Source organism: Streptomyces sp. NPDC031670, from assembly GCF_055580545.1.
Window position 1 is genome coordinate 169413 of sequence record NZ_JBVILC010000003.1, and the last position, 57671, is coordinate 227083.

Sequence of the window (57671 nt, forward strand, 5' to 3'; positions counted from 1 at the left end):
ACTGGGCAGGCAGGGCCTTGAGGCGCCGTTCCCGATCCAGGGCGCGACGCTGCCGAACACCCTGGCAGGCCGGGACGTCCTGGGCCGGGGCCGCACCGGATCCGGCAAGACCCTCGCCTTCGGGCTCGCCCTGCTCGCCCGTACCGCCGGACAGCGTGCCGAGCCCCGCCAGCCGCTCGGGCTGGTCCTCGTACCGACGCGTGAGCTGGCGCAGCAGGTGACCGACGCGCTCACCCCGTACGCCCGCACTCTCAAACTGCGCATGGCCACCGTGGTGGGCGGGATGTCGATCGGCAGGCAGGTCACCGCGCTGCGCGGCGGGGCCGAGATCGTCGTCGCGACCCCCGGCCGGCTCAAGGACCTCATCGACCGGGGCGACTGCCGGCTGAACCAGGTGGGCGTCACGGTGCTGGACGAGGCCGACCAGATGGCCGACATGGGGTTCATGCCGCAGGTCACCGCGCTGCTCGACCAGGTACGTCCGGAGGGGCAGCGGATGCTCTTCTCCGCCACCCTGGACCGCAACGTCGACCTGCTGGTGCGCCGCTACCTGACCGACCCCGTCGTCCACTCGGTCGACCCGTCGGCCGGTGCGGTCACGACGATGGAACACCACGTCCTGCACGTCCACGGCGCCGACAAGCAGGCCGCCACCACCGAGATCGCCGCCCGCGACGGCCGCGTGATCATGTTCCTGGACACCAAGCACGCCGTCGACCGGCTGACCCAGGACCTGCTGAACAGCGGGGTCCGGGCCGCCGCGCTGCACGGCGGCAAGTCCCAGCCGCAGCGCACCCGGACGCTGACGCAGTTCAAGACCGGGCACGTCACCGTGCTGGTCGCCACCAATGTCGCGGCGCGCGGCATCCACGTCGACAACCTCGACCTCGTCGTCAACGTCGACCCGCCGACCGACCACAAGGACTACCTCCACCGCGGTGGCCGTACCGCCCGCGCCGGGGAGTCCGGAAGCGTCGTCACGCTCGTCACGCCCAGCCAGCGCCGCGGGATGGTCCGTCTGATGTCGGACGCCGGGATCCGGCCGCTGACCACCCAGGTCCATTCGGGCGACGAGGCGCTGAACCGGATCACCGGCGCCCAGGCTCCGTCCGGCATCCCGGTCGTCATCAAGGCGCCGGTCGTCGAGCGTCCCAAGCGGAGCTCCTCCTCCTCGTCCCGGGGCCGGCGCCGCCCCTCCGGGACGGCCCGGCGCGCCCCCGCCCGTACGTCGGCCGCCACGGTCTGACCGGCAGCACCCAGCAGCACCACACCGCGACGGCGGTGGGGCCCGACCGGAACACCGGCCGGGCCCCACCGCCGTTCGGCATTGGTGGAGGCGAAGGGGAACGGTGAACGGTCGAGGCGGATTGCCTCACCTCCGAGTGGACGGAAATCTATGCCGACGAGAGTAGACATTGGGTGGTGGGGTGGCTATGGTTTCTCTCGTAGTCAAGATCGAGCAGGGCCCGGCAGGATGATCTGCCGGGCAGCAGTATCCGTAGCACCCGCAGTACCAGCAGTTCGCAGCACGGTGCGGTGGTGGAGTTCCGAAGCCAGAGCGGTCGTAGGACGGCGACGGGACTGACGACCGGACCGGGGGGCCCGCAGTGATCAGGGGCCGCCATGAGCAGGAGCGCGGCGGTAGTTCCGCGAGCGCGCAGCAGTACGCAGTACGCAGTTCCGTCCGTGCAATTGAGTCACGAGGGAAGAACGGAGGAGTTCGCGCCATCAGGATCGCCCGGGACGAGGACGTGGGCCCGGGTACCGCAGGACATCGATAGTGAGGTGGTCTCCGGTCAGGCAATCGCGATCCCCATGGGTCCGGCATCGTGCAGGTCAGCTCTGCGGACACAGAGCGCCGACGCGGTACCAGGACCAGCAGATGGTGTAGAAGCCCCTTCGGGGCCCCGGTGCCGACTCAGGCACCGGGGCCCCTCCGCGTATTCCGCGGCGACGACGACCGCGCCGCCGAGCCGCTCGGCAACCACCCGAGGATTCCTCCCTGCCGTGGGCCGAGCCCGTCTCGTTCCCCGGTCCACGGTGTGCCGTGTGATCGTTCCTCTGGTGACGTGGCGTGTGGGCGTGTAGCGTTTGCGTCAGCTGTCGTGGTTCGGAGTTCCCCATTGCCCACGCTTAGGCGTGGGCGTCTTGCTGTGCTGTGCCGCAGGAACCAGGGCGATCACCTCCGCCTTCCACATGGAGTGGAAGGCGTTCATCGACTGGAAGGCATGACTATGGCTACGGGAACAGTGAAGTGGTTCAACGCGGAGAAGGGCTTCGGCTTCATCGCCCAGGACGGCGGCGGCCCGGACGTCTTCGCCCACTACTCCGCCATCAACTCCTCGGGCTTCCGTGAGCTCCAGGAGGGCCAGGCTGTGACGTTCGACGTCACCCAGGGCCAGAAGGGCCCGCAGGCCGAGAACATCAACCTCGCCTGACCTCAGCGCGCCCGAAGAAGATCGAAGAAGATCGAAGAAGATCAGGGGCCGAGCGGCACTGGCCGCTCGGCCCCTGATCCGCTGTCCGGAAAGCCCGCCGCCCGCCCCGGTCGCTGCGCCCCGCCGTCCGCGTGCGGGACGCGCCAGGCGGCGAGCTCACCCGCGACGACTGGCCCGGCCGACGCCGTGACAGCGAAAACCTGGTGTGCGGGGCCGACGGAACCGGGTAACGTCTTGTCCATGTTCTTCCAGACGCCGTTCTTCCAGACGCCGATTTACGAGTGAGAGCGTGACGGGCCCCCGCTGACGTCCTCCGACGTCGCCGCGCCCGTCCCCCGCCGATGAATCCGTAGATCACTTCACATCATTCCGGGAGAACCCGTGAGCAAGAACATCAACAACCCCGTGGGCATGGGCGGCGGCCAGCGCAAGAAGCTGTCCCGCGCCGAACGCCAGAACAACGGCCCGCACCGCAACCTCGACCGCCAGAGCGCCGCCGACCAGAAGGCGGAGCTGGTGCGCAAGATGCGCGAGAAGGCGGGCGCGGCCGAGGACGCCGGGCAGACGGGCGACGACGCCGCACAGAGCTGACGCACCGCCGCCGCGGGGCGGCACCGCAAGGGGCAGGGCCCGGACCGCGACGAGCGGTCCGGGCCCTGCCCCTTGCACTGCCGGACCCGGCCGACCGGCTCTCGGCCGATGCCGCCCGCATCAGCCCCTCGTATCCGCCGAGCGCGGTGCACGGCGCGAGCCCTCGTTACAGGGGCGCCCGTGACACGTGAGAGGGTCTGGGGCGTGAGTGAGACACCGTCGAACACCCTGCAATACCGCTTTGACGGGCCAGAAGACGCCCCGGTCCTGGTCCTGGGGCCCTCCCTCGGCACCACCTGGCACATGTGGGCGAAGCCGTCTTATGGCGTCCACATGGTCCAGATCAGGAGCGTTTGACCGAGTTGGGAGCTTCCCATCCAGGCGCGTCAACGGGGTTGGTGACACGGACGTGACAGATGTTGACCGCCGTCCGTTTGTTCCGGCGGAGATCTGCCCGTTGTGCCAGGGGACTCCCCGCTGCGGTCGCTGTACTGCATCCACTAGTTTGATCGACAACGCGAGTAAATAGGGAGTGCGGGGGGCGTTGAAGTGAGCGGGCTTACGCCGGATCTGGAGTTCATCGCAACCGCCATGGTCAGCGGCGCGATGGGGCTGTGCGAGACGATGCGGAGCGCCCGGGACACCGCGATCGCTATGGGGCAGGAGCTGTCCCGGCAGCACGGGATGGCCGGCGATGATGACGCGGGTCACCACTTCGCGAAGGTCTACGTCTCGGCGGCACGCACTACCCTCGACCACATCGGGTTTAGCGCACATGTGCTCGGCGAGACCGGCAGAGGGCTGATGTGCAATGCCCGGGAGTTCATGGCGACGGAGAGCGCCGTGGTCGCCGCTTTCCTCGGTAAACAGGTCGACATGACCGCGAGCATGGGCGACCCGGGAGAGGACTGCCCCCAGCAGTACCTGGGGCTCGGTCAGGAACTCCCGGAGGTCGTCGGCGACACGGCGTGGTGGGACCAGTACGCGCCGGGCGGGCGCAGCGACCGATTCCGCGGTTCCCCCGAGAAGCTCCGGGACGTCGCGGGCTGCTGGCGCCGGGGCGGCGAACTCATGGTGCGCTTCCTGGAGGATGCCCAGGCACATGCCTCCACCGCGAGCAAGGCGCACTCGGGAGAGGCAGCCGAGTCCTTCCACACTTACTTCAGGGCCTCCGTGGGCCTTGGCGTGCCGCCACAGCAGGCGCAATCCGATGAACCTCTCGTCATGAACCTCATCGCGGCTTGCAACCAGCTCGCCAAGGCATGCGACCGGTACGCGGACCACGTTGAGGACGCCAAGCTGAAAATCCAGTTTCATAAGGATGATCCCCTGACGTTCGACATGCCATGGCATCAGCCGATGTTCGGGGGGAACGGCTACGACGGCGGCCTGAAGGACGCCGTGACCGGTGATCCCTACATTCAACAGCTCGGAGACGTGGCGCACGCCCTGGACTCCTCCCAGAGCCGCATCCAGCTCCCGCGGGGCTCCGGCGGCCCCGGGCTTCCCGGACTGCCGTTCCTGCCTCCGCTACCGGAGCCGGCGCCGGCACCATTCGCCCTCGCGTCCTACCGCGGCGGCCTGCCGGGCATCATGCCCGCACTCTTCCGCAACCCCGACCCCAACGTTCCCTGGCGCGCCCCGATCCCGCCGTCCCCGGTGCCGCCTCCCGTACTCCTGACACCCAGTGAACTCGCCTCGTTCACCAACTGGGTGAACACGCTCACGCCGGCAGGTCTCGCCGGATCCCCCGACCCCACGAGACCGGAGAACGCGTACCAGCTGCGTGTTGCCGGCTATCCCGAGCGTATCGTGCCGCTTTCAGGGCCTGGGAAGTCCAGCATCTCCGCTGACGGAATGCGTGCAGCAGACGGCATGATGGTCGATGCGAAGTACGTCAAAGGCGTAGACGATGACTGCAAGAAGAGTACTTTCCGCAAGATGTCCACCTTTGATATTCAAGACGAGTACAAGTCAAACGGTGAATTGAAGTGGAATAAGAAGAACGTCCTCATCGGCGGGGACAAGAAGGAACTCATCAAATACAGGCAGGCCATCCGCGAGCACAGCGAGCTGCGTGGGCTCGAAATCATCACCAACGACAAGGAGGCCGTCCCTTACTGGCAGACGCTCATGGCGATGGAGCAGGTGAAGGGGGCAGCCCGGTATGTCCGGTAGCACAGAGGAAGAGGTACACGCGTGCTGAACGACGACGACGAGCAGAACACTTTTCTCCTGTACGCCCCCGAACGGGACCCTCATGCGTGGGGTCTCGACCTGGAACAGCTGGGTGAGGCCCTACGCGGATCCTTCCAGGAGGTCAGCTACGAGCTCCGGCAGGACGATGTCCATGGCGGTGCACCGTATATGTGGTTCTGGGCTGTTGACAGCCGGGGGACAGGATTCGACGGGACCGCGCTCACCCAGGGGCGGGACTGCATCATGCTGTCGGGGATCACCGCAGGGGAGGCGGCTGCCTTCATCGTATGGCTTCGCGACTCTCATCTTCCGGCGCCGGATCTGGTCCGCTACTCAAGCGAGGCGGCCGTCATGGAGGGAATCGAGTCGGATTGGAAGCTGCCCGCAGCGGGTGACGAAGACGGCGTTGCCGACGAATTGCGGCACCACCTCCGAGTCGTCAACAATGCCTGACAAGGCGTAGGCGTGATATGAAACCTCCTTGTCCGCTTGTGGGGCGCGCTTGCCCGTCGCCGTCAACTCGCTGGTGAGCGCGGTATTCTGATGGCCGGTGACGGTATTCGCATGGGTGCCGAGCAGACCGAAGGAGAGGCTGCCGAGCAGGCCCGTGATGGCGGCGAGGCCGATCACCCCGCCCAGTGCGCCGAGGACCGCTCCATGCGTTTCGGCGGCACGGCGACCTAATTGACGGAGTAGACCTGCGGGTACATCCGTGCGGCGGCAAAGAAGTCGCTGCCTTGTCGTGTGTTGAGCAGAGCGGCGGTGGGCTCTCCGTCACCGGCGAAGGACGTGAGTCCAGCGGCCCCGACTCTGGCCAGGGCACTCTGGAACCACTCGTAGTACCTGCTGGCGCAGCAGATCGTGGTGTTCGAGGTGAACCGGCCCGACCGCTCGGCTCGTCGACTGCTCGGGAAGTCGGACCCGCTCGACGCACAGGCCGCTGCACGGGCCGTACTCAGCGGTCGCGCCCGGGCTCACGCCAAGACCGGCGACGGTCCGGTGCAGAGCGCCCGGATGTTCAAGACTGCCAAGGATTCCGCGGTCAAGGCGCGCACCCAGGCGATCAACCAGCTCAAGGCCGTCCTGGTCGTAGCCGATCCGGCCCTGCGGGAGCGGCTGTCCGGCCTGGGCAACCGCGCACTGTTCCGCACCTGCGCACGCCTCAGCCCTCGCGAGGACGAGGCCGGCGGGAGCGATGGGGACCCTGTAGCCGAGGCCACTCTCATGACGCTGAGCATGCTGGCTCAGCGCAATCGAGCAGCTCACCGGGCAGATCGACGAGCTGAATCAGCGACTGACCGGGCTCGTTGAACGCCATGCCCCGCAGCTGCTCGCGCCGGTGGGTATCGGCCCGGACTCCGCTGCCACACTCCTGATCACCATGGGCGACAATCCCGAACGGCTGAGCACCGAAGCGTCTTTCGCCGCCCTGTGCGGAGTCAGCCCCATCGAGTACTCCTCGGGCGGCCGGAGCTCGCACCGGCTCAACCACGGCGGCGACCGGCATGCGAATGCCGCTCTGCACCGCATCGTGTTCACCCGCCTGCGCCACGACCCGCGCACCCAGGCGTACTACGAACGCCGCACCCGGGAGGGCAAGACCCGGCGTGAGATCATCCGATGCCTCAAGCGGTATGCCGCCCGCGAGGTCTTCAACCTGGTCAGGACGGTCTCGACCGACCCCCCGTTATAGGGGCGTCCGTGACTGATGAGAGGGTCGGGCGGGTGAGCGAGACACCGAAGAACACCCTGCAATACCGCTCTGACGGGCCAGAAGACGCCCCGGTCCTGGTCCTGGGGCCCTCCCTCGGCACTACCTGGCACAGGTAGGCCAGACTGTCTTCTGGCGTCCACGTGGTCCAGGTCGGGGCCGTTTGCGCAGGTCGGGGCCCTGTACTCCAGGTGCGTCGACGGTGTTGGTGAGACGCTTGTGAGACTTGGTGATAGATGAGGCCCCCGTCGGCAGGTGTCGGCGGGGGCCTCTGCGTTCGGGCGGACGGCCCCGAGGGGCCGCCAGGAAGAGCGGCATTGAGGGCGCGTGTCGGGTCGGGCGTCTGCGCGGGCGTGCGGTTGCGCGCCGGTGCGGGCTCTCGGGTTGCGCGGGGCGGGGTGTGCTTCGCGGGGAAGTATTCGTGCGGAGGTAGCGGTGTGCTGGCGTTGGGCGGCTGGGAAGAATGGCAATGGTGCTGCCGTCAACCGGTATCTGGCTCCTGTAATTTCTGGCCGAAGTGTCCTAACGATCTTGCGTCGATCACCGGTGCAGGGCAGTGCGCGCAGGACCTGTCTCGGGGGGAGTGTGTCTAGAGGACTGCCTTGCATGAGGAATGTGCACTGTCTCACTGATGACCGCCCCTCCGGGCCAGTGGCGACGTTGGCGTGCAACTGAAGGGGGTGGATGAACGATCGTGGCGAACTATGTTCCCCCTAAGTTCCTCGAGGCTGCTGAGGAGGTGATTCTCGGTGTCGACACGCACCGGGATATTCATGTAGCCGCTGTGATCTCGGTGACCGGGAAGACCCTCGCCATAGAGAGCTTCCCGGCGACCGAGCTCGGATATGACCACCTCGTGAAGTGGGCAGCGGTGTCGGGTGTTGTGCGGCGCGCTGGGGTGGAGGGACCGGGCAATTACGGGGCGGCCCTGTCCCGGTATCTGCTGTCCCGGGGGATTGACGTGCTCGAGGCCCCCGGGCCGGGCCGTGCGGCTCGCCATCGGCGGAGTAAGTCCGATCAGGGCGACGCACAGGCCGCTGCTCGTGCTGTGCTCAGTGGCCGTGCCCGATCTCGCGTGAAGACGGGGAACGGCCCGGCGGAGATAGCTCGTATGTACAACGTGGCCAGGGACTCGGCGGTCAAGGCCCGTACGCAGGCTGTCAATCAGCTCAAGGCGATCCTGGTCACGGCCGAGCCGGCCCTGCGGGAAGAGCTGGCGCAGTTGCACCGTCGAGCGCTGATTCGGGCGTGTGCCAACCTTGGCGAAGGCGAAATGGGCGACGACCCTGTGGTGCGCGCTACGAGGTTCACGTTGCGCTCGCTGGCTGAGCGTATCGAGCACCTCACCGTGCAGTCCCGGGAACTGGAGCAGCGTTTGACCGAGGTGATCGAGTCCCATTGCCCCGCTTTGTTGGCTGCGACGGGGGTCGGGCCACGGAGCGCCGCCGTTTTGTTGATCACCATGGGGGACAATGTGGACCGCCTGCGTGGTGAAGCGTCGTTCGCTGCGTTGTGTGGGGCAAGCCCGATCGAATATTCCTCCGGCGGCAGATGCCATCGTCGGCTCAACCGCGGCGGAGATCGGCAGGCCAACGCGGCCCTCTATCGCATCGTGCTGACGCGGCTGCGCTGGGATCGGCGTACCCAGGCGTATTACGAGCGGCGTGTGGCGGAAGGGAAGACCCGACGCGAGATCATCCGCTGCCTGAAACGCTACGTTGCCCGGGAGATCTACCGCCTCGTCCAAGGGCAGCGTCGGGATCTCGGCGAGACGCGGTAACGCTCGGGAAGGCGAGAGGTGCCTACCCAATCCTCGGCGCCCTTCTTGGGCGGGTGGGAGGCTGGCCCGCTCGCTTCCGGGACGCTCGAGGCCCAGTGAAGCCCGCTGGATCGATATCCCCACTCTGCGTGCCCTCGCTGCCCGGGGCGCGCGCCGCGCGCACCCGACGAACTGGCTGAGGCAAGTCCATGGGATTCTCGCCATGAAGCAGTCCTTGAAGCAGGCACCGCACGGCCGCGCTGCGGACCGTCACGGTCGATCCCTGTGGCTCCTGCGGAAGCGTCATCCCGTGTACGAACCGTTCCTCATCAGCCAGGACACCCGACTGAGAGGCGAACTCCCCCTGATACTCGAAGGTGACCATGTGTCGATGTTCCGCGACATGCCGTAGTCGAATTTCAGACATCGTGGTCGAAGGGCGGGCTCAACAGGGGTGCCCTCCCTCATCCTGGAACGTTCGTCCTCAGAGGGAAGGGAATCGATGAACGTCTTGCACCGTCATGCCGCCGATCCGGATGTCATCACCAAGACAACCGGCCTCGTGAACTTTCTGCGGGAGATGGTGCGCAGCAGTCACCAGCGCCAGCGCGATGACCGCAACCGGGAGCGGGTGTGGCTCGCTGACCTGCCCACCCAGATACGCAAGCCGGGAACTCGCAAGGACGGGGTACTGCTTCAGCTGAGGCACGTGCCACAGGAGCCGTCGCCGGACCTCCCCGAACTATTAGAGGGATGGGTCGACCCGCTAGCGTGCCTGGACCCGGATGCGGATGATCCGCCACTGGCGGAGGAGGGGCCGCTGCGCAGCAGGCTGCCTGCGACGATCGGAGCTGTCTCTGAGAATGAACTCACCGTCGTCCCGCGGGATGAAGCTGGCGAAGTGCTGCGTGCGTACGGGCCGTGGCTGGACCGGTGGCGGGCCTGGGCCGAGCGGGAGCGGCACGAGCAGCCATTACGCGTCCTCTATGACAAGGTCTATGCGTGGCATCAGCGGCTGGCGCTAGAGGACGATCGGGTCGAGCTCGTACTGGCAGTGGGCCTGCTGACATTGGACAGGCCGGGGCAGGACGCAGTGCACCGACACCTTCTGACTCAGCGGGTCGAGACAACGATGCACCGCAGCACCGCGGAGATCACGGTGCGGCTGTCGGCGGAGGGGGCGATGCGCCTGGAGGACCAGGACTTCCTGGACTCCGGGGACGGTTGGATCCGAGAGCAGGCTGCGGCCCTGGGGGATGACATCGCCGCCAGCGCGGTACATCCGCTGGACCCTGACACGCTCGAACTACTGTCGAAGTGGCAGGACCGCGCCTTCCAGCACCGAATGGCCTTCAACGCCCGCTGGCAGCCTCCCCCGGCCCTCGAGCCGGTGGCACGGGTGACGTTCGCACCGGCATTGGTGATGCGGCCGAGGAACCTGAATGCTCTGCTGCGCCTGTACGGGAAGATCGCGGAAACGATCGCTGCGGAGGAACACGCCCCGCTCGGCCTCGCGCAGATGGTCCTTGAGGACCTCAGTACCCAGGAGCGGGCAGCATGGGACGGCGCAGGTCTGGCACAGGCCCCGTTGTTTCGAGATGATCCTCTGTTCCCGGGAAAGACAAACGAACAGCAGCGCCGGGTACTGCGCCGACTGCAGAAGGACACAGGCGTTGTCGTCCAGGGGCCGCCCGGTACGGGCAAGACACACACCATCGCCAACCTCCTCACGGCTCTACTCGCGGAGGGGCAGCGTGTCCTGGTCACCAGCGCCCGTGACCAGCCGTTGACGGTGCTGCGTGACAAACTTCCCAAGTCTGTACGTGACTTGTGCGTGCTGCTGCTGAGCTCAACGCGCAACGACAACGGTACGAGTGAGCTGGAACGGACCGTCACGGCGCTGACGAAACAGGTGGCCAGTACCGACACGGAGACTCTGCAGGCTGAGATCAACCGGCTGACCCGGCGCCGATTAGACATTCAGGGCAGGATCGGCACTGTCACCGAGCAACTGCTGGCGGTGCGCGAAAGGGAGTACCGATATCAAGGGGTAGCTCCGGGCTACGAGGGCACCCTGGCCAAGATCGTGCAGACAGTCGAGGACCACCGTCCCGAGCTGGAGTGGATCGGCGCTCTGGCTGAGCACGCGGCCGACCAGCCGCCGCTGTCCGCGCAGCAGGCCCAGGAACTACTGGTACTACTGCGGGAGGGCCTGGGGGACCCTCGCGCGGGAGGGTCGCTGCCGGCTGTTGAAGACCTGCCGACGGCCGAACGCGTCGCGGAGACCTTCGCTGCGAGCTGTGTTACCTCCGCTGGCCTAGGTGAGGAGACTGTCCAGCTGCGCGATGCGCTCGCAGGCATGGGGCCCACCGAGACAGATGACATCAGCCGCCGCCTCGACGCCGCGGCCACAGCACTTCACCACATGGGTCTTCCTGCCGATGCCACCCGCTGGGACGAGCGGTTGTGGGAAACTCAGGCGCTGACCCAGCGTCTGGCGCGCACCCATAGGGCGCTGTGGGAGCGCGTCGAGGACACCACCACCCACATCGATCAGGCGCGCCAAGCACTCAACTCTATTGGCCTGCGGCGTATCAGCGTGCCGGAAGACCTGGACGCACATCAGGCCGGACGGATGGCCGCATCCGGGCAGGCCCTCCTCGAACGCATGCGGGCCAAAGGTCAGCAGCGGGTGCGCGAGCGGATGACCTCCTGGGCCCCACGTGCTCAGAAGGATGCGCACGACATTTTGACGCTGTGCACCGTCGATGGGCAGCCCCCACGCACTGCAGAGGACCTAGAGCATGTCCTGGCCCACTTGCGCGCCCACATCGCCCTCGACATTGTCGCGGTGCGCTGGAAGCAGGTGAAAGCACCCTTGCCCGAGGGAGACCTTGAGGTTCGCCTCGCCGAACTCGCCCACCGGCAGACCCAGCTGCGCCACATCGCCACATTCACCGACGCCCGGGAAGACATCGACGACCTGCTGGTTGGCCATGGTCTCCGGCTTCCTCTGACCACTCGCCATGCGTGGCAGGTGCTCGTGGACGCGACGGAGGCGCTGGCCGGGAGGCGTGCCGCCGACGATGCACTCGCGCAACTTGCTCGCTGGGATGCGCACCTGATGGCCAGCGACCAGGGACAACATCCGGCCGCGGAAGCACGTGCGGTAGCAAGCGCACTGCGCGAGCAGGACGTTGCTGCCTACATCAAAGCCGTCGACGCCCTGCAGGCTGCCCACCACCGGGACGCGCGCCGGCGCCGCTGCCACCACCTTCTCGGCCAGTTGCGCCCCGCACATCCGGTCCTCGCCGCCCGGTTGCTGGAGCAAGCCGCTGATCCGGACTGGGACGAACGCCTAGCGTCGCTCGAGCGAGCCTGGGCATGGGCGCAGGCCGCCCATTTCGTCACCGCGCGGCGCGAGCCCGGCCTGGAGCAGCGCCTGGATGCCGAACTCGCCGAACTAGAAGCGCTGCTAGAAGAGGTTACCGGCGAACTCGCCGCAGCCTGGGGCCGTCTGCACTGCCTCACTCACATGACACCAGAACAGCGCTCGGCGCTGCAGATGTATCAGACACACATGTCTAACCTGGGCCGTGGGACAGGCCGCAGTGCCGACCGGCTCCGCGCCGCTGCTAACGAGCGCATGCGTGTCGCCCAGGGGGCCGTGCCGGCCTGGGTCATGCCCATCGCGGCCGTCGCCGAAATGGTCCAGGCCCGCCGCAACAGCTTCGACGTCGTCATCGTCGACGAAGCAAGCCAGGCCAGCATGGATGCCCTGTTCCTGCTGTGGCTGGCACCCCGAGTCATCGTGGTCGGCGACGACAAACAGTGCTCGCCCCCCTCGACCGGCTTCGGACGCCACCAGGCGATCCGCGACAAACTCGGTGCCTACCTGCACGACATGCCGTCGGGAGTACGCGAGCTGTACATGCCCCACACCAATCTCTACGGCCTGCTCACCTCGTTCTTCCCTGAGGTCATCCGTCTCGATGAGCACTTTCGGTGTGTTCCGGAGATCATCAACTGGTCGTCCGGCACCTTTTACGACCATGCGCTGCTGCCGCTGCGGCAATACGGAGGAGAACGTCTGGATCCGCTGCGCACCACGTTCGTCGAGGACGCGATCACCATCGGCCGCGAGGGCCGCATCCACAACCCTAAAGAAGCCGAAGCCATCGTCGACACCCTAGAGCGCATGGTCGATGATGACGCCTACCGCGACAAGACGATCGGCATCATCGTCCTGCAGGGCTTCGGACAGACCAAGTACATCCAGTCTCTGATCGAACAGCGCATCGCACCGGCCGTCCGTGAGCGTCACCAGATTCGGGTCGGTAACGCCGCGTCATTCCAAGGTGATGAACGGCACGTCATTCTGCTGTCCATGGTGGTCACCGATCCGCCGAGGATCGCAGGCGGCCATCGCAGCGAACAGCAGGCATATAACGTGGCTGCAAGCCGCGCTCAGGACCAGATGTGGCTGTTCTACTCAGTGCCGGTGGACCGTCTCAAGCCAAGGGACATCCGCCTCAACCTGATCACCTACATGCACAACCCGCCTCTCGCGCTCGCAGCCGTGCATGACATCGGCCCGGTGACCGACGGTGTCAAACACCCAGTGTTCCAATCGATGTTCGAGCAGGAGGTGTACCTGAGGCTCAAGCGGCGTGGCTACCACGTCCTGCCACAGTTCCCGGCAGGCACGAAGAAGATCGACCTCGTCGTCGTCGGCGCCCGCGGCCGACTGGCGGTCGAGTGCGACGGCGCCTACTACCACGACACCACACGGGAACAGATCGAGCGCGACCACCAGCGTGACCGCGAACTGCGACGTGTCGGATGGCAGTTCTTCCGCATCCCCGAGAGCGAATTCCGTTTCGACCCGGAAGAAGCCCTCACCGGGCTGTGGGCGGAGCTGGTCCGCCTCGATATCCACCCCGCCGACTACACCCCGCCCACCGGTGATCGGACCGACCTCCCCGCATGGAGCCCCTTGCTTCTGCCCGACCCCGACGACAGCGACGAACCCATTGAGCCCGCTGAGGAGGGGGACGACGACATGGCTGGCGGCAGCGGCGCCGAACAAGCCCCACCCGAAACTGGGGATGCGCAGGCACCACACGCTCGAGAGACCAGCAGTGCCGCCATCGATGGACCGGAGCAAACAACATGACCCTTGCACCTGGAGCCGGAACCGTGACCCTAGACACCAACACCCTCAAGGAACTGTCCCGCGTCATCTGCGGCGACGACCATCTCTACTACCGCGGCACACGCGACCTCACACGCTTCTTCGAAAACGCCGGCTGGCTTGACGTCCTCGAGTTCGATGGGGAATCCCGAAGCGAATGGACCCTGGCCCGCCTCATGGAACGCCGCACAGACGCTGCGGAGATGGAAAAAATCCTCCTGCGCCTGGCGGACGCCCGCGAGTACTACGAAGAACCCCACCAGCTGCCCAAAGTCCTCCAGGCAGTCAACACTTTCCTCATCCACGAGGGGCTGCGCCTAGAAACTCCCGGCGGTTGCCCCCGCGTGGTGACGTGCGACCCCTCACTGGGACACCCTGGAGAACAAGCCCCCGTCGAACTGAAGGCCACAATGGCCGACATCATCGCTGACGCTCGCATGGCCCAACTGCTGCAGCACCGACTGGATGAGGCACGCACCTGCTTCGCTAACGGCGCCCACGTTGCCGCCATCATCATGCTCGGGTCCCTGCTCGAAGGCGTCCTGCTCACCGTAATCCAGGAACGAGACGCCTCCTTGCTGGGGCGCACAGACCCTTCACGTGCCTATCTGGCCGACCTCATCAACATCTGCTCCCGTCAGCGATGGATCGACGCAGACGTCACCAGCTTCAGTCACACCCTGCGCGACTACCGCAACTTCGTTCACCCACACCGGGAGTTCCGCGAGGAGCACAAACCAGACCGCGACACCCTCAACGTCGCCTGGTATGTCGTTAACGGCGCCTTCAATGATCTGGCAGCCACTCAATGGTCGGGTAGCCGGATCACGTTGCCGTGACCCGGCTCACTCCGAACCAGACGTGCAGGTTTTCCCCGCATCCGGCATAAGCAAGCCGCAAGGGCTTCGCAGGTTGGCAGAGTCATGTGGCCCGTTTCCTGTCGCCCGCGCGGTGTGGGCGGTGGCATTCGGAGTGCACGAGGCGAAGGTTGTTCCGCTCGTCCGTGCCGCCGTCGGTGCTTGATGTCAAGGAGTCAGCGGCCAGGCAGCGGAAGCGATAGGCGCGCAGCGAATTCGGCAAGAGATGCAGGGGGATGGGCAGTCCGCATTGTGTGAGCAGGGTCAGTGCTCCATGTGTAAGGGGTGGCTCGCGCCGCGGGGGATGGGGGGTCGGGAGGCGCCGAAAGTGGCCAGGTCCTTGGCTGTCGGCCCCGCAGGGTGAGTGTGGGCGGTCACGGTGATTTGGTGACCCTCCCGGTTCTCCGGGGGCCGTAGTCGGGCAGTTGGGATGATGACTGTCACACCTCCTCAGTGGTCTGAAGAGGCATCCCGAATGCATCGATAGAGCTAGGTCTTCCGCTCTAGGGATCGATTTGGTGGACTTCCCAAGATCGTGTCCATTCACTTGTTGCGAGGCGGCGTGTTCGGTCAGGTTGCAACGGTGATCGCGCCAAACAGGACAAGCGCGCTCAGGCTTAGCGGCTGGGGCTGATAGGCATGATGTCTGCCGCTCCTTGCGAGGGCGGAATTCCTACGTCCAGGGGGGGACGATGAAACGATTCCTCAAAAACGCACGTGGCTGCACCATGGCGTTGGCCGCCTCCGCGCTGATGTGGCCACTGGCGGCTCCGGCGGCGGCTCACGGTGCACCGCTCGATCAGCGCGTGGACACTTACGTCCTGCCCTACGGCGCCCACGCTCCCTCCCTCGCGGAGCTGAAAAGCGGCCAGGGCCTGGCAAGACTGCGAGCGTTAGCCGACGACGGTGACACGCAGGCGCGGCTCGCAAAAGAGACGGTGGGGCCCGCAGCTTCCTTCGCTCCGCGTGCGCGGCGAGAGTCCGCGCGCCCCGCGCCCACCAAGAGCGAGGGAGCGGCGGGGGCTGTGTCCCTGCCGGATCCGCCGCGCACGATGACCGCCGCCGAGTGTGTGGCGGGTCTGGGCACGACGAACAAGTTCTTCGTCAAGTCCCGTTACGCCGCCTGCTCGGGCGCGACGTTCAACCAGACCTGGCTGCAGAACGGCAAGCCTGTTGGCGAGAGTCACTTCAACGTCGTCGTGATCGCGACGGTCCCGTCGATCAGCCGGGAGATCCAGCTCACCTACCAGTTCACCGACATGCTCTCCACCGGCCAGACGGCGATCACGGCTACGGCCATCCAGACCTCGGCGGCGATAGCCCAGAGCTGGCCTGCCGGCGTCCAGTACAGCTGGGGCGGCACACCGCTGCCGGTCTCCAAGTATTGGGTGGCCTTGCGCAGCAACGGAACCTTCAGCCAGAGCGTGGAAGCCTCCGCGGGGCAGGGCAACGGCGGAGCGGTGGACTTGATCAGCGCCGTCTACCAGCCTTCCTTCAAGGTCAGGCCGCCGATGGCCTGGAAGCTGGGCGGAGCCACGGGCGGGGAACCCTTCTGGCTCGCCCTGCGGTGGGACAAGGCGCCCTACCTCCCCAACTCGGCCACAGGCGCAGCCAGCCTCGCCTACCAGACGCCCCTCGTGTACAGCACCGCTGATGGGGCGCCGGAACGTGGGGTTGCCCGCCACATAGAGAAGGCGTTCACCAACCCCGGCTCGACCGTGCCACCCCGTGCCACCAAGAAGGTCCCGGGGCAAAACGCTGGCGACCCTCTGACCCGGCTGTACACGGACTCGAAGCGCAGAGAAGAGAACCGCCGCCGCTCCGTGTACAACTGCACGAAGTACTTCGGGGACGACTACGCCAAGAACGGCGACCAGTGCGACGAGTACCCCTTCGCCAGCACGTACCAAGGGGCCGTCGGCGCGGACTACGACCCGCATCAGTTGCGTGACAACTTCAGCGTGATGCCCGTCCCTGGGGATCAGAACAGGGACGCCGGCATCCTCCTGGGCCAGTTCTACGACAAGAACCGCGTCGTCGATGGGCCTGATGACGGTTTCTGGGTGCAGATCATCCATTAAGGCCGCCACACGCTGATCGCGGAGGCCGGTGCGCTGCGCGCACCGGCCTTCGTGGTTAGGAGGCGGGCCAGAACTGGACGGTGTAGCGCTCTACGTCGTAGACAACGTCGCGGGTTGCAGCCTCGGCCACCGCGGCACGACCGGTACACAGCAGACGAACCGACCACCTGGCCGGCCCTTCCGAGAGGCGGATCCGTTCAGGCATCGGGCTGGTGACTCCGCGCACCTTCAGCTCACCCGCAGCACAGAAGAGGGACGCACAACCCTCCTCCTCCCACTCACCGTCGGGCTTGGGCGGAGCACTGTCCCAGACCTCCACAGTCAGATGGGCCCGGTGTGTGTGCCCGGCACTCGTGATATCCAACCGGCCATCCCGCGGGGTCAGGAACGGACCGGGCTCATACCCGTCAGGGAACAGGGCGGGGAGCCGCGCGTCGTCAGCATCCTCCAGGCATAGTCCGAAATAGTCGACGGACGCTGATATCTCCTGGTGCTTGATCATTGTGGCCATGCGTATCCTCACAGTCAGCTGATCCTGCCCAGCATCCTAGGACGGCCTGACTGCCATCCAGGCGGAAGTCGTAGGCGCCAAGGGGATGTAGTGGGTGTGATTCCGCGAGGGACGTCAGATGGCCAAAGCGGCCGTGAGACACCACCAGGGAGCGCTAAGCGGCAGTGCCGAAGTCGGACTGCTTCGAGGCGGCCTTGGCGACGGCCCGCTCGGTGTTGCCCTTCGAGTCGCGGGCGGCAGCGGCTGACAGCTCGTCGGCGCCGGGCTCGAGATACCAGGGGCGCAGGTCGAGCATGGCGGCGCGCAGGCCGGTGGCGAAGCAGAGCGCGGTGCCCTTGGGCAGGGCGCGGATGGCGTCGGCGGCCAGGATCCGCTCCTGGCGCATGGAGACGGAGGTGCTCTTGCCGGAGTCGGAGTGCGAGGTGGAGGTGGTCTCGACGTCGTGGTCGCCGATCAGACGGGAGAGCTTGTCGGCGAAGTCGGGGTCGTCGATACCGGATCCGATGACCTTGAGGGTGGAGGCGGACCACATGGCGTCCATGCCCGTGCCCCCCAGACCTTTCGGCCCAGGCGGTAGGACTGCAGGTGAGACGCAGAAGCCCCCGCCGGAATGCTCCGGCGGGGGCCTCTGCGCGTGGTGGGTCATGCCGACTCGAAGCGTGGGTCACGGGTTCCGCTGTACTCAGGTTCACCGCTGTCGAGGACACGGAGCAGGGAGGCAGTGACGACGCGGGTGCCGCGGCCAATGCGTAGTACTCGACAGGGAAACTCGCCGCGCCGGACAAGGTCGTAGCCCTTAGCCCGAGAGAACCCGAAAGCTGCGGAGGCTTCTTCGACGCTGCCGGTACCGCCCCAGGTAGCGCGGATATGGGCAGGGGTGTTGATGGCGCTGTGCGGCTGGCTGTCGTGGTTGTTCATGTCGTGCGTGTTGGTCCTTTTCGGGGTCGGCGGTGCTGCCGGAAGCATCCGGGTGGTCTGGTGTTTCCCTCTGGCATCGTGTTGGCGAGGGGAGTGGTCGGTTTGAAGCTGTTGAGCACGGCAGGTGGTGTTGCCGAGGTGAATGCCCTGCTTGGCTGCAGTCGCGGCGGATGTACAGGGACCTTTTGGAGGCGCCAATGGAGACGATGCAGGGTGTCAGGCTTCTGGCGAGCGAGTTCGTCATTGACTGCATCGACCTCGTGTGATCAACCAGGGGCCTCTACTACGTGGTGCGGCTGACGAGGCACAAGGGCGCCTTTCGGAACCTGGTCCGCGATCGGCTCGGAGCCACGGCGGCATCCCGGATTTTTTGTGGAGCGGACCGAGGCTGATCTGTGTGGCCGGTGACTTCACCCGCTACGACGCACACGACGTCCGTGAGTACCAGCGTTCGATTGTCTTGGTCCGCTACCGCTACTTCGGTAGCGACCACTCCGGCCTGGGTCACACAGCGTTTGGCCGCGGTGTGGCGGGTACGCCGCCGTGTGGCTGGGGGTGCCCCCGGTCCGGAAGCAGGGCGTCGCGATGGCCGAACTGGCCGACGCGGTCGACGAGGTCTCGGTCGACATTCACCCGGGATGTGACGGGGCTCGGCACCACGGCACCGGCGACCTGGCGATGTAACTGCGCACGGAGCGGGACCTGGAAGCTCAGGACCTTTCCCGCCTCAGTTACACCATGGCGAAGAGCTCTCTCGCTGGAGCGCTCGCGGAGTGCGGAGTTGTGGGCGGTCGTCGTGATACTGCCTTCCGACGTGACGGGCAGGGAATGGCGGTGGACCACTAATGGTCGGGACGATCCCCGGTTTTGCTAACCGGGGATCGTCGGCTATGTATCGCTCTGTGGCTGCGACCACGCGTGATCCGCCGAATACTGATGATCACCGCACGTGTCGAGAGGGTGTGTGACCACCAAGAGGCGCCAGCGGTCGTTGCAAGCCGAAGCCGAAGCCGAAGCCGAAGCCGAAGCCGAAGCCGAAGCCGAAGCCGAAGCCGAAGCCGAAGCCGTAGTCGCCGGAATGCAGGGGAAGGCTGGCGGGTGTTGCCCAACAGCCTCGCGTCCTGGACGCCGCCCCCCTTCACAACGACATGGAGCAGGCCGCCTCCGCTCTCGCCCAGCGCCTGTGGCCCGCCGCTGACGTGGCCGTGCAGCGGCACGGCCGCGGTGGGCCAAAGTCAGCTCCGAGAGTGCTTGGCCAGTGAGGGACCGTCACGCAGCACGCGACAGCAGGATTGAATCGCTCCCGGCAGCACTGCCACCAGCCCTGCCGGGGGCGGCTCGAGGGAGAACGACGCAGTCAGTTCCGTCCCCTGACGGTCGGCGGCAATCCGGTTTGCCGCCAGGCCCACTGCCGGGGGCACCCACTGCCGGGGGCCTATCGGGACCTCGGCAGGGGGTGCGGTCGGCGTCGGGCCGGAGCGTTCAGCCCCACGGGTAAACAGGCCGCGGGATTTTGCACGGCTGGGCCGCGGCCAGGGCTTCGCGGATCGGCTGGCAGGCTCTGATGTACGCCGTCCGATACGCGTCATCGACGTAGTCGAGCACGGTCCCGGCGGAGAGACGCAGGCCGGGCCCGTTGCTGGCGAGCCAGGGAAGACGGGTGAGCACGGGGGTGCCCAGCCGGTCGAGCTCAGCGTCGACTTGCTCGACGAAGGCGGACGACAGGGTGCCATCGCAGACCTCGAAGTGCTTGAGGACCAGACCCGTGACCGGGACACGGTTGAAAGGAATGCCGGAAAGATGGCCGTGTCGCCACGCGATGGCGGATCCCGCCGCGCTGACGGGAATCTGCCGGGGCTCGGCGACTCCGTCACGGGCCTGCGTGGTGACGACGTACTCGTCGTAGGCGCGGGCGGAGACCACCACGACGTAGCTGTCCGCGGACTCTTCGATGTGGGTCCCCAGCCCGTAGGTGTCGTCGCAGCCCACGAACAGGATCCAGTCGAATTGTCGGCGGGCTTCGTCCAGCAGGGCGGCCGTCGCCTTGCGGCCCCCGTAGCTGGTCTGACCGGACAGTGACCCGTTGCCGGGAAGCAGCCGGAGTGGCCGGTGCTGGGCGAAGGGCGCCGCTTCGGGATCGGGCATGGATGACGGCGTGGCCGTGGCAACGCCCTGAACCTGACGCCGCTGAGCAGGAGCAGAGGCCCAAGAATTCTGCACTACGAGCACCGCGTATCCCTCAAGAGCCCAGGCAGCGGCGATCTGTGTGGCTGTGTGGTGCAGTTCCCCTGAGTCCATGCCGAAGCGGGGCGCGAGCAACTGCACACAGTGTCCCCGTGCCGGTCCGCCTGCCGGAGGGGCGGGTGACGCCGAAGGCCGAGAGCCGGCCTCGATGTCCGATGAGCGCGCGGCTGCGTGGGTGAGGAAGGGACGCTCGCCCAGCGCGGTGAGGTGGCGTGCCGAGCGCGATACCAAAGGCGCGGCAACCGCCGCCGAGATGGACCCGACTCGCAGGACGCTCCGCCCATCCGCCGCCGTGAAGGTCATGATGCACCCGCGGGCGTCACACGCGTGACAGGCCAGGTCACTGACCAGCCCTGGGCCGGCGATGGGGTCCGCGAGCAACTCGATCAACCGCGCGTCGTGTGGCGAGCAGTCGGGATGGACTTCCCGCGTGAGGTGCCAGCACAGGCTGTGTTCACCTTCCTCGACCGTGATCCTCACCGCGAGGTGGCCGGCCAGGCGGTCAAAGAGGCGGACGCGGCGCAGGAGGGCGCTGGGAATTCCGGCGGTACCGGCGTGAAGCTGAGTGAGGGTCGGCGGCTTGGGCTTACGTCGCCGACCAGCGGGTGGGAAGGGTAGAGGCGGCAGAGTAGAGGGATCGATCGTCCACAGCGGGACGCGCCCGTCACCGGTCACGTCCGCTGCGTGTTCGGAGAGCACGTCACCCAGGTCGTGGCCGTCCAGGGAACTGAGCGCGACGAAGCCGGCGTCGGGGTTACGGGCGAAGGAGATCTCGATGTTGCCGACGGCGGCACGGGCCAGCAGTTCCGGGACGCCCTGTACCGCGCGGCGATCACGCTGACGGTGGGGGAGCAGAGCCAGCGCGGGGCGGACGAGGCCGGCGTGCTCTAGACGGATCTCCAGGCGGCTGGTCGCGGGGACGACCTCGGAGATGCCGAGCGGGTATCGCGTCGCGGTGCCGGGGGCGCCCAGTCGGCTCAACAGCAGGGATTCGAGCAGCTGCTGTGTCCCGGTCGCGATCGGGATGAGCGAGGCCCAGTCGGACAGCTGCTTCACTCGCTGGCGTGCCGCGCGAAGAGATTCACCGGTGAGTTCCTGGCGGGCGAACGAGACGTACTGATCAATGGACATCATGACCTCCGTGTTCGTGTGCCCCGACCCGGCACGGACAGAAGGTGATAAAGCTAGCCAGTGAAGATGAGTCTGCGTCAGCGTGGAGGGAGTTGTCCGGCGGTACGTAGGGTCGGTTCAGCAGTACCCGGAGCTGGCCGCTGCCTGGGGCCAGGTGAGCAAATTTGAACGCATGCAGCAGCTCGATGTCAAACACCGTCGACCTCTTTGGCACCCCGCCACTCTGAAGACGGACACGGAACCGCGCCGAGGTTACCTGTCGCCCACTTCACGGTGGACTCACGAAGGCAGCGTTCCGATGAGCGGGAACGGCCATCTCCGGTGCCAGCGATGCGCAGCCCTCTGCCTATGCCTCGACGCTCTGGCCCGGGTTGGACCGGGCGCCGGGCGGCGCGAACCGGATCGACCGCACTACAACGCTGAACGCGTCCCAGAGATCGCCGGCGCCTGCCTACGTGGGCTGGCTCCGGTGGACCGTAAAAGTGGCTGAACGCGCCGAGTACGCCCGGCCATACCTCCCAGGACGGGCTGCAGAGCGTGGCAGTGGACCACCAATGATGCGGAATATCGACGGTTTGGGCAACCGGCGACCTGCCGTTATAATCCGCGCCTTTCGGCCGGTGATTGTCAAGTCGTCTCCGAAGGATCGGCCAGGTATCGGTTGTCAGCGCGCGACGTGGCCGCGCTGTCGTGCCCCGTCGGGCGAGTAGAACTTCTCAAGTGCGGGCCCTGGCAATTCCAGATTTTCTCCGTGTGGGCCCAGCGGCGTTCCCTCGAACGAGTGGAGCTGGGTCGAGGATGGCTACCTATTTTTCACACGCCCTGATCATCTCTGGCCGGGTGGGATCGCACAACGCGTTATCTGTGCCCGCTGTTGACTGCATTCTTGCTTGAGGTGGGCACTAGCGGCACGTAACAGGGGCGGAATCAGGAGTTCCTGGTTCCGTTTTCACCATTTGCAGCTCGTACGGTTCTCTGAGCGGTGTGACTAGCGTGCGATCGGCACGGAACAGGGCCCCGAGTTGGCTGGCGCTCGCATCGGGGCCCTGTTCCTCGTGCCCAACCAATCGACTGCACCAGGAGGTACGAGAGTTGATTCAGCACGTTCGGCGGGGGCTGTCCCGCCTTCTGCAGACGGTGCCCGCAGTGAGCATTCCGCTGCCGGTCCTCATCCAAACAGGTGTTGCCAGCGTCTTCCTGCTCAACTTCCGATTCGGCTCGGCGCTGACCGTTGCGATTATGGCGGTCGCGGCCATCTGGCCCGGCGCTCTGGCACCGGAAGTCCAGATGATGATGACGGCGACCGCGTGGTCGGACCGAAGCGCCGTCTCATTCGTGCGGATTCGCTACACCCACTGACACACCGGCTGGGCCCGTACAACAGAGGACAGGGCCAGGACGGTTGCTGTCTGCTCAGGACGCCGTGAGGGAGCTCGGCTGAGCCGCACTCTGTCGTTCCAGCATCTACTGCGGCCCCGCGCCGCGCTCGACACTGTCGTCGTGCGCGGCCGGAGCCGTTGCTCTTTGAACCTGTGGGGTGGACACCATGCCCAAGCGCCATGACCTTCGCAGGTCGCGCGCCTATTCCAAGCCGCCCGTCAATCACGTTGAACTCGGCCGTCCGCCGGCACGGCCCACCAGCGATCCGCTGGCATACGTGGTCTTCTGCAACGATCACTGGCCCGTCTACTGGCGCTTCAGCAGCATCGTCGCCGGGTCGGCGCACCACGGCGGAGAACTGGCCCGCGCTGCTTTGTCAAAAGTCGCCGCCCGATGGCCGGCCGTGCTGGGAAGCGCCTCGCCGTCAGCGGCTGCCTGGGACCTGCTCTCCCAGGAATGCGCGTCGCGAAGGACGGACTCAGCCGACCGGCTGCACCACATGCTCGACCGAATCGAAGCAGACGCACTCGTCCTGCGCCATAAACTGGGCCTGACCCCCCGGCAGGCCAGTCACGCGATGGGGCTGGAGGAAGCCCAGTTCGGGCTGCTGCACAGTCGGGCTTTGCGCAATCTCAGCGACTGAATATGGAACTGTCAATGCCACCCGGTGTGCGCCGGCGCACGACAGGCCAGGCGCATGGCTTGTTTGGCTCGAGGGTGCATCCCTCGATGGTGGACGGCGCTGGCATACCCGCGACCAACTCTTCTAGCATGGACGTCTGTTGCCGACGGCGCGTGCTGCTGCGGGAGAGTGCGGCCGTCGCGAGCCTGGGGAGCACCTCATCGTTGATACCAGCAAGCCCAGCGTCGCCAGAATGTACGACTGCCTTCTAGGTGGCACAGACAACTACGCCGTAGACCGGGCCGCGTGTGAGGAGCTGCTTCGCCTCGCACCCAGCGCCCGCGAGTTGGCGCTCGTGAACCGGGCGTTCCTTGTGCGAGCGGGCAGGTACCTCGCCCGCGAACACGGGGTGCGCCGCTTCCTGGATCACGGTTCAGGGTTGCCGACGCGGCCCAACTTGCACCAGGTCGCGCAAGAGGTCGACCCGGCCAGCGAGGTCGTCTACATCGACAATGATCCCATCGTTCTGGGCCACGGACGCATGATGCTAGCCGAAGACCCGGACACCACAGCCGTCCTCAACGCCGACATGCGCCACACCGAAGCCATCTTCAAAAGCGAGGAAGTTCGCCACCTGCTCCGAGACGGTCAGCCGGTCGCGGCCATGTTTGTGAGCGTGCTCCACTGCATTCCCGACGCGGACGACCCATGGGCGCTGGTTCGCAGGGTCGCCGGCCTGCTGCCGCCCGGAAGCTTCATGGTCATTTCCCAGCTGGCCAGCGACCAGCCTGAACTGCGCGACAAAGTGACGCAGTTCATGAAGGACATCACAGGCGACAACTGGGGCCGCGTGCGGTCGATCGAAGAAGTGGAGAGATTCTTCGTCGGCCTGGAGGTGCTGGAGACCCCAGGGCCGGTTGAGGTCTCACGCTGGCTACCAGACAGTGATCTCGCTCCGCGCCAGAACACCACCGAATGGATCGAGTACGGCGCCGTAGCCCGCATTGGGTGACTACTCGTCAAAATCGCGGGCGAGCCCGTCGATGCGCTCCTGCAGGCAAGCGAGAGTCTCTCGTTTGGACAGAGCCCTGGCCCACCAGTCGTCGATCGACGCCTGGTAGATCTCCACCTCGTTCGGTTCGGCCAAGAAGGTCCCGCCGCGGTTCATGTCCTCCAAGTAGATCGTCCGGCCGGTGGCGCTATCATGCGGTTTGAACAGCGTCATCGCCGGATGGACGGGTTCGTCGTCCAGGGTGGCGGACTCCGGCAGGATGCGGATGTGCACGTTGGGCTTGTTCTCGGCGAAGTTGTACAGATGCCGTAGCTGTTCGCGCATCACGATCTTGCCGCCCCTGAGCTTCTTCACCACCTGTTCCGCGATCAGGGCTTCGAACATGGGGGCGTCGGGCTGATCGAGCAGGTGCTGGCGGTGGAGACGCATCTCCAGCCGCCGCTCAACGTTCGCCAGCTCCTTCTCCCTCTCTTTCGGGTTGGGGTAGGAGCCGTAGAAGCTCTTCATGACCGCACGCGAGTAGTTGGCGGTCTGCAGCATGCCGGGCACGAGGGTCTGATGGCAGGCCCTGATCATCTTGGAGTGTGTCTCCAGAGCGAACAGGCCGTTCATGATCTCGCCGGCGACGTCGGAGTAGTGCGTCCACCATTGCTGCCCGTGGGACTGCTTCATGAGCGCCTCTACTTCCTGAACGACGTCGGAAGGAGCGTCGTAGAAGTGGAGCAGTGCGTAGACGCGCTCCTCTTTGAGTTTGCCAGTGGCCTTCTCGCACCGCTGGAGCGTCGCGAGCGACCCAATCCCGGGAATCTTGTGGGCGACTGTCTGTTCCAGGGTCAGCTTGTTCTGGACACGCAGGTGCCGCAGCAGGACTCCGATGAGCTGTGCTGCGGCACGTGGTGTAGCAGGCGGCGCCTGCCCCTCCCGGCCTACCAGGGCAAGAACCCGAGTGGACATCTGAACTCCTTGCAATGAACGACGGTTTCCCGTCGCGCGCCAAGGAGAACAGTCTGCCCGCCTGAAGGGCAACCGTCCGCTGCTTCTTTTAGACAGGCATGTTACTGAACTCCCCGCGGCCCGCTCCGTGTACGAACGCGTCCATCTCGTCCTTCGTGAAGATCAACGCGGGACCGGTGGGGAACCGTGAGTTGCGTACCGCGAACTCGTTTTCACCCAGTCGTGCAACCTCGACGCAGTCGTTCTTTGCATCACTGGCTCGAGCCTTCTGCCACCGAGCAGCGCCGATCTGGTCGGCTGCCATCCCGTTCTCCCACTTCCCCATGTCCTGCCTGCCTCTCCGCCTGTGGTCAGCAACGACGCCCCACTGCTGGCCCCGCTCGCACTGAAAGGCCACTCATTTTCACATCGAGCCGAGATTTTTCACCAGCCGTGAGAACGATCAGGATTCTAGACCTTGGACCGGCTTCGATGATGTCCCTCGAAAGGGTGTTCTCACTCGAAGGAAAATAATTAGTAATATAGAAGGGCCGGCGGTGGTTGAGGGGGAGAGGGCTGCTACGAGATTGGCCGGAGATGCACCGTAGCGAATACGCCCCGTGAGGTGGCGCGCAGTGGGCGCGGATCGAGCCGTTGCTCCCGGACCGGACGCCGAAGCGGGGTGGCCGCTGGCGGGATCATCGTGAGGTGATCGACGCAATCGCCTTCAAGTTCCAGACGGGAACGCAGCGGGTCCATCTCCCGGAGAAGTACGGCAACTGGAGAGGCGTCTACAACCGGTTGCGGATGTGGGCCGTTGATGGCACCTGGGAGCGGGTGTTCACGGCGCTGATGGCCCAGGCCGACGCCGGTGAGGAGCTGGCCTGGGCCGTGTTGGTGGATGATGTCGAGCAGGGATTTGCCTCAGGTGGCCCAGTGCATGAGCACCCACCAGCTGAGCGGGTAAACAGGATCGCGATGTCAGCATGGTGGACGGGGCGCGCGATGCCGTTCAGCGCGCGGACTGCCGGCACTCCTCTCGCGGACTGCTGGCACTCCTACGGGCGTCGCTCTTTTGGTGTGCTTGCCCTGGAAGACCAATCTGTGGCTGCCCGGCGTCGCGGCGATGACATCGACGCCCCCGTCTGAGGTCCGCCGTGCCGCTGCTTGACCATGAGTCCATCGCGGGCTGCCAGGGCGGAGACCAGCTCGAACTGGCGGTGGGACATCTCGTGGATCTCCCGCAGGCCCGTGCTCGCCGGCGAAGCTGGTCCAGCAGATTCACGCAGAATCGGCCTGGGCGAGGAAGCTCAGTGATGAAACCGACGCGGCCTGCCCGCGCTGTTGCGCCTATACCTGGGACCGGTCGCCGCGTACCCCGCCCCGCAGCCCGGCGGATGCCGCCGACCGATCGAGCAGGGAGACACGATAGAGGACTTGCCTCTGGGGCGGGCACCCCCTCACACCAGCAGCCTGACCAACCCCCTGACGCCTTCTCTCAGCCTTCCCGAGATTCAACTGGGCCAGCTGCCCGGTCGCCTGAATCCCTGCGTGCCGAGAGCAGGAACAGGACCGCAGCGGCGGCGGTGAAGCCGAAGCCCACGTTCGTGCAGACCATGACTGTCTCGAATGAGGCGTCGGCGATCCGGGGGATGCCGTTGACAAGCATGAGGGCGTAGATGCACAGAATGCCGTAGGCGCGAAGCCGCACCCCGGCCTGTCGCTTGCGCATCCACGGCGGTGTCCACCCCGCCAGAATGGCCACCGGCACCGGCAGCATGAGCGCCGTGGACACTGCCAGCGCTATCCAGTGGTACAGCGGACTGCCGTTCATCCCGCCCCCTTCGTAGTCGATCACCAGACTACCGGGGGTTGGCGAGGGCCGTTCATGCCGAACCGAGCACTGGTCGTGAGCGCGCTCGTGACCGAGGCCCGTTAATACGCGCCCGGCCCATACCTAGGGGACCTGGAAGTCAGCGAGGGCACCGTCCAAATCAGTGTGGGGGACAGCAGCACTACGCTCCCACCGGTCCATAAGCCGATCCGGAACGGATTGGTCGGCATGGACTGGAGATCGTCATGGCGGTGAGCCAGACCTTCTGCGTTCACCGGGGACCACTGGCGAGCGGATCTCTGCGTCCGGCCTACTCGCCCACGAGCCCGGCGGAGACGCCGCCGACCGCCGGGCCGCGTGATCTCACATTTCAGGGTCCAGGGCTGCGAAGTTCTTGCCCCCACCGGATCAGGCGGCGTGTCATGAAGATAATGGCTGCCCAGGTGAGAGGGCCTCGGAATGCTGGATCAGCCGTTCGTAGTCGCGTGTATGCCGACCGGCGTTCATCAACCAGGCCCAGGGCCGTTCGACGGCTCAGCGCCGCGGCAGCAAAGCGAACCGGAAGAGTACTTCGGGCGGGCGACAGTCATGACGGTCTAGACCAAGCCAGGGCATGCCGACGGCACCGAAAGTAATCCCTAGCGGGTTGATCCGGTCCTCCGGAGGTGGAGCGCCGGACCACAGGGCCGGCCCTGTGCCGCTCGAGGGGCGACGCGCAGAATGCGTCGGCGTCGGCCAGCAGGGAGCGGCGCCGGCGGGGCCGCGCTTGACCCCCGGTGTACGGAACGCGAAGGGCCGATCGCCGCTTCTCGCGACGATCGGCCCGGCCACCCGTTCCGGGTGTGGCGTGTGGTTCAGCTGCCTGGCCCGGCCTTCTTTCTCCGGGTCCTGGCCGCCACCGCTCGCTTCTTCACCGCGGCGATGTATTCGTGCGGATCACCCTGGAAGAGGGGCGGTGCCTCGTATGTCCAGAGCGTGAAGTAGTTCCGGACGTGTCTTTGCAGTTCCTCGGGGAGCGGCAGCCCGTGGACCTTGACCGCCGTCTCGCTGTTGTGGCGGCCCCACGTGGAGTTGACCTCTCGCGCGATCACCTGCAGCGGTCGCGCCAGCGCGTCGAAGGCGGCCGCGAGGTCGTCGAGGAAGTCGGGCTCCACAGCACGCTGGAGGTCCAGGTCTGTCTCGCACACGTCGAGCCATTGGTCCTCGTCGACCAGGACGAGCGGGAAGACCGGCTCGGCCGGCGTCCCGAAGGGCTGCTCCAAGGTCACCACCTCCCCTGCCACGGCCGGTGGTTACCGATGTTCCCGTTGCCCCTGCGGTGGTAGTGGACGAACTTCCATCGCGACATGCCGGGAATCCGGTGGCTGTGGACACGGAAATTGTTGCTGTATTTGCCGGCGCGGTTCCACCAGAAGTTGCTTCCCCGGGCGGACGCGTTCTTGGTAAAGCTTACGCCGAAGCGCCGTGCGCCCTTCCAGGCGAAGTGGACGCCGGCTTTGCCCGCGCCGCGGGCGAAGCCGCCCCAGCCGAGGCCGCTGATGGCGCCGATCGTGGTGGACTTGGCGAAGCCGTTCCAGCTCCAGTGCCTGGTACCGGCGTGTCCCGCCGTGTAGCTGGCTGCGGCTGCAGCGGCGCCGACGGCGACTCCGCAGACCACCGAGGCACCGCAGGCGATCGCACCGGCGACGCCGCCCACGACGGCGGCTACCTTGAACGCTTTTCGCCAGCTCCAGCGCCCGTCGAGGTCATAGCAGGTCAGCGGATCGCCATTGCAGTAGTCATAGGCGTTGGCGTTACCGCCCGGCACCGGGTCGCTGCTCAGGAAGCGACCCGTTCGCGGGTCGTACAGCCGGACACCCATCAAGGTGAGGCCGGTCAGCGTCTCGCTGGAGCGCTGCTTGCCGCCGATCCAGCCATATCGCGTGGCGGACTGTCCGGCGCGCGGGTTGCCGAACTCGTCCGTGTCAAGCACGGTGGGCGCGACGGACGTGTCGAGCGGGAGCTGCAGGGTGACATCGCCGTGCAGGTTCTCCAGCTGCAGGACGGTGCCGCCGGTCTTGGTGGTGGTGGCGCCGAGGTTGCCGTCGAGGCCGTCGACGTTGCGGGTCAGCGAGCCCGCGCCGTCCTCGACGATCCAGCGCGGGTTGTCCGCGTCGGAGTCGTAGTGGTTGACCTTGGCGCCGGTCTGGGTCCAGCTGCCGGAGGCGTTCGACTCCGTGGTCCAGGAGCGGAACCGCATCGCGGAGTCCAGCGCCCAGGTGCGACGGCTGGTCCCGGCGGTCTGCTGCTGCACGAGGTCGGTGGTGTAGTAGCCCACCGTCGAACCGGGCAGTGCCGTGGTCCGTCCGAACGCGTCGTAGGTGTAGCCGGCGTTGACGAGCCGGTCGGCACTGTCGAAGGTGTTGTCGGCGGTCGTGCCCCCGGCGGTGGTGCAGTCGGCGTTCACGGCGGCGGTGGCCGTCGCCAGGCTCTTGCGGTTGCTGTTCTTGTCGTAGGTGTAGGAGCGGGTGGTGCAGACGGCGTCGGTGCTGGTGTCCTCGGTCCGGGTCAGCCGGCCCGCCTTGTCGTAGGTGAACGCCTGCGAGGCGGTGACGCCGGGCGTGCCGGTGTGGGTGGCCCACTGCTGGTGGACGGTGGCGGTGATGCTGTCGGAGACCAGGACGGTGCCGTCACTGTCCCGGGTGTAGGTCCGCGTGGTGGCGGTTCCGACCGGGTCCTGTTCCTCGCGCATGGTGTAACCGCCCGGCAGTTGCTGGCTGCTCAGATCGCCGTCGGCGTCGTAGCGGGCGGTGAAGGTGCCGGCGACCGAGTCGGTGACCTTGGTGGTCAGGCCGCGCGGGTCGATTGTGGTGTCGTAGGTGTAGGTGGTGGTGGACGGCACGCTGTCGGTGACCGTGGCGGGCCGGTCGAGCGCGTCGTACTGGGTGGTGGTGGTCCCTCCGTCGGCGTCGGTGTAGGAGATCAGGCGGCCGAGCTTGTCGTACGCCTTGGTGATTGTGCCGCCAGTGGTGGAGGTCTGCTTGGTCCCCTGTCCAGTGGCGGCGTCGTAGGTGAGGGTGACGGCCGGCACGGCGGCGCCGGTGCCTCCGGTGACCGTGGTGGTCGTGGCCCGCCCGGCATTGTCGTAGGCGGTGGTGGTGGTGCGGGAGACGCCGTTGGCGGTCTCCGTCACCTTGGTGGGCTGGCCGAACAAGCCGTATTCCGTGGTCTTGGTGACCAGTTCCGAGGGGTTGGCGCCGCCGCCGGTGACGGTGCCGCCCGGCGCGGTACGGCAGATGGTGTCCGCCCACTCGGGCCGGCCGCCGCAGACACCGGTGCCGTCGGCGGTGTAATAGGTGGTGATAGTGGTGCCCGCGTCATCGCCCGTGGAGGCGGGCAGCGACACCTTGGTGACGCGTCCCATCTCGTCGTAGGACGTGGACTTGGTGATGGCCAGGCCGTCTGGGTCCTGCACGGTGGTGACCGCGAGGCCCTTCACCCAGTCGTAGCCGGTGGTGGTCGTCCGGGGGTCGGCGAGCAGGTCCGGCCAGGAGCGAGGCTGTGCGCCGACGGTCTCCTTGGTTACGACGTCCTTCACGGTGGCGGTGCCGTCGGTGGGGCGGCCGCTGTCGTACTCCTTGACCGTGTGCCGGCGGGCGGTCAGCCGGCTGCCGGCCGCGGCGACGGTGCTCTGGCCGCTGGTGAGGGCGGAGGCCAGGGTGATCGGGCGCAGCGGTTCGTAGGTGTCGGTCTCGCGGGCGCCGGCCCGGTCGAATACGGAGACGGTGGACAGGAGCTGGGCGCGCTCACCGGAGGAGAGGGCGTTGATGCCGAGGTCCGTCAGCTGGGTCTTCTGCGCGGCCGTGGTGCCCAGCGCCAGTTCCCGGTTGGCTGCGGTCAGCGAGCGGATGACGTGGCCGAACTGGTCGTGTTCGGCGACCGTGATGTGATGGCCGGGGGTCGCCTCGTTGACCTCCTGCCCGGAGGCGTTGAGGTAGTGGATCCCGGCGCGGGTGTAGTCGCCGGAGCCGAGTGCGGCGCCGTCGTTGCCCGCCGGCGTCTGGTCAGCGGGGAAGAGGGCTGTGGCGTCGGTCGGCCGGTCGCTCTGGCCCCAGGAGGCGGTGGCGGCGGTACCGAGGTCTTCCGGGGCGTTGGAACCGGTCAACGGCACCCCGTAGACCAAGGTGGTGGCTGCCGTGCCGTCGACCTGGTCGGCGCTCCCTGCGGCGAGGGTGGGGTGGGAGACGCCGAGAAGCATCCCGTCGCCCGCGGCCGGGTTGGACCCGGCCTTGCCGTAGGTGAACGTCCACGGCAGCCTGCCCGGCTGGGTCAGGCTGGTGACGCGTCCCGCAGCGTCGTAGGTGTAGGCGGTCTTCAGGGCCGGGGAGATGCGCGGGTCCCAGGATTCGCGCAGCCGCCCCTGGTCGTCATAGGCGTAGGAGGCCACCGCGGTCGCGGTCGCGGAGGCTGCCCCGGGCGCTGTCGCCCACAGGCGCACCGTGGCGAGCTGGTCCTTCACGTCGCCGAACGCCGATGCGGTGGCGGTGGTGGCAGTCGCGTAGCCGAAGTCCAGGACGCGGCAGCCCTTGGTGGACGGGTCGCTCTCGCAGGCTGCCAGGGACACGGCGCTGGTGGAGCCGATGATCCGCTTGGGTCGCGCCAGGGTCTTGCCGTTCACCGTTACGGCCTCGGAGACCACCTTGGTGGTGGAGTTCGCCAGGCCGTTGGTGAGCGAGCTGGTCACGGTCCACGCGGTGGCTGTCGGTGAGACCTTGGCGAAGGTGGTGACGGTGCCGTCGGTGTCGGAGAGGGTGAAGTCGCCGGAGGTGAAGGACCCCTTGAGGGTCAGGTCCTCGGCGCCGGGTTCGGCGACCCAGCCGTTGTTGGCGGAGTTCGCGGTGAAGGTGACCTTGGCGCCGTCCTGGCCGAGGACATCGAGCGAGGTGGCGGAGGTCTTCTGGATGCCGGTGTAGTCGGACTCGGTCGCCTCGGCGCCGGTTCCGGAGAGCCATTCCTTGCCGAAGATCGCCGCCTGCCCCGCCTGGCCTGCACCTGCCTGCGGGGAGCGCGAGGAAGCGGTGCGCGTCAGCGTCATGCCGAAGTAGGAGGCGTCGGTTCCGGTGAGCGTGTAGTCACCGGTCAGCAGGTTGACCGTACCGGGTCCCACCTCCTCGGTGGCGGCCCCGTCGGCGTTGCGGTCGACGACCACGCTGATCGGGTCGGAGGACGCGCTGGCGCCGCCGGGGCCGGTGAAGTCGGCCCGCAGCTGGGCGGTGCCGTCAGGGCTGACCGTCCCGGCCGCGTTCCAGCTCAGGCCGGAGACCTTGCCGGACGCGAGGGTGACCGGCCAGGACCCCAGTGCCTGACCGCCGCTGGAGACGTCGCCAACGGGCACGGCGGCCCAGGAGTCCGCGTCACCGCGCCGCCAGGAGAAGGTGACCTTGTCGAACTTGGCACCGTCGGCCTCCGCGGACAGCGGAACGCGAGCCGCGGTGCGGGTTCCGTCATCGGGCAGCGTGACACCGCCGGGACCGACGTGGAAGGCATACGGAACGGCCTCGGACTTGTTCTCGGCCTTGTCCGTGGCGCGCACGCGCAGGGTGTTGGTGCCGGCCTTCGCCGGGGTGACGTTGAAGGTGACAGGAGCGGCCGAGCCACCGGTGGAGACCTTGGTCCAGGTGGTGCCGTCGAGGGACCACTCGACGCCGTTCTGGTCACCGGAAGGCGGCGTCACGGTGAAGTTGCCACTCTGTCCTGCGCCCTTGACCCATTGGCCGCTGGGGTAGTCGGTGGAGGAGACCGCCGACGGGGCGGACGGGGCACTGGTGTCCACGGTGAAGACAGCGTACGGCGACCAGGTGTTGTTGTAGCTGGTGCCGTCGTACGGCGAGGTGCGGAACTTGTACGTCTTGCCATTCACCAGCAGCCCGGCGGGCACGGTCACGGACGCGGCCTGCCCGGAGGGAACGTACGGCGAGACCAGCACATTTCCGACCTGCGCGCCGGTGGCGTTGTCGAAGATCTGGAAGGTGCCGTCGACCTTGTCGTTGTTGGGGTCGACGAAGGTGTCCCGCAGGATGGGAGTGGTGCTGTTGACGTACCAGGTGCCGGAGGAGTCCTTGTAGAACGGCGAACCGGCCTGCTGATCGGTACCGGTGTGGGGACGGTAGTTGTACGTGACGATCAGCTTCGGCGGGTTGCTCGCCGCGTTGGCGGAGTTGACGCGCTTCCACCCGGCGGTCGTCGTCTCGCTCGACGCGCGCAGTCCCATGTTGGAGGTGGCGTTCTTCGCCGAGGCCCAGGTCTGCGCCAGCGTGGTGACGTCGGCGTTGATCCAGCCGTCCGGCTGGGTCGAGCAGCCCGGGTTCCCGGTCGTCTCCGTCGACGTGGCGGACTTGCTGGTCCACGCGGGCTGAGAGGTCCAGCGGGATCCGGTCGTCGCCCTGCCGGTGTCCCACACCTCCCAGGGGTATGCCTTGCAGTCGGTGTTGCCTGCGTGGAAGTCCCACAGGCTGAGCTTCGCGCTGGAGACGAGTGCGTCCGAGAAGGGCGCGGTGTTCCAGGTGATGAAGGAGCGAGCGGTGCGGGCAGTGCCGTCCGCGTTGGTCGTTCCCGGGTTGCCGAAGTCCAGCTCGGTGTCGGTGGACTCGTCCACAGTGACGCCTTGTTGGACATAGGTGTCGAAGACACTGCTCAGCGAGGCAGTGGACGGATCCACCGTCACGGGATACGTGGTCTTGGCGTCGGCGAGGAAGGCGGGATCCGGGGTGAAGACCAGGTCGATGGAGCCCTTGCGCTCGACGGCCTTCATAGCCACGGGAGCACGGTGGAGATGCTCTCCGGAGACCGGATCGACAGCGGCGTCCCACATCACCGGCGCAGGCATGGTCGCCTGCTTCTTGCCCTTGGCGTCGCTGAACAGCAGGCTGCCGTCCTTGAGCTGCTCGGCCTTCAGCCCCTTGGCCTTCAGGGGCAGGGTGTATGTGTAACCGCCCGCGGCAGGTCGGCGACGCAGCGAAACGTACTGCTCGAAGCCCGTACGGGTCGCCTCGACCACCACGTCCGCACCGGGAAGAGCGTCGGCGTAGGTCGCGCGGGTGCCATCAAGCACCGGCTTGGGCAGGCCGCCCTTCCACTGCAAAGTGATCTGCTGGTCCCCCTCGCCGAGCGTGACCAGGTCACGCGCGGTTGCCTGTCCAGCCGCAGCGAGCGAGCGGGTCGCGGCACCACCGGGCGCGCCCAGGCGCAGCCCCTGCGGGTGCCCCTTCGGGGTGACGGATCCGTCGCTGTTGCGCACCAGGTCCAGGTCAACGGGCTTCCAGTCGCCCCCCTCCTTGAAACGGACCGGCCCGGCCGACACCTCGGTGGTCAGCGAACCGTTGGGGTTGACCCACGTAGTGGAGGTCTCTGTGCGCTCCGACAGGGCCTCGACCCGCTTGCGCGAAAGGCGCGCCGCGACCCGTGCCGAGGATATGTCCTCGGCTGAGGTGGCAGCGGGCTTCGCGGACGCGTCCTGCGCCCTAGGCTGCTGCCGCGCCACGGCCATCTCGCTGCCGGCCAGCGCCGACACCGCCATGGTGAACGCGAGCAGCGTGGCCGTCCGGCGCGTCCAGGGCCCGTCGAGCCGAGGCCGGACGCGATCCCGTCCGGCCAGTGAACGTCTCTTCATTTTCGTCCTTTTGGGGAAAGCTAGATCGTATTGACCTGCACTTGGCACCTTATTGACCTTGAAAAGCTGCCAAATCCGGGCAAGCACCCTTTAAGGTGCGATCGGGGTGGTCATACTTACGTGATCTTTACCTGGGCGGCGGCCCGTCGACGTTTCCAGCCATCCGGCTCGAAAGCGCAGTGCCGTGTTTGCGGGAGCCGATGGGGATGTTTGTTCCTGATGCCGGCATGATGTAGGCACGGTGCGGTGTAGTGGCCCGGGCTCAGTCGGCGGATGCTGGTGCAGCAGCGCAGTGGGGCGGGGCTTCAAGTCTCGCCAGCGCTGCTGGCGGCAAGCGCAGCAGGCTGCGGGTAGGCAAGGGGGCCTCAGCCGGGTGTCGCAGCGAGCCCTCCAGGTGAAGGGTGTAGCGCGTGCGCCTTCCATGGCGCTCGCGGCTGAGATAGTCGGCCTCATCGAGGGTGACGACGATGTGGACGGTGCGTTCGGTGACGTGACGCGCCGCGGCGATGTCACGCAGGCGAGCGCCGGGGTCCTATGCGACGGCCAGCAGCACACGGGCATGATTTGTCAGGAAGGTCCATCTACCGACCTGTTCCATGAGGGTCGTCCGGGCCCATGTCTCTGCTTTGCCCTGGCAGCTTCGAACTTGCCGCAACCAGACTCCCTGAGCGGTGTTGTCGAAGACCATCTCCGGCCTCACCTTCACGGGCCGTTCGTCGGCTCGCTCAGCCGGGGAGCTGGCAGTGGACCGCGCGCGTGGTGTGACGCGCAGGGTTCAGCTCGGCGCCCACGCGCCCCGGCGGAGTGCAGTACAAGAGGCCGGGCGCAGAGCCGGTGCGCCCACGTACCAGTCGGCCGAGCAAGCGGGTCCTGTGCTGTGAGGGAAGGGGCCATCCCGAGATGACCAGTAGCTGTGGACCCCGTATGCGAACTTGATCACATGAGTAGGTGTACTCATGTGCCTGCTGAGCTGGTGGCCTACGTTGTTGATGTTGGTGCGTGGCACGGCGGGGCGAGTGGGGAAGCGGTACGGGGTATGGGGTCCTTCGAGGCGGAGTGGGCGGCCAGTAAGGCTGCTGGGCAGCAGCCGGTGGCGATGCGGTTGAACCGGGTGGATGACGGTCCGGTCGGTGGTGGTGGGGATCGGGATCTGAGCTCGCAGGCGGGTCGGAAGACGACCGCGGCTAACGACATCGAGACGGACTTCGAGCCGAATACGAAGAAGGCCGGCGACTGGGCCAAGGAGGCTACGGCGACCGCGGCGAAGGCGTTCGAGGGCTGGGCGACCGCGGCGGGGCTGAAGAAGGCCGAGGAGACCTGGGGGATGCAGGTCAAGGCTCTGATGGGGCGCCTTGCCGGGGAGAAGTCCGCGCTGCGTGGCACGAACAGCCTGTTCATCAGGAACGACCAGGGCATTGGTGACGAGCTGGCCCGTCAGTCCAGGCTGCATCAGTTGTCGCAGCCGCCTCACCACTAGACGCGGGGGACGCGATGTTGACGTATGAGCAGGTTATGAAGATCGACTTCGGTCAGCTGAACACCGCCGCCGACAAATGGGAGTCGATGGCCGGGGAGTTCAAGAAGTTGGAGGACCGCTACAAGGACCGGGTCCAGCCGGTGAGCGTGGACGGCACCTGGACCGGTCAGGCTTCGTTGTTCTCCCGCCCGAACTTCGCCACCACGCGGCATGAGTACGCCGCCGCGCAGGTGGAGGCCAAGGCGGTGGCCTCGTTGCTGCGGGACGCCCATGCCCACTTCGTCGATCTGAAGAAGAGGGTGGAGCACGCCCGGCAGGACGCGATCGACGCGGGGATGAAGGTCTCGGAGGCCGGGGCCGTGAGCTTTGACTTCAGCAAAGTGTCGGCGGCCGAGGCGAACGCCATCCGGCACGATCCAGACCTGCACAGCACCGAGATGTCATGGAGCAAGCGTATCGACGATGCGGTGCGTGCGGTCGACGACGCCGACCAGGGGCTGAAGACCGCCCTGGAGGCGGTCGTCATCGACATCGATCTGAAGGACGGGAACTTCAACGGCTTCAACGGTCAGGCCAGTGGCGACGTCGAGCACTACGAGGGCGAGGCCGCGGCCGACCTCGCGCGCAAGGTCAACGACGGCAAGAAGCTGACACCGCAGGAGGCGGCCCGCTTCGAGTCGCTGATGCGGGACAACTCTCACGACACGGTCTTCAGCCAGACCATGCTGGCCAGTCTCGGGCCCGAGGGGACCCTCACCTTCACCAACCACCTCAGCGACTGGAGCCACTCCGGAAGCGCCGCCGACAAGAGCACCTACGCCGGACTCCAGACGCAGCTGGCGACCACGCTGTCCACCGCCACCAAGGACACCAACTCGCCGTTTTACAAGGAATTCCGGGACGGGCTCAAGAAGGCGGGAGTCCAGAAGTACGACCTCGACGCCGCTGGCAACAAGATCGCTGTCGGCACCGGTCACGGCCAGCAGGTACGTGGCTATCAGTCTCTGGTCACCCTCATGCAGCAGGGTGACGGATACTCGGGCCAGTTCCTCAAGGACATGGCCGAAGACATCCGCACCGCCGAGGACAAGAAGCGGGGCGGCAACCCGGACATCTGGGACCTGCGCGGGGACTTCAACGGGAAGAAGGACGGCGGCTGGTTCGCCAACGATCCCCTCGACGGCGTGCTCGGCATCATGGCCAAGGACCCCGCCACCGCAACCGGCTATCTGGACCCGGGCCCGGGGCAGAAGAACGACGCGCTCAAGTACTTGCTCACCGAGCGCGACTGGAACCACGTCGACACGTCCGACTGGACCGGCAACATCGAGCGCACCGGCAAGGACACCTTCGACAAGGACGTACGGGCCGGGCTCGGCCTCGCGCTGGAGGCCGGCACGACGGGCAACCGTCCCGGGGCAGACGGCACCCCCTTCGGGCGCCACTCCGTCGAGCAGACCCGCATCATGCACGACAGCGTCAACTACCTGGACTACGGGGCCGCCGACGGGAAAGCCGGCGAAAACAAGGACCACCCACGTCTCGGCCAGGCCGACCAGCTGCTGGGCAAGGACGAGTACGCAGCACTGCGTGCCCCGCTCTCCCGCGCCCTCGCCGACTATTCACCCGACGTGGTGGACATCGTTGACGGCGACGGACCGGGCGGACGGGCCGGTGAGAAGGGCGTGTACGCGCACGGCGACGATTCGCAGATCCAGAACAGCAGGAGCAGCCTGCTGCGGATGATCCGCGGCGTCTCGGAGTCCGGCGACCCGTCCAACTTCGAGCGCATCTACCAGGCCCAGCAGGGTTACATGTCCCAGGAACTGCTGGGCAAGGACTTCCCGAACGACCTCAGCGTGACCAACCATTCCCGCAAGGTCGGTGAGGTCATGGGCGCGCTGAACGCCGTCGGCGGCGACGTCAGGATGGACGTACACGACCAGAAGATCAGCGACGCCGCCGCCATCAGGTTCTACGGCTACCACCTGGGAGGCGGTGCCATCACCGGCATCCCCGTCATCGGCGACGCCGCCCAGCGCCTGGTGGACGTCTCCCTCAACGACTGGCTCGCCTCCGTACAGGCCGAGCAAGGATCACTCAACAAGGAAGAACTGAGCCGCGGCAACGATCTCGCCCAGGACAAGCTCGACAAATACTTCGAGACTTGGGGCAAAGAGCACCACATCCGTCCCGACCTGGCGCAGGCAGCGGCGGGAGAGGCCGGGCAGAGTTACGTCAGCGGTCGCCAGATAGCGTACGAAGCCCTGCGATCACGCACCTGAGCATCGCATCGCCCCTTATCCCCCACGAGCGAAAGCAACCACTGTGGCAGTCCAGTCTGCACCCAGTAAGAAGCCCGCGCTGCTCGGCACCGTCGTTCTTGTCGCGACCGCTGCGGTGATCGCGCTCTACGGCTGGCGCGACACCAACATCCTGGGCTCTGACTCCTTCTGCGGCGGGCGACTGGACTCCAATGGCGTCCAAAGTGCCCTGGACACACGCGGGCGTGTGTCCACGGTGGCGGAACAGGGAGGGGAGGGGCGCCCGGAGTTCCGCTGCACCGTGCAGCGCACAAGTCTCCTCGCCGGTGGGGACGACCTTAAGGTGACGGTGCGGACCGCAACCGAGGAGGGGGCCTTCCCCTTCACGACTGCGGTGTGGAAGGACCCCGCGCAGCGGTCGTACTTCAAGGACGGAGCGACCGGCGCGGTCTCCGGACGAGGCGGTTACGTCGTGCTCCCGCAGGCGTGCTGGACGAAAGTCGGAAATATCCAGGGCAGTGCCGTCGTCCACCCTGCCCAGCACACCGTCGCCACCGTCGAGGCCACCATGGAGCAGGGCACGGCAGACCGCAGGGGCCTTGCACGGCTGCTGGTGGACGCGGCACGCACAGTCGCGAAACAGGCGGGCTGTGACACGTCGGACCTGCGCGCACCCAGCGCCCTGTCCGAGCCCGGCGCAGAACGCCCCACGCGCACGCGGGAGGTCTGCGGGCTGACTGGTTTCACGCTCCCCCCTGAAAGCGTCATCACCGGCGTAGCCGAACCGGGCCAGGAACGGCTCAACCAGCAGAACAAGACGTGGACATGCGACCTGGCACTTGGCGGAAGCGGTGAGGCACGCCTGTCGCTGGCCGCCACCTCCGAAGCCGCCTTCGTCCGGGCGGCCCTGGACGCGCCTGGAGCCTTCACCAAGCTCCCCGGTGGCAAGGGCCTCGCCTCTCCCCGTCAAGAAGCGGTAGTGCACTGCTCGGGCGGCGACGTCTACTTCACCGCCCACTGGAACACCGCATACGGCAACGCCCTGCGCAAGCACACCGGCGGTGACGTGTCCAAGACCGCCGGCCTCCAACGCGCAATCTTCCAGAACTTCCTCAACGCAACCGCCGCCTCCCACTCCTGCCCGAACGTCACGTTGGGTAAATGAACCCCTCGCCGGCTCCCCGCGTCGCCTGGAGCGATGCGGGGAGTGTTGCTCGCCGTCGCCCACGAGCCTGCCATGCGGGCCGGTCATGGCCAGGAGCCCACACGGGCTGACACGGTCAACCCGTGTATCAGGCGACCTACGGGCTGGGGGGCTGGACGAAGGGAGTCGTGCGCATTGCACTCCCTTCGCACAGAGCCGAGGAGGACTGAGCGCATAGGAGCGGACTTCGCCGTGCTGTGCGAGAGCCTTGACGTCTCCTTAATGCCCCACTGTCGACTTCTTGACGTACTCTTCTCCCTGGTGTGCCGGGAAGCCTGGTCGGCGAAATTGAATCGTTCTCGTACGCGTCGTCACGCGTCACGACACAGCCCCCGAAAGGCACCGGCACATGACACTCCCCGGGCAGACCACGCCCGTTTCCACCTCAGCCGCGCCCCGTGCGGGACGCGCGCCGCGCCGCTCGGTACTGTTCTTCGCGTTCGCCTTCGCCGTGATCGCCGACCCGGTCTCCTCCGTCGCCTATGCCATCGAGGCGGCCCTGCGCGCCCTCCATGGCGACCTGGCGCTGCTCCTGCCGACCATGTCACTGGTGGTGGGGCTGGTCGTGGTGGTCACTGCCAACTACTGGCAGTTGGTGCGCCGCTTTCCTAAAGGTGGGGGAGCCGCCGCCGCGGCCGGGCGGGCCTTCGGACCGCGCTGGACCTTCCTGCCGATCGGGGCGCTGGTCGTCGACTTCGTCCTCACCATCGGCATCTCCATTTCGGCCGCCGCCAGCGCGGTCATCGCCCTCTTCCCCGAACTGAGTGGAGTGCGCGTCCCGCTGGCCCTGGGCCTGCTGGCCATAGTGGCGGGACTGACCTGGTTCGGGCACGGCGGACGGCTGCTGTTCGCCGGGATGACCGTGCTCTTCGTCGCGGTGTGTGTCGCTGTGCTCGTACTCGGGTTCACCTCCCCGCACGGAGCAGGTCACGCCGCCGGCAGCACCGCACCAGGCCACCCGGCGATGCTGGCCGTGGTCCTCGCCTTCCCCGTCGCGATGGCCTTGGCCACCGGTGTGGAAGCGCCCTCGACGGCGATCGCCCAACTCGGCCAGCTCAACGACACCCACCGCTGCCGATTCGGACGGGGCACCCTCGCCCTGCTGGTCGTGATCGTCGGTGGCCTCACCATCGCGTTGACCGCCCTGGCCGTACGGCTGCACATCGGCGTCCCCGACCACGACTCCACCCAGATTGCCGACATCGCGCACGCCGCCGCCGGATCGGGGTGGCTGTACGGAGCCTTCCAGCTGACCAGCTCGCTGCTTCTGCTCGCTGCTGCCAGCTCCTCCTTCCAGGCCGGCCCCGGCCTGCTCAAGGCGCTGGCGGGAACGGCCGGGGCGCCGGGCGTGCTGCCGCCGGTCCTTGGCCGCGCCAACAAACACCACACCCCGTACTGGTCGGTCGTCGTCTACCTCGGCGCCGCTGCAGTGATCATCATTGCAGCGGCGGGCCAGGAACAGGAACTTGTTCTCTTCTATGCTGTCGCCGTCTTCGTCAGTTTCCTGGTCGGACTGATGGCCATGACTCGCTTCGCCCGGGTGGAGGGGAATCCAGTCGTGGCGTGGGTCAACGCGCTCGCCGCCGCAGCCGTCGCCTTCACTCTCGTGGTCAATCTGCTGCGCGGCTGGCCGGTGCTGTCGCTGGTCGGCACCCTGCTGATCGCCGGCGGCCTGTACGCGCGCTGGGTGCGGGCCGGACGCCCCACCGGGATCGAGGACGTCGAAACCCGGGCCGAGGCGACCACGAGCTGACGCGGTGCAGACTGTCCTGGCCGGGGGGGGGGCTCGGCAGTACCAAGTTGCCGGTCATCGGCCACACTTGGGTGTGCGCGGCCCGGCCCCGGGCCGCGCTGGTTGCGGGGGAGGCGGCGGATGGATGCTGGCAGGGCAGTGCGGGCGAAGGTGGAGGTGAGGCTCCGATGGGATCCCAGTCCCTTCGGTCAGCCGCCTCGGCACCTCGACATCATCGCCGCGACCTACTTTGCGGACGACCCTTACGGTCGGCCGGCGTATGTCGTCCATTCCGACAGTCGATCGCCGGACGGCACCATCAGCATGATCCGGCACAGCCGGACCGGGCTGGGCCTGGGCTTTGTTGAGGTGATGGTCCTGGAGCTCGACCGGATGGCGCCTGCCCTCGGCAGGGTGGTCGTCGGCGTGGCCATTCATCAGGATGGTGGCGCCCGTACGTTCGCGGACATGGCGCATGCGGGGGTGGTGGTCGTCGAGGACTACGTCGAGCTGCTGGCCCATGACTTCGCGCGGGTCGCCGGATCCACTGCGGCGACGGTCGCGGAATGCACTAGGAACGGCAGTTCGGGTGAGTGGGAGTTCCACGAGATGATCCGTGGGTTCGACGGTGACCCGGCCGCCTTCGCCGAGCGGATGGGTAGCGTCCGGCAGGGTTGACCGCGATGCGGCGAGCGGCTCGCCGGCCTTTAGGGCGCGCCTTTGTGAGAGGGGCCCGTTTTCATGTCGTAGACGACTGCTGGGAGCACCGCGGCCGACACGAGCGCCAGTGCCGCGTAGGAGCAGCTATCAATTGTTGCTTGGGACATCTGCATGGCTCGGGGGATCGAGTCGGCTGCCATGCCGGCTCCCACTCCGACAAAGCTCGTGCCCAGAATTCTCAGTGGTCCGGGCCGTTGCCTGAGCAGTGCTGGAACCCAGCCCAAGGTCAACGCTGTGCCGCCGGGAAGAGCGAGCAGGGCGAATATGCCGGGCAGTAGCCAGTCTAGGACGTCATTCATCGACTGCTCAGCTTCGCTCCGACTGGGTTACTGTCCAACGCCGCCTCGTGTCTCATAGTTCACCGTTCATGACCGCTTGTAACGCGCGAACCGGAGGGTGTCGAAGGTCGAATCATACGAGAGGTGGCGACAGGCGGGCAAGGCCCCCATTGTTCCCCAAATGGCGCTCGCACGCTGTCTCGCCCGCGTGGATAGGCCCCATCGGGGCGAGCGCCATCACGGCTGCGGGAATATGATCAATCGCTGCCTCGATCAGAGTTCGGCCGCTTCCTTCGGCGGCCAATCAAGGTCTACCGCCGTCCTTTTTCTCTGCTGTGCGGCACCGTTATGGCCTTTTTGAAAGGGTGGATGCCCATCACCCTTTTCCGCTGTCCCTGATTCTTGGGCCTATGCGGGGCTCGAGCCTGAGCCCGGGTGGGGCCGGGTCCGCGCCCGCATCGAACACATTTTCGCTCATAGGGAGAAGTGAAAGATCCTTTGCGGCTGTCGTCCAAAGGGGGCGATGGCCTCCATGTCACGCGGCCGCCACCGTGTGCGAGCTTGCCCGGACCAGCCATTCCGGCCGGCGCCCCACCCGCCTCCTGCCCGCCCTTCAGGACTGAGGCGGTCGAACCGGACGTGCCGTGTGCCGTGCGTCCAGGTGGGTCCTGGCGGTGTGGGGGGTGACAGCGCGGGTGATGGCGGATTCGACGGCGGTGATGCGGTCCGCGAGCAGCCCGAGTGCGGCGACGGCCCGGGTGAGTGGTTCTTCTTCCGGTCCGCCGAGGGCCTGGGTGCGTACGTACGCCGCTTTGACCTGCGCCCAGCGGGTCATCTGGTCGGGCGTGAGGGTGCCACGCAGTGCGGCGAGCTTGAGCAGGTTGGCTTCGGCGCCGGTGGTGAGGGTCTGAGCCTCGCTGTGGTAGTGGTCGTCGATGACGGCGGCGAGTTCGGCGTCGTTCATGACGGGGTCGATCCGCGCCGCGATCTTGTTCATGTTGCGGTACGAGCCCTGGAGTTGGAAGGGGGGTTCGGTGCGGGCACTGTCGGTCTGGGCGGCGGAAGCGATGTAGGCCGTGTTGACTGCGAGGACGGTGGAGTGGGCGGTGAGCAGATGGCGGAGGACGGCCAGGACGCGCTCGAGCTCGGCCGGCGAGTAGGGGTGGGTGAGTTCACCTGTGCGCGCCGTCGGGTCGTGTTCGGCGAGACGTACCAGTACGTCCAGGTCGGCGCGGTCGCGGCCCGCGAGCGGTGCGAGGACAGGGTTGGAGGTGAGCGCGTTCTCAATGAAGCTCAGCGCGAAGACGTCCTCCTTGCCCGTGAGTACCTCGCCGAGGTTCCACACATCCGCGCGGTTGGCCAGCATGTCGGGGACGCGGAAGCGCTGCCCGGACTCGGTGTACGGGTTGCCCGCCATGCAGACGGCAAAGCGCTTGCCGCGCAGGTCGTAGGTGCGGGGACCGTCGTTCCCGACGCCCTCCATACGGCGCGTCGCATCACACAGTGAGATGAACTTCTGCAGCAGCTCCGGGGAGGTGTGCTGGATGTCGTCGAGGTAGAGCAGGGTGTTGTTGCCTGCCTTCAACGCGAAGTTGATCTTCTGGACCTCGCGGCGGGCGGTCGCGTTGGGGGCCTGGGCGGGGTCCAGTGAGGTGACCGCGTGGCCCAGGGCTGGGCCGCTGACCTTGACCAGGAACAGGCCGAGCCGGTCCGCGACGTACTCCATCAAGGTCGTTTTGCCGTAGCCCGGCGGGGAGAGCAGCAGAAGCAGACCGTTGCTGTCGGTCCGCTTGGTGCTGCCGGTCGTGCCCAGTTGCTTGGCGAGACTGTCACCGATGAGGGGGAGGTAGACCTCGTCGAGGAGGCGGTTGCGGACGAATGAGGACATAACCTTCGGTGTGTAGTCGTCCAGGCGCAGGCGGGTGCGTTCGGCGGCGATGAGAGCGGTCCGCTGATGCTGGTAGTCGCGGAATCCCGCGGCCCTGTGCTGGATGAAGTCACCAGCCCGGGCCAGCAGCTCATCGACTCGGACGGTGAGCGTACGGTCGTGGGGGATGCGGGCGTGGGTGCCGCGCAGTCCCTCGACCGTCGTGGACAAGGGGGCGTCGGAGTAGTAGCGGGTGAGACCGGGGCAGAGTTCGACGGCCACCGCCTCCGCGAGGTCCCCCTCATCAAGGGGCTCGCCCGCCGCCGTGGCGTAGGAGGCCAGCCAGGCTTCGACGAGTTGACGCCGGTCGGCCGGTGAGTCGAGGACGGTCACGTCGTCGTCAAACGCCGAAGTGCCCACTGTGCGCCGGAACGTGGCGAGCAGGGTTCGGGAGGTGGCGCTGGTGACGAATCCGGGGGGACCGCAGGTCAGTTCCTCGAAGAGGTACTCGGCGGCGCGAACGGAGCCGTCCATGGCCTGGGCCAGTTCTTGTTGCAGGTCGGCGATGGCCGGAGCGAGACCGAACGTGTCACGGGCCCGGGCCAGGGACGTCGCACGTCGTGTCCACGTCGCCCGGTCCGCTTCTGTCGTCCGGTGGGCCCAAAAGAGCTGGGCCTCGGCGCGGGCCGCGGGCGGGTAGCGCAGCAGACCGGCGCTGTCGTGCAGCCGCAGAAGTGCCGTGAGGATGAGGGCGGCGTCGTGGTCGTGGATGCCGCGCTCATAGCCTTCGTCGTACGCGGCCTCGGCAGCTTTGCGGACGAGCCCGGGCAGGTCGCCGTCGTTCAGCGCGGCCGGTCCGTGCTCGGCGAGCAGGCGCACCGCGAGGTACTCGGCGCGGTAGAGGCCGGCGTCCTCGGAGGGCAGGGACTGATTCCAGTAGGGGCCGGTGGCGGCGAACGCGGCGTCGGTCACAGGGGAGCGGTAGTCGGTGCCGGTGAGAGCGAAGGCCAGGCCGTCGCCGTGCGGGACGAGGGCAAGGTCCAGGGGCTGGGTGTTCACCGCGAACGCGTGCCGGCCCAGGTGCACGACCCGGCCGTCGTCGCTGTACAGCTCGGTACGGTCGCGCAGGGCGCGCCCTGCTTCCTGGCGGGCCGCCTTGATACGGCCCTCCAGCTCCTCGGCCCTCACCTGTTCGCCGAGTTCGCGGAGTTCCTCGGCGGTCCTGCGGACCTTGGTGACCATCGGATCGGAGGCGAAGTAGGTGTTCACCGCGTCCATGTCGGCGAGGGTCGCGAGACGGCGGGTGATGGTCTGCAGGACGCGGGCGGCCGAGTCGGCCAGGCGCTCGGCGCGGAGCGCGCGGGCGTCCTGCAAGGTCTGCTTGCGGGCCGAGAACGCCTCATACACCTCGGTGCGCTTGGCTTCCAGGTCTGTGAGGAAGGTGTCGGAGTCCGCGAACCGGGACTGCAGGTTCTCCAGCCGCAGCAGGAGGCCGGCGAGCTGTTCGTCGCAGCGCTCCGGGGTGTCGGCGGCGGCGAGCGCGCCGATGACGGACTGGCCCAGCAGGGCGGTCTCAGCCTTGAATTCGGCACGGCCCTCCCGGCTCTGGAGGTCGGCGCGGCGGGCGTCCAGGGCGGCGCGGGTGCGGTTGATGCCCCCGAGGACGTCCGCGATGTGTGCCAGGACGGAGGTACGGACCGTGGCGTCGCCGACGTCGAGTCCGGCCACCACGTCGGTGACGGTCCTCAGCCTCTCGGTCTGCTCGTCGAGCTGTTCTGCGACCGGGGCGCCCTCGGCGACTGTGGCGATCCCTTGCGCCTGCGCCATCAGCTGCTCGATGTCGTGGTGGTAGCCGGTGAAGGCGTCCTGCCGGCTGAGGAAGGCGACGGCGCGCTGGGCGAAGCGGGTGATGTCGTCCGCGAGGTCCGCAGCCAGCTCCTCGATGCGCGCGGTGTCCGCGTAGCGCGTCTCCTTAAGAGTTACCAAGCGCCCTTGTGCGCGGCGCAGTTCGGTCAGGCGATCCACCCAGTCGTCCGCCCTGCGCGGAGCCTCCCCGCGGATGCGACGCACCAGTGCGCCGGTCCGGTGGGCTGCTTCGTCCAGCGCCTCTGCGGCCTGTCGGGTGAGGGTCGCCACGGTTGCGAACTCCGCCAGCACCTGCTCGGCCGTCGTGCGCAGTTCGCTCAACGGGTGCAGCAGGTCGCCCACGTCGGCTCCGCCGAGCCAGTGGTGCTGATCCGTGGTCCGGATGCAGGCAGCGAGGAGCGTTTCGTACACGGCGGTTGTCGGCGCAGTGGTCTCGGTGACCGTGCGCGCGAGGGAGAGGCAGTCGGAGATCCCGCGCACCAGGTCAGCGTTGCCGATGCGGGCCAGCACGCCCGCGCCGGTGGACTGTGCGGCGGCACAGGTGTCGGAGACGTACGGTGAGCGCCAGCGCTGGATGGGATGGATGCGGGTCGGCTCGTGGGAGTCGGCGCGCAGCGCCAGCAGGGTGCCGTCGTCGAAGAGCGCGTGGCCATGGCAGGAGAGCGGCGTGCTGGCCGCCTTGCGGATCACGTTATACGGCAGAAGCAGGCTGCGGCCCTCGACGCGGTCATGGTAGGCGTACAGCACGTCCTCACCGTTGGGGGAGCGCAGCATCCGCTCGAATTCCAGGCCCTCGGTGGCGGTGTCGAAGGTCTTGGAAGTCCCGGTGGCCAGGTAGTAGCCGCCGGGGAAGACGATCCCCTGGTCCTCGGGCAGCCGGTGGCACGCCTGCCCTATGCCGTCGAGGCGTGTGACGGACTTGGTGGTGCGGTTGAAGACGAGGTGGCGCTGCACGTGCTCCTTGTACGGCCGTACGCGGAGCAGGATCAGCTGCCCCACGCGCGCGTACGCGATGTCCGCGTCGGCGAGCGACTGCAGCGGTTGGTCGACCGGCTCGCTGTAGATCCCTTCGCCCGTCTCGGTGTCGTCCAGGACCTTGACGGTGAGGGCGCCGCCGACCGTGCCGACGAACACCTCGCCGCCGATGGATACGTGCGGGTGCCGGCCCAGAACGTGGTCCTCGCGGGTGGCGGCGGTCCACTCGAAGTCGTGGGAGGGCGGAAAGACGTGGTCGCGTTCCCCCCGGGCGTCCAGGAACGAGGCGTTGCCGTCAGGGTCCAGTGCCCAGCGCAGCACGCGGATGTCCTCGCCGTCCTCGCCGGTCTGGAAGACGGCGAGGAGCCTGCCTTCGGTGTGCCGGAGCTGGAGGAGGCGGGTCTGACGGAAGTAGCGGTGAAGGGCGGCGAATGCACGGACGAACTCGGGGTCGTCGAGCAGGCCGGGTACAGCGTCCTCGGGGAGCCGCGCCAGGTCGCGGTCATGCAGGGCGAAGACATCACCCACCGCCGTATCGGGTTTCAGGGTGAGGGGGGAGGTGTAGCCGATCAGCAGCCTGCCGCCGACAGCCACGATGTCCCGGGGCGCGCAGTTGTGCTCAGTACGGATCCGCCCGGTGCCGACGAGGGACAGCTCGGTGGAGCCGAACTCCTCGGTGCGGCGCCGGTTGAGCGCCTCGGCCCGCCGGGCCAGTTCCGCGGCCTGCCCGGCCAAGCGGTCCCGCAGCACCTCATAGGTGCCCGCGTCCACGGCGGACGAGGGGGACATGCTGTTCATCGTGGGGCTCCCTGCGAAGGCGTACGAGATTGGTCGCGTGCGACACCCGGGGCCGGCCGCGCGCACGCGGCGGGCCCCGGAGGGCAATTCAGACCTTGGCCGTGCCGTTGGCAGAGGACAGGGCCGAGATCGGCAGGTCGGCCAGGCCCAGCTGCCCGGCCTTGTCGAGCAGCTCGCTCAGCTGTCCGCTCTGGGTGCCCCCCGACTTCATCAGCTTCATCAGCAGCGCGGACACCGTGAGGTTCTGTATGTCGCCGGTCGAGACCGAGCCCAGTACGCGCATCACGTCCTCGGGGAAGCTGGCGCTGCCGTCCAGCCACGGCTTCGCCAGGGCCTGGGCCGTCTCGGAGTGCTGCACGAACCCGTCGACTCCCTTGCCCAGCGCGATCGAAGAGATCAGCCGGTCGAAGAAGACGGACTCACCGCCGACGATGTTGATGTCGGCGTTCTCCAGGCCGGTGGCCAGGACCGTGGCCTGCGCCTCGGCGACCTGCCGCTGAGCGTCGAGTCCGGCCAGCCGGACCTCCTTCTCCGCAGCGAGGCGCAGCCGGTACTCCTCGTGCCCGCGCGAGGCGTCATCGAGGGCAGCCATGGCGGCTGCCTTCTGGGTGAGCCCGGCCGCCTCCGCCTTCAGTTTCTCGCCGATCATCGCGGCGTCGGCGGTCGCCTGCGCCTGCGTGCCCTCGGCGACCGCGAGCGCCTTGAGGCGAGCGCCTTCTGCCTCCGCCTTCAACCGGGCCCCGGCGGCCTCGGCCTCGGCGCGGCCGGCCTTCTCGATGACCTCGGCCTCCTTGGCCCGGACCTGGACCTGGGCCAGTCCCTCAGCGGCCGCCTCCGCCTGGATGCCTTCGGCGAGCCGCAGCTTGGCGCGCGCGTCGAGGTCGGCGGACTTCAGCCTGGCCTCGGACAAAGTGAGCTGTTCGGCAGCGTGGTGCTTGGCGGCGACCTCCGCGGCCTCGGCCGCCTTGATGTCCTTGACCAGCTTCTCCTGGGCCTCCGCCTCGGCGCCGATGATCACGGCCTGACGGGTGCGCTCAGCCTCTTCGACGACGCGGAGCTTCTTGATGGACTCCTCCTGCTCGGCGACCGTGCGGTCCACGGCGATCCGCTCCCGGACCACATCGGCAACCTCGCGGCGCTCAGCCTCGACCTCCTTGTCCTTGGAGATCTGCGACAGCGCGGTCTCCCGTTCCCGGGCGATGACTTCGAGCATGCGGTCCTTCTCGATGCGCTCGTTCTCGACGGCGATGACCCGCTCACGGTTCTTCTGAGCGACTACGATTTCGCGGGCCTGGTTCTCGCGCTGCACTCCGAGCTGCTCTTCGGTGCGCAAGAAGGCCGTCTGCGCGCCGAGGCGCTCCTCCTCCTGCACCTTGGACGTCGCGGCCTCCTCGCGGGCCCGCAGGGTCTCCACTTCCCGGCGCTGCTTGATCTCGGCTTCGGACTGGCGGCGCTCCAGCTCCAGGATGGTCTCCCGGGCGTCCACGTTCTGCCGGGTGATCTCCTTCTCCTCGGTGCGCTGGAACTCATTGGTGCGTACGTGCTCGACGGTCGTCAGCTCGGTGATCTTGCGGATGCCCTGGGCGTCCAGGATGTTCGCGGCATCCAGCTGCGTCATCGGGGTCTGCTCAAGGAAGTCGATGGCCGCGTCGTCGAGGTGGTAGCCGTTCAGATCGGTGCCGATCACCCGGATGATCTGGTCGCGGAACTCCTCGCGCTTGGTGTAGAGGTCGACGAAGTCGAGCTGCTTGCCGACGGTCTTGAGCGCCTCGGAGAACTTCGCGGCGAAGAAGTCCTGGATGGCGACCTTGTCGCTGGCCCGCTGGGTGCCGATCGCCTGGGCCACCTTGATGACGTCCTCGACGGTCTTGTTGACCCGCACGAAGAAGCTGATGTGGATGTCGGCCCGGATGTTGTCCTGGCAGATCAGCCCCTCGCGGCCGGTCCGGCGGATCTCGATCGTCTTCACCGAGATGTCCATGTACTCGGCTTTGTGCAGCACCGGCAGCACCACAGCGCCGGTGAAGGTCACGTCGACCTTCTTCGTCTTGGAGATGATCAGCGCGCGGCCCTGCTCCACCTTGCGGAAGAGCTTGCTGACCACCAGGAGCATCGTGATCGCGATGAGCAGGACAACGGCGACGAGTACGCCGATGCCCAGGGAAATGGCATCCATGAGACGTCCTTGGGACAGGGGTGATGAAGCAGAGTGACCGGCAGGGGTGAGCAGGTCAGGCGGAGGCGCGCGGGTCGAGCGCTGGATCGTAGGGCGCGACCCAGAAGAACTCGCCGTCGTCGTCGAACGCGTACAGCAGTCCCGTGGCACCCAGGCGCAGCGGGGCAGTGCCGTTCTGGCGGACCTGGACCAGCGCGGTCGACCCGTCCGCTGCGGCGACCTCCGCCTGACCGAACTCGGTGGATACTGAACCGGTACGGATCGTGCAGGTCAGGCCGATGAAGTCGAGCCGGGACGGCGGAGGCTGGTCAGGGAAGAGGCGCATCAGGCGGCGGAGCAAAGACCGGGTGACAGCCCAGCCGAGCAGCAGGGCCACCGCCAGCACCCCCAGCTTCAGAGCAGCGAGAGAGGCGCCGGATGCTCCGGAGCGGCGTACGAGGACGCAGCCGGTGAAACTGGTGAACCAGGCGGTTGCGACGAGCAGCGACACCGGGATGGTGACGGGAACCCCGCCCGTTCCGAACGGATCGCCGTGCACATCCCCGTTGAACGCGTCATGCTCGGCGGCACCGCACAGCACCAGCAGCCAGAAGACCACGACGACGATCAAGGCGGCGCTGAACAGAGCGGCGGGGAATCCGAAGGCGGCGCCGAGGAATTCACCCACTGTGTCGCCCCCGTTCGTTCGTGACCCGTCCAGTGCCGGGGCCTGGGACCCGGTGCCGGGTACGTTTCCGTCTCCCGGCACCGGGATCATCCCCCGTGCTCCCCCGCCCCCATCTTGACCAGGGACAAGCCAGTTCGCATTGCCGGATCACGGCAATCTTTATGTCCTCTTGATGCCGGGTGCTGTCAGGCGGCGGGCATCTGGCACTCTTGACGCCGCCGACTGAAAAAGACGTCAGCCGCCCATCAAGAAGCCGTTACCGGCGCATCAAGACTCAGGAGAAACCAGTGGCAGGCCGGGACATATCCGAGGACTATCTCGACGGCTACGACCGCATCCTGAGCGAGGTCTGCGCCACCGGCCGCCGACTCACCCGCGACGAGCTGGAGTCGAGGCGCGCGCTGGGCGAGCGGGCCGCCGAGGCCGGCCACGGCCTGCGCGCGCTGGTGCACCGGCATCTGGAGATGACCCGGGCAGTCTGTCCTGACCTGCCCCGGGCTTCCTTCGACCAGATCCTCGGTGCGATCGGCCAAGTCGTCGACGCCCTGGCCGAGGGGCACGAGCGGGCCCAGATCCTGGCTGTACGCCAAGAGGAGGCAGCGCGCCGAGAATTCATCGACGACCTCCTCTACGGACGCAGCGACCCCGGCAACCTCGCCGAGCGCGCCGAGCGATTCGGGCTGCTCCTCTCCCACACCCATGCCGTCGCCGTGGCCGAAGGCCCGCAGACCTACGACGATGCACACCCGGTGACGCAGAGCGTGGAGCGAGCCCTTTTCGGCCGCTTCGGCAACCGCCGCATCCTGTTCGTCACCAAGGACGGCCGGCTCGTTTGCATCGCCCCGGCCGACCAGACCGACGTCCTGCTGTACTTCGCCAAGCAGGCGCACGCGGTGACGGACGGCGGGCGGGTTGCCATCGGCCGGCCGCAGCCCGGCGCGGGCGGAGTCGCCCACTCCTATGAAGAGGCCCTCAACGCCCTCGATCTGGCGGAGCGCATGCACCTCGACGACCCGGTACTGCGCGCAGCGGACCTCCTGGTCTTCCCTGTCCTGACGCGTGACCGACAGGCCATGGCCGACCTCGTACGCAGCGCCCTGGCCCCGCTGCAGCAGGCCCGCGGCGGACCGCAGCCTCTGCTCGACACCCTGACCGCCTACTTCGACTCCGGCTGCATCGCGGCGGAGGCGGCCCGCCGGCTGAACCTGAGCGTACGGGCCTTCACCTACCGCCTGGAGCGCATCCGCCAGCTCACGGGAGCCGACCCTGCGGACCCGGTGCACCGCTACACCCTGCAGACCGCCGTCATCGGCGCCCGGCTGCTCGACTGGCCCGCCACAAGCCTCTGAACCGCATCCGGTTCTCGGTCCCGGCAGCGGGGCGCGCCCCGCAGGTGGGGCACAAGAATCTTGTCAAAGATGCACCAAGAGCAGGTAGAGTCGGTTGCGGTGTGCCGGGAAGCCTGGTCGGCGAACAAGGGATCAATCTCTTTTCCGACCGGGGGTCTTGGCCATGGTTCTTGTCGCGGTTTTCGGGGTGGCGCTGCTGGTGGCGGTGTTGCTGTCCGGGCTCGCCGCCCGCACGGTCCTGTCCACCTCCCTCCTGTTCCTCGTTGGCGGGGCACTGGTCGGTGACGGATTCCTCGGCCTGATCCACATCACGTCGGACAGCGAGGCCGTCGCCGTCACCGCCGACCTCGCCCTCTTCGCGGTGCTGTTCACCGACGGCATGCACGTGTCCTTCCCGGCGCTGCGCCGCGCGTGGAGGAACCCGGCCCGCGCCCTGGGACTGGGCATGCCGCTGGCCTTCGTGTTCATGGCTCTGGTCACCCACTATCTGGCGGGTCTGGACTGGACGACATCGTTCCTGGTGGGTGCGGTGCTCGCACCGACGGATCCGGTGTTCGCCTCGGCGATCGTGGGGCGCAAGGAGGTCCCGGCCCGGCTGCGGCAGCTGCTGAATGTGGAGAGCGGCGTCAACGACGGCCTGGCGCTGCCCATTGTGCTCTTGCTGATCGCGGCGGCGGGCCCCTCGACGGGCGCGGGTGCGGAGGCGTCCGCATCAACGATCGCTCTTGAACTCGCCCTCGGCCTGGCTTTCGGGATGGTGCTGCCGCTGCTGGTCGACGCCCTGGTGCGGTTGCCCCTCCTGGGCGCGGAACCGAAACTGCAGCCGCTGCTGCCGCTGGCGACGGGTGTAATCCTGTATGCGGCCTGCCATCTCACCCACGCCAACCCCTACCTCGCCGCCTTCTCCGCCGGCGCGGTACTCGCCTCCATGTCGCCGGAGTCCAAGGACGCCTTCGAACCGCTGGGCGAGGCACTGGCCGAACTGGCGAAGTTCGCCGCCCTTCTGGTCTTCGGGGCCCTGCTCACACCGACGCTCTTCGGGAACCTGGCGTGGGGCGGCTACATGGCCGTCGTCCTGGCGATCGTGCTGATCCGCCCGGCGTCCCTGCTGCTGTCCCTCATCGGAACCACGTTCGACCGCAGGGAGAAGCTGGCGGCGGCGTGGTTCGGACCGAAGGGCTTCGCTTCCGTGGTATACGGACTCCTGGTGCTCCAGTCCGGCATCCCGCAGGCTGAACAGGCATACACGCTGATCGCGGTGTGCATCGCCTTCTCGATCATCGCGCACTCCAGCACCGACGTCCCGGTCGCCCGGATGTTCCGCGTCAACGACCTGGTCGGCATCCCGGACGCGGCCCACGATGAGCCGAACGACATCCCGCACCCGAACGGAGCCGGCCATGCGCGCACGTGACCTTGCGGTCCAGTACGAGACCGTCACCACCGACACCGACGCCATCGAAGCAGCCCGCCTGCTGGCCGGGCACCAGCTGCCGGGCCTTCTGGTCCTGGACGGCAAGGGGGTGCCGGTGGCGATCCTGCCCGCCTCCCAGATGGTCAAGGCCCTCGTCCCCTCCTACGTCCTGGACGACCCCACCCTCGCGGCAGTCGTCGACGAAAAGCACGCCGACCGGCTCTGCGCGGCCCTGACCGGGCGGACCGTCGGGGAATGCCTGCCCCGCAGGGCCCCCGCGCCTCCGGTAGCGGCGCCCGACGACACGGCCCTGGAAGTGGCCGCGCTGATGGCCAAGGAGCGCAGCCCCCTGGTCGCTGTGGCGGAGCGGCACAAAGACGGCCCCCGCCTGCTCGGTGTGATCACCGCCGCACACCTGCTGAACCGACTCATCGAGGCCACCCCCAAGTAGACGGAGCCCGCGTGAACGACTGGCACAGCTGGGCGGCGATCGCCGTCTTCGTCGGCACCTACGCCCTGATCATCAGCGAGCGCATCCACCGGGTCGCCGCCGCACTCGGCGGCGCCGGGATGATGCTCGCGATCGGGGCGACCGACGACGTCTCCGCCTTCTACCTCCAGGACCGGGGCATCGACTGGAACGTCATCTTCCTGCTCGCCGGCATGATGATGATCGTCGGCGTACTCAAGAAGACCGGCCTCTTCGAATACCTGGCCATCTGGGGCGTCAAAAAGGCCCGCGCCCGGCCATTCCGGGTCATGGTCATGCTGATCGGCATCACCGCACTCGCCTCCGCGCTCCTGGACAACGTCACCACGGTCCTGCTGATCGCCCCCGTCACCCTGCTGGTCTGCGAACGCCTCGCCCTGCCTGCTGCCCCGTTCCTGATCGCCGAGGTCTTCGCCTCCAACATCGGCGGCACCGCCACCCTCGTCGGCGACCCGCCCAACATCATCATCGCCAGCCGGGCCGGCCTCACCTTCAACGACTTCCTCGTCCACCTCGCCCCGCTGTCCGCGCTGCTCACCCTCGTCCTGATCGCCCTGTGCCGGTGGCTGTTCCGCAAGTCCTTCGTGTACGACGAGGAACGCGCCGCCGAGATCATGGAGCTGCAGGAGCGGGAAGCCATCAAGAACCCCCGCCTGCTCACCCAGGGCCTGATCGTGCTCACCCTCGTCATCGCGGGCTTCGTCCTCCACCCGGTCCTGCACTACGAGCCGTCCATCGTCGCCCTCCTCGGCGCCGGCCTGCTCATCGCCGTCTCCACCGTCGAGACCGGAGAGGTCCTGGCCGAAGTCGAATGGCCCACCCTCGCCTTCTTCGCCGGTCTGTTCATCATGATCGGCGGCCTGATCGACACCGGCGTCATCAAGAAAGTCTCCGACACCCTCGCGAGCAGCATCGGCGGCCAGGAACTGGGCGGCTCCATGCTGCTGCTCGGCGCCTCCACCGTGCTGTCCGGGGTGGTCGACAACATCCCCTACGTCGCGACCATGGCCCCCATCACCAGCGACCTCGTGCAGTCCATGGGCGGCGGCGCCGACCACGTCATGTGGTGGGCCCTCGCACTCGGCGCCGACCTCGGAGGCAACGCCACCGCGATCGGCGCCAGCGCCAACGTCGTCGTCCTCGGCATCGCCGAACGCAACCGCCAGCCCATCACCTTCTGGCAGTTCACCAAATACGGCCTCATCGTCACCACCGTCACCACCGCAGCCGCAGCACTCTACGTCTGGCTGCGCTACTTCGCCCTGGCCTAACCCGTCAGCAGCATGGATGCGCCCCATTCAGGGAGAACCGACCCCCGGCCCTCGGCCATCATCGTGACGCAGAGCGCGGATCAGCCCCATACGGGTCAGCATGGTGCGTGCCTGAGGCGAGTCGTGAGTGACAAGGAGCTGAATGCTGCTCTTCCGGGTCGCCCGGAGTACGGCGAAGAAGGCGGCTGTGCCGTCATCGCTGATGTGGGAGACGCCCGTCAGGTCGATCTCCAGGACATCCGGACCGCCGCGCAGCGCCCTGACGAGACGCTTGCCAGTAACCTTCGCGTTCTTGGCGGTGATCTCGCCCCGCAGCTTGACCACGACGCGACGTCCTTCCCGGCGGCTGATCCGTCTTCTGCGCCGCCGGAACTCGAAGACGGCCAGACAGGCGAGTATGCCCGCAGCGAGAGCAGCCGGGATGGCAGCAGCGGGCTCCGTGCCGAAGGGCAGACCGGTCACCATTGACTCCCGGCTTGGAGGAGCGGCAGTGAGTCGCAGAGTAGTGCGTGCCGAGCGGGAGCCTCCACGGACGCCATATGTACTCCTGGGCAGGATGGATCACATTGCCGACCAGTCTTCCCGGCACACCTGTTGTCGACAGTAGTCATGCGGAGCGGGACATGGCGGGAGCAGACGGGTCGGCCCGGCAGAGTTCACGCGCACGGCGCACGGCGCACCGGCTCCGGTATCGCCAGGGCTGTCGCGCAGCGACCTTGGCTCAAGGTGCGGAGCAGCCGGAAGAGTGGCGAGGTTCTCTGCCAGTGGTTCGTGCCGTTTCCAGGGGTCGGCGGAGCCTGGCGAGCGTATGGAAGTTGTCTTTCCGTAGGCCGACCCGCAGGTCGACGTGGTGCACCAGTGTGCCGGGCAGGTCCGAACCTGCCGTATAGGGCCGTCAACGCAGTTGGTGCGTGACCCAGCGTGATACGAATGCGCCCGTCGGCACATCCGAAGGGGCTTTTGGGTAGGTCACGTCGGCGATGCGTGTGCTTCGTGGGTTCCGTTGTATTCAGGCTCGCCGCTGTCGAGGACACGGAGAAGGGAGGCGGTGACGACGCGGGTGCTGCGGCCGATGCGCTAGACGCGGCAGGGGAACGCGCCACGAGGGACCAGGTCGTAGCCCTTGGCGCGGGAGAATCCGAAGGCTGCGGAGGCTTCTTCGACGCTGCCCGTACCACCCCAGGTGGCGCGGATGTGGGCGGGGCTGCTGAGGGCGCTGTGCGGCAGGCTGTCGCGGTGGTCTATGACGTACTTGTTGATCCCTTTGTGAAGTGGAGATGGTGGTGGAAATATCCCTACGCGGTCTGGCGTTGCCCTCTGGCATCGTGATCGCGAGGGGGAGTGGGCGGTTTGAAGCTGTTCAGCACGGCAGGTGGTGTGGTCGAGGTGATGCCGCATCTGGCCGCCGTCGAGGCGGATGTGCAAGGACTCGTCGAGGCGCATATGGAGACGATGCTGGGCGTCACGTTCCTCGCGAGCGAGTACGTCATCGACTGCGTCGACGGCGGGCGGATCGACTCGCTTGGACTCGACGAGAACGGCGCGCCCGTGATCGTTGAGTACAAGCGCGGCACCGATGCAGGGGTGATCAACCAGGGCTTGTATTACATGGCCTGGCTGACGAACCATAAGGACACTTTCCGGAACCTGGTCCGCGACCGGCTCGGGGGCACGGCCGTGTCCCAGATCCTGTGGAGCGCGCCACGGCTGATCTGTGTGGCCGGCGACTTCACCCGCTACGACGCGCACGCCGTACGCGAGCACCGGCATTCGATCGACCTGGTCCGCTACCGATACTTCGGCAGCGACCACTTCGGCCTTGAGACCGTGGTCTCCGTCACCGGGCGCCCGGCGCCGGCTCAGCGGGCACGCCGCCGTACGGCTGGGGTGTCTCTCGGTCGGAAGGAGGTCGGCGCGATAGCCGAGCTGGGCGAAGCGGTCGACGAGGTCCTGGTCGGGCTCGGGGACGGCGTCACTCGGGTGCAGCGCAAGCAGTACCGCGCCTACCGGCGGCTGCGAAACTTCGCCAGCGTCTGCCCGCCGCAGCAGACCAAGGTCCT

At 67.3% G+C, this 57671-nt stretch carries 35 protein-coding genes and 4 pseudogenes (2 of these 39 cut by a window edge); 25 read left to right on the plus strand and 14 right to left on the minus strand.

Annotated features, from left to right (window positions below):
- From ACZ5ID_RS07900 to ACZ5ID_RS07945, 10 genes and pseudogenes are all read left to right on the plus strand, one after another.
- Positions 1-1246: the 3' portion of a DEAD/DEAH box helicase gene (locus tag ACZ5ID_RS07900; RefSeq protein ID WP_468894509.1), read on the plus strand. Its footprint begins 242 nt before the window's first position; only the last 1246 of its 1488 coding nucleotides appear in the window; the start codon falls outside the window, past its left edge; it ends in the stop codon at positions 1244-1246.
- A 988-nt stretch (positions 1247-2234) separates the two neighbouring features.
- A complete protein-coding gene (locus tag ACZ5ID_RS07905; RefSeq protein WP_065965692.1) occupies positions 2235-2438 on the plus strand; it encodes a cold-shock protein in 204 nt (67 codons plus the stop codon).
- Between the two features lie 381 nt (positions 2439-2819).
- Positions 2820-3029 carry a DUF6243 family protein gene (locus ACZ5ID_RS07910; protein WP_468894511.1) on the plus strand — a complete coding sequence of 70 codons (210 nt, stop codon included), beginning with the start codon at positions 2820-2822 and terminating at the stop codon, positions 3027-3029.
- Positions 3030-3578: 549 nt separating this feature from the next.
- Positions 3579-5207, plus strand: coding sequence for a restriction endonuclease fold toxin-2 domain-containing protein (locus ACZ5ID_RS07915; protein ID WP_468894513.1), 1629 nt, complete (start codon positions 3579-3581; stop codon positions 5205-5207).
- Positions 5208-5228: 21 nt separating this feature from the next.
- Entirely contained in the window at positions 5229-5681 is a 453-nt protein-coding gene (locus ACZ5ID_RS07920; protein WP_468894515.1) for a hypothetical protein, read from the plus strand.
- 387 nt (positions 5682-6068) lie between these two features.
- Positions 6069-6921, plus strand: a pseudogene (locus ACZ5ID_RS07925) (IS110 family transposase); the annotation flags it as partial.
- Positions 6922-7633: 712 nt separating this feature from the next.
- The gene (locus tag ACZ5ID_RS07930; protein WP_468894517.1) at positions 7634-8719 is read left to right on the plus strand and encodes an IS110 family RNA-guided transposase; all 1086 of its coding nucleotides are present in this window, start codon (positions 7634-7636) and stop codon (positions 8717-8719) included.
- Between the two features lie 481 nt (positions 8720-9200).
- Positions 9201-13874 (plus strand): AAA domain-containing protein, encoded by a 4674-nt coding sequence (locus ACZ5ID_RS07935; protein WP_468894519.1) that lies wholly within the window; start codon positions 9201-9203, stop codon positions 13872-13874.
- A gap of 23 nt (positions 13875-13897) precedes the next feature.
- Entirely contained in the window at positions 13898-14731 is an 834-nt protein-coding gene (locus ACZ5ID_RS07940) for a hypothetical protein (RefSeq protein WP_468894521.1), read from the plus strand.
- Positions 14732-15441: 710 nt separating this feature from the next.
- Positions 15442-16830, plus strand: a complete 1389-nt coding sequence (locus tag ACZ5ID_RS07945) for a NucA/NucB deoxyribonuclease domain-containing protein (protein WP_468894523.1) — start codon at positions 15442-15444, stop codon at positions 16828-16830.
- A 665-nt stretch (positions 16831-17495) separates the two neighbouring features.
- Here the strand turns inward: ACZ5ID_RS07945 and ACZ5ID_RS07950 are convergent.
- Positions 17496-17926 (minus strand): annotated as a pseudogene (locus tag ACZ5ID_RS07950) (TraM recognition domain-containing protein); the annotation flags it as partial.
- A 57-nt stretch (positions 17927-17983) separates the two neighbouring features.
- Positions 17984-18259 (minus strand): helix-turn-helix domain-containing protein, encoded by a 276-nt coding sequence (locus tag ACZ5ID_RS07955; protein ID WP_468894525.1) that lies wholly within the window; start codon positions 18257-18259, stop codon positions 17984-17986.
- 543 nt (positions 18260-18802) lie between these two features.
- Here ACZ5ID_RS07955 and ACZ5ID_RS07960 point away from each other — a divergent pair.
- Complete coding sequence (locus tag ACZ5ID_RS07960; protein WP_468894527.1) at positions 18803-18943, plus strand: hypothetical protein; 141 nt, start codon at positions 18803-18805, stop codon at positions 18941-18943.
- A 798-nt stretch (positions 18944-19741) separates the two neighbouring features.
- Here the strand turns inward: ACZ5ID_RS07960 and ACZ5ID_RS07965 are convergent.
- A complete protein-coding gene (locus ACZ5ID_RS07965; protein WP_468894529.1) occupies positions 19742-21634 on the minus strand; it encodes a hypothetical protein in 1893 nt (630 codons plus the stop codon).
- A 1146-nt stretch (positions 21635-22780) separates the two neighbouring features.
- Between ACZ5ID_RS07965 and ACZ5ID_RS07970 the strand changes: the two genes are divergently transcribed.
- From ACZ5ID_RS07970 to ACZ5ID_RS07980, 3 genes are all read left to right on the plus strand, one after another.
- On the plus strand, positions 22781-22993 hold the full coding sequence (locus ACZ5ID_RS07970; protein WP_468894531.1) for a hypothetical protein: 213 nt from the start codon (positions 22781-22783) through the stop codon (positions 22991-22993).
- 187 nt (positions 22994-23180) lie between these two features.
- On the plus strand, positions 23181-23657 hold the full coding sequence (locus ACZ5ID_RS07975; RefSeq protein ID WP_468894533.1) for a hypothetical protein: 477 nt from the start codon (positions 23181-23183) through the stop codon (positions 23655-23657).
- Positions 23658-23856: 199 nt separating this feature from the next.
- A complete protein-coding gene (locus ACZ5ID_RS07980) occupies positions 23857-24648 on the plus strand; it encodes an SAM-dependent methyltransferase (protein ID WP_468895072.1) in 792 nt (263 codons plus the stop codon).
- Here ACZ5ID_RS07980 and ACZ5ID_RS07985 read toward each other — a convergent pair whose 3' ends face one another.
- On the minus strand, positions 24649-25602 hold the full coding sequence (locus ACZ5ID_RS07985; RefSeq protein ID WP_468894535.1) for a DUF5753 domain-containing protein: 954 nt from the start codon (positions 25600-25602) through the stop codon (positions 24649-24651). It lies immediately after the preceding gene.
- 88 nt (positions 25603-25690) lie between these two features.
- Entirely contained in the window at positions 25691-25927 is a 237-nt protein-coding gene (locus ACZ5ID_RS07990; protein WP_468894537.1) for a DUF397 domain-containing protein, read from the minus strand.
- Positions 25928-26223: 296 nt separating this feature from the next.
- On the opposite strand from ACZ5ID_RS07990, the pseudogene ACZ5ID_RS07995 reads away from it, so the two are divergent.
- Positions 26224-26412, plus strand: a pseudogene (locus ACZ5ID_RS07995) (transposase); the annotation flags it as partial.
- A gap of 150 nt (positions 26413-26562) precedes the next feature.
- Here ACZ5ID_RS07995 and ACZ5ID_RS08000 read toward each other — a convergent pair.
- The 5 genes and pseudogenes from ACZ5ID_RS08000 to ACZ5ID_RS08020 form a co-directional block, all read right to left on the minus strand.
- Positions 26563-26862 (minus strand): restriction endonuclease, encoded by a 300-nt coding sequence (locus ACZ5ID_RS08000; RefSeq protein ID WP_468895074.1) that lies wholly within the window; start codon positions 26860-26862, stop codon positions 26563-26565.
- A gap of 217 nt (positions 26863-27079) precedes the next feature.
- Positions 27080-27439, minus strand: coding sequence for a hypothetical protein (locus tag ACZ5ID_RS08005; RefSeq protein WP_468894539.1), 360 nt, complete (start codon positions 27437-27439; stop codon positions 27080-27082).
- A gap of 373 nt (positions 27440-27812) precedes the next feature.
- Positions 27813-28011: pseudogene (locus tag ACZ5ID_RS08010) on the minus strand (IS5-like element IS4811 family transposase); the annotation flags it as partial.
- Positions 28012-28269: 258 nt separating this feature from the next.
- Positions 28270-28677: a hypothetical protein gene (locus ACZ5ID_RS08015; protein WP_468894541.1), complete on the minus strand. Its 408-nt coding sequence runs from the start codon at positions 28675-28677 to the stop codon at positions 28270-28272.
- 2 nt (positions 28678-28679) lie between these two features.
- Positions 28680-34970: a DNRLRE domain-containing protein gene (locus ACZ5ID_RS08020; protein WP_468895076.1), complete on the minus strand. Its 6291-nt coding sequence runs from the start codon at positions 34968-34970 to the stop codon at positions 28680-28682.
- A gap of 1129 nt (positions 34971-36099) precedes the next feature.
- Between ACZ5ID_RS08020 and ACZ5ID_RS08025 the strand changes: the two genes are divergently transcribed.
- The 5 genes from ACZ5ID_RS08025 to ACZ5ID_RS08045 all read left to right on the plus strand — a co-directional run bounded on the left by ACZ5ID_RS08025 (position 36100) and on the right by ACZ5ID_RS08045 (position 42418).
- Positions 36100-36540, plus strand: a complete 441-nt coding sequence (locus ACZ5ID_RS08025) for a hypothetical protein (RefSeq protein WP_468894543.1) — start codon at positions 36100-36102, stop codon at positions 36538-36540.
- Between the two features lie 35 nt (positions 36541-36575).
- Positions 36576-38825, plus strand: coding sequence for a hypothetical protein (locus tag ACZ5ID_RS08030; protein WP_468894545.1), 2250 nt, complete (start codon positions 36576-36578; stop codon positions 38823-38825).
- Positions 38826-38868: 43 nt separating this feature from the next.
- Entirely contained in the window at positions 38869-39969 is a 1101-nt protein-coding gene (locus ACZ5ID_RS08035; RefSeq protein ID WP_468894547.1) for a hypothetical protein, read from the plus strand.
- 388 nt (positions 39970-40357) lie between these two features.
- The gene (locus ACZ5ID_RS08040) at positions 40358-41761 is read left to right on the plus strand and encodes an APC family permease (RefSeq protein WP_468894549.1); all 1404 of its coding nucleotides are present in this window, start codon (positions 40358-40360) and stop codon (positions 41759-41761) included.
- Between the two features lie 120 nt (positions 41762-41881).
- On the plus strand, positions 41882-42418 hold the full coding sequence (locus ACZ5ID_RS08045; protein WP_468894551.1) for a TerD family protein: 537 nt from the start codon (positions 41882-41884) through the stop codon (positions 42416-42418).
- A 933-nt stretch (positions 42419-43351) separates the two neighbouring features.
- Here the strand turns inward: ACZ5ID_RS08045 and ACZ5ID_RS08050 are convergent.
- The 3 genes from ACZ5ID_RS08050 to ACZ5ID_RS08060 form a co-directional block, all read right to left on the minus strand.
- Positions 43352-48244: a DNA repair ATPase gene (locus tag ACZ5ID_RS08050; protein WP_468894553.1), complete on the minus strand. Its 4893-nt coding sequence runs from the start codon at positions 48242-48244 to the stop codon at positions 43352-43354.
- 88 nt (positions 48245-48332) lie between these two features.
- A complete protein-coding gene (locus ACZ5ID_RS08055; RefSeq protein WP_468894555.1) occupies positions 48333-50420 on the minus strand; it encodes a flotillin family protein in 2088 nt (695 codons plus the stop codon).
- A 55-nt stretch (positions 50421-50475) separates the two neighbouring features.
- Entirely contained in the window at positions 50476-51087 is a 612-nt protein-coding gene (locus ACZ5ID_RS08060; RefSeq protein ID WP_468894557.1) for a hypothetical protein, read from the minus strand.
- Positions 51088-51374: 287 nt separating this feature from the next.
- Here ACZ5ID_RS08060 and ACZ5ID_RS08065 point away from each other — a divergent pair, with 287 nt between their 5' ends.
- The 4 genes from ACZ5ID_RS08065 (at position 51375) to ACZ5ID_RS08080 (ending at position 55611) form a co-directional block, all read left to right on the plus strand.
- Positions 51375-52436, plus strand: coding sequence for a PucR family transcriptional regulator (locus ACZ5ID_RS08065; RefSeq protein WP_468894559.1), 1062 nt, complete (start codon positions 51375-51377; stop codon positions 52434-52436).
- A gap of 163 nt (positions 52437-52599) precedes the next feature.
- Positions 52600-53850, plus strand: coding sequence for a cation:proton antiporter (locus ACZ5ID_RS08070; protein WP_468894561.1), 1251 nt, complete (start codon positions 52600-52602; stop codon positions 53848-53850).
- Positions 53837-54301 (plus strand): CBS domain-containing protein, encoded by a 465-nt coding sequence (locus ACZ5ID_RS08075; RefSeq protein ID WP_468894563.1) that lies wholly within the window; start codon positions 53837-53839, stop codon positions 54299-54301. Before ACZ5ID_RS08070 ends, ACZ5ID_RS08075 begins: the two co-directional genes overlap by 14 nt.
- 11 nt (positions 54302-54312) lie before the next feature.
- Positions 54313-55611 (plus strand): ArsB/NhaD family transporter, encoded by a 1299-nt coding sequence (locus tag ACZ5ID_RS08080; protein ID WP_468894565.1) that lies wholly within the window; start codon positions 54313-54315, stop codon positions 55609-55611.
- A gap of 27 nt (positions 55612-55638) precedes the next feature.
- Here the strand turns inward: ACZ5ID_RS08080 and ACZ5ID_RS08085 are convergent, their stop codons facing one another.
- Positions 55639-56076, minus strand: a complete 438-nt coding sequence (locus tag ACZ5ID_RS08085) for an STAS domain-containing protein (protein ID WP_468894567.1) — start codon at positions 56074-56076, stop codon at positions 55639-55641.
- An 876-nt stretch (positions 56077-56952) separates the two neighbouring features.
- Here ACZ5ID_RS08085 and ACZ5ID_RS08090 point away from each other — a divergent pair.
- Positions 56953-57671: the 5' portion of a transporter gene (locus ACZ5ID_RS08090; RefSeq protein ID WP_468894569.1), read on the plus strand. 169 nt of this gene lie beyond the right edge of the window; the window shows 719 of its 888 coding nt (coding positions 1-719); its start codon is at positions 56953-56955; its stop codon lies beyond the right edge, outside the window.

Excerpts from the sequence above, each read along its gene's own strand:
- ACZ5ID_RS07905 (WP_065965692.1), top strand. The coding sequence starts at position 2,235 with ATGGCTACGGGAACAGTGAAGTGGTTCAACGCGGAGAAGGGCTTCGGC.
- ACZ5ID_RS07935 (WP_468894519.1), top strand. The coding sequence starts at position 9,201 with ATGAACGTCTTGCACCGTCATGCCGCCGATCCGGATGTCATCACCAAG.
- ACZ5ID_RS07945 (WP_468894523.1), top strand. The coding sequence starts at position 15,442 with ATGAAACGATTCCTCAAAAACGCACGTGGCTGCACCATGGCGTTGGCC.
- ACZ5ID_RS07955 (WP_468894525.1), bottom strand. The coding sequence starts at position 18,259 with ATGAACAACCACGACAGCCAGCCGCACAGCGCCATCAACACCCCTGCC.
- ACZ5ID_RS07965 (WP_468894529.1), bottom strand. The coding sequence starts at position 21,634 with ATGTCCATTGATCAGTACGTCTCGTTCGCCCGCCAGGAACTCACCGGT.
- ACZ5ID_RS07975 (WP_468894533.1), top strand. The coding sequence starts at position 23,181 with ATGCCCAAGCGCCATGACCTTCGCAGGTCGCGCGCCTATTCCAAGCCG.
- ACZ5ID_RS07985 (WP_468894535.1), bottom strand. The coding sequence starts at position 25,602 with ATGTCCACTCGGGTTCTTGCCCTGGTAGGCCGGGAGGGGCAGGCGCCG.
- ACZ5ID_RS07990 (WP_468894537.1), bottom strand. The coding sequence starts at position 25,927 with ATGGGGAAGTGGGAGAACGGGATGGCAGCCGACCAGATCGGCGCTGCT.
- ACZ5ID_RS08020 (WP_468895076.1), bottom strand. The coding sequence starts at position 34,970 with ATGGCGGTGTCGGCGCTGGCCGGCAGCGAGATGGCCGTGGCGCGGCAG.
- ACZ5ID_RS08025 (WP_468894543.1), top strand. The coding sequence starts at position 36,100 with ATGGGGTCCTTCGAGGCGGAGTGGGCGGCCAGTAAGGCTGCTGGGCAG.
- ACZ5ID_RS08030 (WP_468894545.1), top strand. The coding sequence starts at position 36,576 with ATGAAGATCGACTTCGGTCAGCTGAACACCGCCGCCGACAAATGGGAG.
- ACZ5ID_RS08040 (WP_468894549.1), top strand. The coding sequence starts at position 40,358 with ATGACACTCCCCGGGCAGACCACGCCCGTTTCCACCTCAGCCGCGCCC.
- ACZ5ID_RS08045 (WP_468894551.1), top strand. The coding sequence starts at position 41,882 with ATGGATGCTGGCAGGGCAGTGCGGGCGAAGGTGGAGGTGAGGCTCCGA.
- ACZ5ID_RS08050 (WP_468894553.1), bottom strand. The coding sequence starts at position 48,244 with ATGAACAGCATGTCCCCCTCGTCCGCCGTGGACGCGGGCACCTATGAG.
- ACZ5ID_RS08055 (WP_468894555.1), bottom strand. The coding sequence starts at position 50,420 with ATGGATGCCATTTCCCTGGGCATCGGCGTACTCGTCGCCGTTGTCCTG.
- ACZ5ID_RS08070 (WP_468894561.1), top strand. The coding sequence starts at position 52,600 with ATGGTTCTTGTCGCGGTTTTCGGGGTGGCGCTGCTGGTGGCGGTGTTG.
- ACZ5ID_RS08075 (WP_468894563.1), top strand. The coding sequence starts at position 53,837 with ATGCGCGCACGTGACCTTGCGGTCCAGTACGAGACCGTCACCACCGAC.
- ACZ5ID_RS08085 (WP_468894567.1), bottom strand. The coding sequence starts at position 56,076 with ATGGTGACCGGTCTGCCCTTCGGCACGGAGCCCGCTGCTGCCATCCCG.